Source organism: Dolosicoccus paucivorans (genome assembly GCF_900100125.1).
Lineage (GTDB): Bacteria > Bacillota > Bacilli > Lactobacillales > Aerococcaceae > Dolosicoccus > Dolosicoccus paucivorans.
Window position 1 is genome coordinate 1 of the sequence record NZ_FNEL01000005.1, and the last position, 56,929, is coordinate 56,929.

At 36.8% G+C, this 56,929-nt stretch carries 54 protein-coding genes and 1 other RNA gene; 46 read left to right on the forward strand and 9 right to left on the reverse strand.

Annotation, left to right across the window (positions count from 1 at the left end; all coding sequences use genetic code 11):
* The 3 genes from BLR79_RS01520 to BLR79_RS01530 all read left to right on the forward strand — a co-directional run.
* Positions 1–208 (forward strand): LPXTG cell wall anchor domain-containing protein (locus BLR79_RS01520; RefSeq protein ID WP_143338751.1); only part of this gene is annotated, 208 nt, incomplete at its 5' end.
* A gap of 245 nt (positions 209–453) precedes the next feature.
* Positions 454–912, forward strand: a complete 459-nt coding sequence (locus tag BLR79_RS01525) for a hypothetical protein (protein WP_234970763.1) — start codon at positions 454–456, stop codon at positions 910–912.
* 45 nt (positions 913–957) lie between these two features.
* Entirely contained in the window at positions 958–2,724 is a 1,767-nt protein-coding gene (locus tag BLR79_RS01530; protein WP_092084185.1) for an N-acetylmuramoyl-L-alanine amidase, read from the forward strand.
* An 81-nt stretch (positions 2,725–2,805) separates the two neighbouring features.
* Here BLR79_RS01530 and BLR79_RS01535 read toward each other — a convergent pair whose 3' ends face one another.
* On the reverse strand, positions 2,806–3,795 hold the full coding sequence (locus tag BLR79_RS01535) for a hypothetical protein (protein ID WP_092084187.1): 990 nt from the start codon (positions 3,793–3,795) through the stop codon (positions 2,806–2,808).
* A 57-nt stretch (positions 3,796–3,852) separates the two neighbouring features.
* On the opposite strand from BLR79_RS01535, the gene BLR79_RS01540 reads away from it, so the two are divergent.
* The 10 genes from BLR79_RS01540 (at position 3,853) to dtd (ending at position 12,301) form a co-directional block, all read left to right on the forward strand.
* Positions 3,853–4,263: a ribonuclease HI family protein gene (locus BLR79_RS01540; RefSeq protein ID WP_092084188.1), complete on the forward strand. Its 411-nt coding sequence runs from the start codon at positions 3,853–3,855 to the stop codon at positions 4,261–4,263.
* 158 nt (positions 4,264–4,421) lie between these two features.
* Entirely contained in the window at positions 4,422–4,745 is a 324-nt protein-coding gene (gpsB, locus tag BLR79_RS01545) for a cell division regulator GpsB (RefSeq protein ID WP_092084190.1), read from the forward strand.
* Positions 4,746–4,759: 14 nt separating this feature from the next.
* Positions 4,760–5,130, forward strand: an RNA gene (rnpB, locus tag BLR79_RS01550) — RNase P RNA component class B.
* Between the two features lie 79 nt (positions 5,131–5,209).
* Positions 5,210–6,199 (forward strand): choloylglycine hydrolase, encoded by a 990-nt coding sequence (bsh, locus tag BLR79_RS01555; RefSeq protein WP_092084192.1) that lies wholly within the window; start codon positions 5,210–5,212, stop codon positions 6,197–6,199.
* A 15-nt stretch (positions 6,200–6,214) separates the two neighbouring features.
* Positions 6,215–7,345 (forward strand): THUMP domain-containing class I SAM-dependent RNA methyltransferase, encoded by a 1,131-nt coding sequence (locus BLR79_RS01560; protein ID WP_092084194.1) that lies wholly within the window; start codon positions 6,215–6,217, stop codon positions 7,343–7,345.
* 4 nt (positions 7,346–7,349) lie between these two features.
* The gene (locus BLR79_RS01565) at positions 7,350–7,844 is read left to right on the forward strand and encodes a DUF3013 family protein (RefSeq protein ID WP_159427558.1); all 495 of its coding nucleotides are present in this window, start codon (positions 7,350–7,352) and stop codon (positions 7,842–7,844) included.
* 13 nt (positions 7,845–7,857) lie between these two features.
* Positions 7,858–8,793, forward strand: coding sequence for a 50S ribosomal protein L11 methyltransferase (gene prmA, locus BLR79_RS01570; RefSeq protein WP_092084198.1), 936 nt, complete (start codon positions 7,858–7,860; stop codon positions 8,791–8,793).
* 1 nt (position 8,794) lies between these two features.
* Positions 8,795–9,565, forward strand: coding sequence for a 16S rRNA (uracil(1498)-N(3))-methyltransferase (locus BLR79_RS01575; protein WP_092084200.1), 771 nt, complete (start codon positions 8,795–8,797; stop codon positions 9,563–9,565).
* A gap of 65 nt (positions 9,566–9,630) precedes the next feature.
* Positions 9,631–11,841 (forward strand): RelA/SpoT family protein, encoded by a 2,211-nt coding sequence (locus BLR79_RS01580; RefSeq protein WP_092084202.1) that lies wholly within the window; start codon positions 9,631–9,633, stop codon positions 11,839–11,841.
* 13 nt (positions 11,842–11,854) lie between these two features.
* A complete protein-coding gene (gene dtd / locus BLR79_RS01585; RefSeq protein WP_092084204.1) occupies positions 11,855–12,301 on the forward strand; it encodes a D-aminoacyl-tRNA deacylase in 447 nt (148 codons plus the stop codon).
* A 45-nt stretch (positions 12,302–12,346) separates the two neighbouring features.
* Here the strand turns inward: dtd and BLR79_RS01590 are convergent, their stop codons facing one another.
* The gene (locus BLR79_RS01590) at positions 12,347–13,720 is read right to left on the reverse strand and encodes an N-acetylmuramoyl-L-alanine amidase family protein (RefSeq protein WP_092084205.1); all 1,374 of its coding nucleotides are present in this window, start codon (positions 13,718–13,720) and stop codon (positions 12,347–12,349) included.
* A 382-nt stretch (positions 13,721–14,102) separates the two neighbouring features.
* Here BLR79_RS01590 and hisS point away from each other — a divergent pair, with 382 nt between their 5' ends.
* The 3 genes from hisS to BLR79_RS01605 are packed head-to-tail and all read left to right on the forward strand — an operon-like array spanning position 14,103 to position 18,124.
* Positions 14,103–15,422 (forward strand): histidine--tRNA ligase, encoded by a 1,320-nt coding sequence (gene hisS, locus BLR79_RS01595; protein ID WP_092084207.1) that lies wholly within the window; start codon positions 14,103–14,105, stop codon positions 15,420–15,422.
* 3 nt (positions 15,423–15,425) lie between these two features.
* A complete protein-coding gene (aspS, locus tag BLR79_RS01600; protein WP_092084209.1) occupies positions 15,426–17,219 on the forward strand; it encodes an aspartate--tRNA ligase in 1,794 nt (597 codons plus the stop codon).
* A gap of 11 nt (positions 17,220–17,230) precedes the next feature.
* Positions 17,231–18,124: a deoxyribonuclease IV gene (locus BLR79_RS01605; protein WP_092084211.1), complete on the forward strand. Its 894-nt coding sequence runs from the start codon at positions 17,231–17,233 to the stop codon at positions 18,122–18,124.
* Between the two features lie 46 nt (positions 18,125–18,170).
* Here the strand turns inward: BLR79_RS01605 and BLR79_RS01610 are convergent, their stop codons facing one another.
* Positions 18,171–19,019, reverse strand: a complete 849-nt coding sequence (locus tag BLR79_RS01610) for a pyruvate, water dikinase regulatory protein (protein ID WP_092084213.1) — start codon at positions 19,017–19,019, stop codon at positions 18,171–18,173.
* A gap of 165 nt (positions 19,020–19,184) precedes the next feature.
* Between BLR79_RS01610 and rpsU the strand changes: the two genes are divergently transcribed.
* From rpsU to BLR79_RS01690, 16 genes are all read left to right on the forward strand, one after another.
* Positions 19,185–19,358: a 30S ribosomal protein S21 gene (rpsU, locus tag BLR79_RS01615; protein ID WP_092084215.1), complete on the forward strand. Its 174-nt coding sequence runs from the start codon at positions 19,185–19,187 to the stop codon at positions 19,356–19,358.
* Between the two features lie 154 nt (positions 19,359–19,512).
* On the forward strand, positions 19,513–20,478 hold the full coding sequence (locus BLR79_RS01620; protein WP_180955446.1) for a PhoH family protein: 966 nt from the start codon (positions 19,513–19,515) through the stop codon (positions 20,476–20,478).
* Between the two features lie 15 nt (positions 20,479–20,493).
* Positions 20,494–20,964 carry an rRNA maturation RNase YbeY gene (gene ybeY, locus BLR79_RS01625; protein ID WP_092084219.1) on the forward strand — a complete coding sequence of 157 codons (471 nt, stop codon included), beginning with the start codon at positions 20,494–20,496 and terminating at the stop codon, positions 20,962–20,964.
* Positions 20,948–21,364, forward strand: a complete 417-nt coding sequence (locus tag BLR79_RS01630) for a diacylglycerol kinase family protein (RefSeq protein ID WP_092084220.1) — start codon at positions 20,948–20,950, stop codon at positions 21,362–21,364. The genes ybeY and BLR79_RS01630 overlap by 17 nt, the downstream gene beginning before the upstream one ends.
* A 26-nt stretch (positions 21,365–21,390) precedes the next feature.
* Positions 21,391–22,302, forward strand: coding sequence for a GTPase Era (gene era / locus BLR79_RS01635; protein ID WP_092084222.1), 912 nt, complete (start codon positions 21,391–21,393; stop codon positions 22,300–22,302).
* A 108-nt stretch (positions 22,303–22,410) separates the two neighbouring features.
* Complete coding sequence (locus tag BLR79_RS01640; protein ID WP_257993576.1) at positions 22,411–23,031, forward strand: DUF1275 family protein; 621 nt, start codon at positions 22,411–22,413, stop codon at positions 23,029–23,031.
* Positions 23,015–23,815: a DNA repair protein RecO gene (recO, locus tag BLR79_RS01645; RefSeq protein WP_092084226.1), complete on the forward strand. Its 801-nt coding sequence runs from the start codon at positions 23,015–23,017 to the stop codon at positions 23,813–23,815. The genes BLR79_RS01640 and recO overlap by 17 nt, the downstream gene beginning before the upstream one ends.
* Positions 23,816–24,048: 233 nt before the next feature.
* Positions 24,049–24,954, forward strand: a complete 906-nt coding sequence (gene glyQ / locus BLR79_RS01650) for a glycine--tRNA ligase subunit alpha (RefSeq protein ID WP_092084228.1) — start codon at positions 24,049–24,051, stop codon at positions 24,952–24,954.
* Positions 24,954–26,990 carry a glycine--tRNA ligase subunit beta gene (gene glyS, locus BLR79_RS01655; protein ID WP_092084229.1) on the forward strand — a complete coding sequence of 679 codons (2,037 nt, stop codon included), beginning with the start codon at positions 24,954–24,956 and terminating at the stop codon, positions 26,988–26,990. The genes glyQ and glyS overlap by 1 nt, the downstream gene beginning before the upstream one ends.
* Positions 26,991–27,013: 23 nt before the next feature.
* Positions 27,014–28,324, forward strand: a complete 1,311-nt coding sequence (gene obgE, locus BLR79_RS01660; RefSeq protein ID WP_092084231.1) for a GTPase ObgE — start codon at positions 27,014–27,016, stop codon at positions 28,322–28,324.
* A 9-nt stretch (positions 28,325–28,333) separates the two neighbouring features.
* Positions 28,334–30,163, forward strand: a complete 1,830-nt coding sequence (locus BLR79_RS01665; RefSeq protein WP_092084233.1) for an acyltransferase family protein — start codon at positions 28,334–28,336, stop codon at positions 30,161–30,163.
* Positions 30,164–30,173: 10 nt separating this feature from the next.
* A complete protein-coding gene (gene rnz / locus BLR79_RS01670) occupies positions 30,174–31,112 on the forward strand; it encodes a ribonuclease Z (RefSeq protein ID WP_092084235.1) in 939 nt (312 codons plus the stop codon).
* Entirely contained in the window at positions 31,109–31,918 is an 810-nt protein-coding gene (locus tag BLR79_RS01675) for an SDR family NAD(P)-dependent oxidoreductase (protein WP_092084237.1), read from the forward strand. The genes rnz and BLR79_RS01675 overlap by 4 nt, the downstream gene beginning before the upstream one ends.
* Entirely contained in the window at positions 31,915–32,283 is a 369-nt protein-coding gene (locus BLR79_RS01680) for a lipopolysaccharide assembly protein LapA domain-containing protein (RefSeq protein ID WP_092084239.1), read from the forward strand. Before BLR79_RS01675 ends, BLR79_RS01680 begins: the two co-directional genes overlap by 4 nt.
* Before the next feature lie 12 nt (positions 32,284–32,295).
* Positions 32,296–34,623, forward strand: a complete 2,328-nt coding sequence (gene recJ / locus BLR79_RS01685) for a single-stranded-DNA-specific exonuclease RecJ (protein ID WP_092084241.1) — start codon at positions 32,296–32,298, stop codon at positions 34,621–34,623.
* Positions 34,624–34,635: 12 nt separating this feature from the next.
* On the forward strand, positions 34,636–35,148 hold the full coding sequence (locus BLR79_RS01690; RefSeq protein ID WP_092084243.1) for an adenine phosphoribosyltransferase: 513 nt from the start codon (positions 34,636–34,638) through the stop codon (positions 35,146–35,148).
* 55 nt (positions 35,149–35,203) lie between these two features.
* Here BLR79_RS01690 and lexA read toward each other — a convergent pair whose 3' ends face one another.
* A complete protein-coding gene (gene lexA, locus BLR79_RS01695) occupies positions 35,204–35,821 on the reverse strand; it encodes a transcriptional repressor LexA (RefSeq protein ID WP_092084245.1) in 618 nt (205 codons plus the stop codon).
* A 263-nt stretch (positions 35,822–36,084) separates the two neighbouring features.
* Between lexA and BLR79_RS01700 the strand changes: the two genes are divergently transcribed.
* The 6 genes from BLR79_RS01700 to BLR79_RS01725 all read left to right on the forward strand — a co-directional run bounded on the left by BLR79_RS01700 (position 36,085) and on the right by BLR79_RS01725 (position 42,083).
* Positions 36,085–37,230 carry a pyridoxal-phosphate-dependent aminotransferase family protein gene (locus BLR79_RS01700; protein WP_092084246.1) on the forward strand — a complete coding sequence of 382 codons (1,146 nt, stop codon included), beginning with the start codon at positions 36,085–36,087 and terminating at the stop codon, positions 37,228–37,230.
* A 105-nt stretch (positions 37,231–37,335) separates the two neighbouring features.
* Entirely contained in the window at positions 37,336–37,587 is a 252-nt protein-coding gene (locus BLR79_RS01705) for a DUF896 family protein (RefSeq protein ID WP_092084248.1), read from the forward strand.
* A gap of 58 nt (positions 37,588–37,645) precedes the next feature.
* Positions 37,646–37,858, forward strand: coding sequence for a YneF family protein (locus BLR79_RS01710; protein ID WP_092084250.1), 213 nt, complete (start codon positions 37,646–37,648; stop codon positions 37,856–37,858).
* A 136-nt stretch (positions 37,859–37,994) separates the two neighbouring features.
* Positions 37,995–38,525, forward strand: a complete 531-nt coding sequence (locus BLR79_RS01715; protein ID WP_092084253.1) for an isochorismatase family protein — start codon at positions 37,995–37,997, stop codon at positions 38,523–38,525.
* A gap of 19 nt (positions 38,526–38,544) precedes the next feature.
* Positions 38,545–40,299, forward strand: coding sequence for an ABC transporter ATP-binding protein (locus BLR79_RS01720; protein ID WP_092084278.1), 1,755 nt, complete (start codon positions 38,545–38,547; stop codon positions 40,297–40,299).
* 38 nt (positions 40,300–40,337) lie between these two features.
* The gene (locus tag BLR79_RS01725; protein WP_092084280.1) at positions 40,338–42,083 is read left to right on the forward strand and encodes an ABC transporter ATP-binding protein; all 1,746 of its coding nucleotides are present in this window, start codon (positions 40,338–40,340) and stop codon (positions 42,081–42,083) included.
* 38 nt (positions 42,084–42,121) lie between these two features.
* Here the strand turns inward: BLR79_RS01725 and BLR79_RS01730 are convergent, their stop codons facing one another.
* Entirely contained in the window at positions 42,122–42,724 is a 603-nt protein-coding gene (locus BLR79_RS01730) for a lysophospholipid acyltransferase family protein (protein WP_092084255.1), read from the reverse strand.
* A gap of 156 nt (positions 42,725–42,880) precedes the next feature.
* Between BLR79_RS01730 and tgt the strand changes: the two genes are divergently transcribed.
* From tgt to BLR79_RS01760, 6 genes are all read left to right on the forward strand, one after another.
* Positions 42,881–44,026 (forward strand): tRNA guanosine(34) transglycosylase Tgt, encoded by a 1,146-nt coding sequence (gene tgt, locus BLR79_RS01735; protein WP_092084257.1) that lies wholly within the window; start codon positions 42,881–42,883, stop codon positions 44,024–44,026.
* A 17-nt stretch (positions 44,027–44,043) separates the two neighbouring features.
* On the forward strand, positions 44,044–44,379 hold the full coding sequence (gene yajC / locus BLR79_RS01740; protein ID WP_092084259.1) for a preprotein translocase subunit YajC: 336 nt from the start codon (positions 44,044–44,046) through the stop codon (positions 44,377–44,379).
* An 85-nt stretch (positions 44,380–44,464) separates the two neighbouring features.
* Positions 44,465–45,607, forward strand: coding sequence for a DNA polymerase IV (gene dinB / locus BLR79_RS01745; protein ID WP_092084261.1), 1,143 nt, complete (start codon positions 44,465–44,467; stop codon positions 45,605–45,607).
* Between the two features lie 138 nt (positions 45,608–45,745).
* Positions 45,746–47,059, forward strand: coding sequence for a DRTGG domain-containing protein (locus BLR79_RS01750; protein WP_092084263.1), 1,314 nt, complete (start codon positions 45,746–45,748; stop codon positions 47,057–47,059).
* Between the two features lie 26 nt (positions 47,060–47,085).
* Positions 47,086–48,078 (forward strand): DHH family phosphoesterase, encoded by a 993-nt coding sequence (locus BLR79_RS01755; RefSeq protein ID WP_092084265.1) that lies wholly within the window; start codon positions 47,086–47,088, stop codon positions 48,076–48,078.
* The gene (locus BLR79_RS01760; RefSeq protein WP_092084267.1) at positions 48,068–49,387 is read left to right on the forward strand and encodes a DEAD/DEAH box helicase; all 1,320 of its coding nucleotides are present in this window, start codon (positions 48,068–48,070) and stop codon (positions 49,385–49,387) included. The genes BLR79_RS01755 and BLR79_RS01760 overlap by 11 nt, the downstream gene beginning before the upstream one ends.
* A 50-nt stretch (positions 49,388–49,437) precedes the next feature.
* On the opposite strand, the gene BLR79_RS01765 is transcribed toward BLR79_RS01760, so the two are convergent.
* Both BLR79_RS01765 and BLR79_RS01770 read right to left on the reverse strand, forming a co-directional pair.
* The gene (locus BLR79_RS01765) at positions 49,438–50,262 is read right to left on the reverse strand and encodes a DUF1189 family protein (RefSeq protein WP_159427559.1); all 825 of its coding nucleotides are present in this window, start codon (positions 50,260–50,262) and stop codon (positions 49,438–49,440) included.
* 25 nt (positions 50,263–50,287) lie between these two features.
* The gene (locus BLR79_RS01770; protein ID WP_092084271.1) at positions 50,288–52,924 is read right to left on the reverse strand and encodes a YfhO family protein; all 2,637 of its coding nucleotides are present in this window, start codon (positions 52,922–52,924) and stop codon (positions 50,288–50,290) included.
* A gap of 230 nt (positions 52,925–53,154) precedes the next feature.
* Between BLR79_RS01770 and BLR79_RS01775 the strand changes: the two genes are divergently transcribed.
* On the forward strand, positions 53,155–55,269 hold the full coding sequence (locus tag BLR79_RS01775) for a peptidoglycan D,D-transpeptidase FtsI family protein (RefSeq protein ID WP_092084273.1): 2,115 nt from the start codon (positions 53,155–53,157) through the stop codon (positions 55,267–55,269).
* 94 nt (positions 55,270–55,363) lie between these two features.
* Here the strand turns inward: BLR79_RS01775 and BLR79_RS01780 are convergent, their stop codons facing one another.
* Both BLR79_RS01780 and BLR79_RS01785 read right to left on the reverse strand, forming a co-directional pair.
* On the reverse strand, positions 55,364–56,017 hold the full coding sequence (locus BLR79_RS01780; RefSeq protein WP_092084275.1) for an endolytic transglycosylase MltG: 654 nt from the start codon (positions 56,015–56,017) through the stop codon (positions 55,364–55,366).
* A 17-nt stretch (positions 56,018–56,034) separates the two neighbouring features.
* A complete protein-coding gene (locus BLR79_RS01785; RefSeq protein ID WP_092084277.1) occupies positions 56,035–56,454 on the reverse strand; it encodes a hypothetical protein in 420 nt (139 codons plus the stop codon).
* 272 nt (positions 56,455–56,726) lie between these two features.
* On the opposite strand from BLR79_RS01785, the gene BLR79_RS01790 reads away from it, so the two are divergent.
* The coding region (locus tag BLR79_RS01790) for a helix-turn-helix domain-containing protein (protein WP_143338753.1) at positions 56,727–56,929 on the forward strand (203 nt) is incomplete at its 3' end.

Here is a 56,929-nt window from a genome sequence, read left to right on the forward strand (position 1 = left end):
ATCAGGAAGCGAACCTGAATCTTCAAAAGAATCAGGAAGCGAAGCTGAATCTTCAAAAGCTGAAGTTAAAAAAGAAGTTAAAAAAGAAGACAAAAAAGAATTACCAAACACTGGTGAAGCTGTAGGTATGACTGCATTAATCGCAGGATTACTAGGTGCTGCAGGTTTAGGAACATTATTCATGAACCGTCGTCGCCAAAGCAAATAATTTTAAATAGATTATTTATCGGCTAAAGTTACCCAAACGGGCAACTTTAGCTTTTTTTATTTACTCAAAATGATTAGGCATAGTAACTAATAAAGTAGTTAAATTTGTAAATTAAGACGATGTTTAAAGAGTTTAAATATTTTAATTGAAATATATAGCATTTTTAAATGGATATAGTATACTAATATTATATATATGTTTTTTAAAATTTAGGAGGCACTATGAAGAAGACAACTTATTTAAGCATGGGTGCAGTTGCGACTCTTACTGCATTTAGTATGCCATTGATTACAAAAGTACAAGAAGTAATGGATACAGTACAAACAGATCAACCTGAAGCAGCACAAACAGTTGTTGTTTCTGATTCAATTTCTGTTAAAGATGTTAATTCAGTTTCTGAACAACCAGCTCAAGAAAATAAAACAGTAGTAGCCGAAGACAATGCTGTTGTTATTGAAGAAGCTGTATCAACTTCACAAGAAAATCTAACAGTTGAAGAAGATATTGCAATTACTCCAGTAGCAGCAACAGCATCAACTGGAAATAAATATGTTGGCGAACCAGTTTCTTTTGTTGGTAAATTAACTCCTGGCAAAGGTGCTGTTATTAATATACCAGCTGAACTTCGTGAACAAAAACCTTACTTTGATCCAACAGATTTCAGTGGACGTACCGTAAAAGCTGTTGAACGTGTAGTTGTATAGGGTACACCGTTTGTAAACGTTCAAGCACCAGGTATTGATGGTTGGATGTTTGAGGCAGATGTAACGCCAGAGCGCGTTATCTCTTCAAAACAAGCAAGTTTTGCTGGAGTTGTAAACCAAAGAAATCATACCATCGACTCTAAACCTTGGGGATTAGATGGATACCAAAACCTTGGTTTCACTCGCGACTACCAAGGAAGAACAGTATATGGTTTGGAAGAAGTGACAACAGATCGTGCTACTTTCGTTAAAGTTAAATTTGGTGACTTTGAAGGTTGGGTAGACAAGCGTGGTATTGATATTGAAGAGATCAAATCACAACAATTCATTAAGTTTGCTGGTAAAGTAAAAGATAGAAGCCATACGATCGATACATTACCATGGGGTGTAGAAGGCTTTGAGCGACTAGCTAACACACGTCAATTTGTTGGCCGCACTGTCTACGGTACTGAAGAAGCTATTACTGACCGCGGACGTTTTGTTAAAGTTCGCGTAGGTGATTTAACGGGATGGGTTCATGATCAAGCGATTGAATTTGAAGCAATCCAAAAAGAAGAACCACTAAACTTAGTTGGAAAAATCTTACAACGTAACCACACCATTGATACATTGCCATGGGGAGTTCAAGGTTATCGTACGATTGGTCTAACACGTGATTACCATGATTTAGAAGTAAACGTTTTAGCTAAAGCAACGACTCAAAGAACACAGTTTTATAAAATTAAAACAGACAAATTTGAAGGTTGGGTAGATGTTGCAGGGATTCAACTATTAGAACAAAAGCAACCAATCGCAACACACACTGTTGTTCCTGGCGACAGCTTATGGGCAATTGCTACTAAGAACAATGTAATGATTCAAAACTTAATCGACTGGAATAACCGTAAAGATAACTATGTTTATTCAGGTGAGAAGTTATTTGTTCAAAACCCAGCGTTAGCGCCTAAACCGCAAACGCCAGCCAAGCCAGCTAAACCAAGTAAGCCAGTAGCTACGCCAACGCATACAGTCGTTCGCGGTGACAGCTTATGGGCCATTGCGAATAAACATGGTGTAACGGTTCAAAACTTACGCGAGTGGAATAACCGTAAAGATAATTACGTTTATTCAGGTGAAAAGTTATTTGTTCAAAAGCCTAATAACTCTAAGCCAGTCACACCACCAGCAAAACCAAATCCAAATGTTGGTTCACAAAGTGATCGTCCAGTAGAAAGTAAAGTAGTTTACATCGATGCTGGTCACGGTGGTTGGGAAACAGGAGCTTATTACTACGGTATTGCAGAAAAAGATATGAACTTATCGATTACTAAACGTTTATCTGCTCTTTTAAGAGAACAAGGATATACTGTAATGGAAACACGTACAACAGACGTTCACGTTCCATTAACAGAGCGTCAGCTTGAACCTAATGAAGTGGAAGCAGATATTTATATTTCTGTACACCATAATGCAAGTGGACCTTCTGGAAAGCAACAAGGAATTGTAACGTTATTCCACGATAACTCCGTTGCTGAGTGGAACTATCCAACGCTACACGATGCAAGCAAATTAGCTCAAAACCGTAAATTAGCACAAATTGTTCAAAGCTCTATGGTAGAAGAAGCACGCAAATTAAATCCAAATACTCGAGATTTAGGTGCACGTCCGCAAAACTTACACGTAACGCGTACAACAAACATGCCATCTATTTTAGTAGAATTAGGATTTATGGATCATTGGAATGAAATGCAATGGTTAAAACGTACAGATTACCAAAACAATCTAATTAACGGAATTGTTAAAGGAGTTAACCGTTACTTTAACAATATCTAATAGTAAATTAAAAGCTAGAGTCCAACCGTAGGTTCTAGCTTTTTTATGTGACTTAAATGTGATTGAAGTTCTTTACTAAACTTATAATGAATGGGGACCTTCAAACAAATTAACCATTTGTATTTCAATTAACTCCATTAAAGGTCGATACCTAGAAGTCTCTGTTTTTGAGGGATCTAATAAGATGTCGACAAAGGATTGAATATCATTTCCAAAGACTTCTTCTGCAAACGGATAAACAAAAGAATAACAATGTTCGTATAACCCTATGCCTTCCATCACTAAATGTGGGTTATTATTACTGAAATAATCGGTTATTAACGCGAAACCTTCTAAAAAGATAGGATCTTCGTTCATTGGAAGAAGTGTATCTAAATGGACTGTTTTCACGTCGCCGAACCATTCGTATTCAATCGTTGGATGCTTTTGAGCTAAGGAAGTATCTTTAGACAAATCTTCAAGCGCAGTTTTTTTAATTAATGGTGAGATCATTTCATGCTTTAACAATTCAAGGTAAAAGAATTCTTTCATTTCTAAAGAATCTAATTTTTCTCCCATACGCAATAGTTGTGTGGCCGTTTCAACGGATTGATCATAATGAGTATCGAGAAACTTTCTCATTTCGTCAAAGGAAGTGACAGATTGAACCTTATCGAATAAATCGATGAGTTCACGCTCCCTATTAATACTACGGTCAATGTGCCCTAAAAGGCTAGGATCTGTGACGTGCTCTTTTAGGAGGTATAATTCTGAAAGTAACTCATGACCAGTAGGGACCATTAAAGAAATGGAAATAAAGTAAGGAGCCTGATAACGCGAATGCTTTAAAATATCTTTTTTACTTTTAAAGTGAGTCTTCCAAAATGATTCCAATCGCGAACTAAGTTTATAACCAAAACAGGTCTCAGCAAATAAACCTACAATTTGTGCTTGTAAGGTCTCTTCTTGAGTTAATTTAAAACCTTCTTCTAAAGTGTCTAGCGCTTCGTCCACTTTACCTTCATCGAGTAAATCCATAGCGTGATCTAATAAATAATCACCATTCATCGGGAACTGAATAATATTTGACATAAGGGGCCTCCTTTTCATGTATAATAGTATTATACCAAATTGAAAGGGCGAAAGTAGATGGAAATTTATATTGATGCTGCTTTTCATCCTAAACGACACGATGCTGGCGTAGTGGCTTTTATTAAAGATTCAGTGAATACTACAAGCTTAGGACGTTATTTAACCCAAGTTGAAGATAACCATCAAGCTGAATTTAAAGCGCTCAAACTGGCTTTATCATGGCTTATTGAGCAAGAAAAACAACAGGAGATTATTATTATTCACTCGGATAGCCAGTTAGTTGCTGAGGCAGTGGACAAACGTTACGTTAAAGATAAACGTTATCAAGCTGTTTTTACAGACCTTTTGCCACTGTTGGATCAATTTGATCTTTTATTTGTTAAATGGATTCCCGAAAAAGAAAACAAACAAGCTGATCAATTAGCTAAGCAAGTGTTGAGAAAACAACAAAATTGGCCGTTTCGTTGAATGAATTAATGAAATGTGTGAATAGTACATCTTTAGAATTTGATGCGAATACGCTATAATAAAAGTACCATAAATAAAGATGATTGATTTCAAGTACTATTCAAGGTACACTTACATTTATGCGCATTACATTTGATTTTACATGGGGTGATAAATAAATGGCGGATAAAAACTTAACAGCAAAAGATATTTTACAAAAAGAATTTTCTAAATCAATTCGTGGCTATAATACCGCAGAAGTTGATGAATACTTAGACAGTATTATTCGCGACTACGACTCATATCAAAAAGATGTGGCCCATTTAAAAAGTGAAAATGAACGCTTAATGCATAAAATTGAAGAACTTTCAAAACAACTATCTCAAGCGAAACATTCCACTTCCACGTCTGCACCAGCAACAAATGTATCTAACTTTGATATTTTAAAACGTTTATCTAATCTAGAAAAGCACGTTTTTGGACAAAATATTGAAGTAGACTAATTTAATGACGTGCATGTTCTAGGTAATCGCAGTGAGTCCAACGATTCATTGAGGAAAGTCCATGCTCGCACAAGCTGCGAAGCTTGTAGTGATCGTGCTTAGCGAAACCATAAGCTAAGGTAACTTTTTAAGTTAACGGCGAATAAAAAACCTAAGGTTTAACTATGGTTGAGTCATTCATAAAGTGCCACAGAAACGAGTCTTATTGGAAACAATAAGAATGGAACGCGGTAAACCCCTCGAGCGAGCAACCCAAACACTTAAGGTAGGGGCACTTCTTCTAGGGAAATGAACCGATGAAGAAGACACATTTTTGTGTAGACAGATGATTACCCATCACTTAATGGCCTATTCATTAAGTGAGGACAGAACATGGCTTATAAGAACATGCACAAATAGGAAAGACTCTGTCATTCAGAGTCTTTTTTTATAAAAATAAATTTGTAAAAAGGATAGTGATAGTATTGTGTACGTCCATTAGTTATAAGACAAAAGACCATTATTTTGGTCAAAATTTGGATCTTGATTACTCTTATCATGAAACTGTGACTATCACCCCGAGAAACAAATCATTTAAATTGACTCATTTAAATACTATTAAACAACACCTAGCGATGATTGGCATGGCTTTTGTGGTTGATGGGTATCCGTTATATTACGATGCTACGAATGAAAAGGGTTTGAGTATTGCTGGATTAAATTTCCCGGACAATGCTCATTACAATGAGCCAATAGAAGGTAAATATAATGTCGGCTCCTTTGAGTTCATTCCTTGGATTTTATCCACTTGTTCTACAGTCCAACAAGCAAGAAAATTACTAGAAAATGTCAATATTACGACGGACTCATTTAGTGAAGATTTACCGCCGTCTCCTTTACATTGGATGATTTCAGATCGAAAAGAAACCATTGTGTTTGAACAAACTGCTCAAGGCGGTACAATTTATGATAATCCAGTAGGGGTTTTAACGAACAACCCAACGTTTGATTATCATTTAGAGCATTTAACTGACTATATGATGTGTTCATCTTACCCACCTCAAAATAATTTTTCAAAAGAATTAGATTTAAAACCTCATTGTTCGGGTATGGGAGCCATTGGGTTACCTGGAGATTTGTCATCCGCTTCACGTTTTGTTAAAGCAGCGTTTACTAAATTAAACGCGTTATCTGGAGATTCAGAATCGGAAAGTGTGACTCAGTTTTTCAAAATCTTGCATTCAGTGGAACAACAAAAAGGAGCTAATCGAACAAAGCAAGATAATGAGAGTCAATGGCAAAGCGAATACACTATTTATACGAGCTGTTGTAATACGGATCGAGGAATTTATTACTATACGACTTATAATAATAGTCAAATCAGCTATATTGATATGCACCAAGAAGATTTAGATGGAACAGAAGTTGTAAGTTATGATCTTATAATGACGCAACAATTTCATCATCAACAGTAATTGAAAGGAGTTTACATGCAACAATTTAATTTAATCGCCACTTGTGGAGCAGGAATCGAAGCGTTAGTTGCTAGTGAGTTAAAAGAGTTAGGGTACGAGACTCAAACAGAAAATGGACGCGTACGCTTTAAAGGAACTGCTTACGATATTGCGCGAACAAACCTGTGGTTAAGAAAAGCTGATCGGATCAAAATAGTTATCGGTGAATTTAAAGCGATGAGCTTTGAAGAGCTCTTCGACAAAACTTACGAGTTACCTTGGGAGAGTTTATTGACTATGGATGCTCAGTTTCCTGTAGCGGGGCGTTCGATTCAATCTAAACTACACTCCGTACCTAACGTTCAGCGCATTGTCAAAAAAGCCATTGCCCAAAAAATGATGGACTTTTATCATCGCCGTGCTAATTTGCCAGAAAGTGGCGCTGTATATCCTATCGAAGTCGTTATTCGAAAAAATAAAGTGATGTTAATTGTGGATACAAGTGGAGAAAGTTTATTTAAACGAGGGTACCGTGTTGATAAAGGAGGCGCACCATTAAAGGAAAATATGGCCGCTGCTTTAATCAAATTAACTACGTGGTATCCTGATCGTCCTCTATATGATCCAACTTGTGGCTCAGGAACGATTTTAATCGAAGCGGCTTTAATGGGTCAAAATATTGCGCCGGGTTTTAACCGAGAATTCGCTGCTGAACACTGGTTAATGCTTCCTCAAGAAGTCTGGCAACAAGTCCGGGATGAAGCTGAACAAGAGGCAAATTATGATGTGGAACTTGATTTATTTGGGACAGATATTGATCAAAATATGATCGAAATCGCTAAAGCCAATGCTTTAGAAGCGGGAGTTTTACACAACATCGAATTTAAACAAATGAATTTAGCTGACTATAAACCTACAAAAGAACACGGCATTTTAATTGCCAACCCGCCTTATGGGGATCGTTTATTAGACAAAGAAAAAGCCCATGAATTATACCAAAAGATGGGTGAAATTTACCGCGAAATGCCAACGTGGAGTAAATATATTTTAACGAGTGATGATCACTTTGAGGAATATTATGGTCAAAAAGCGACTCGTAAACGTAAATTATATAACGGTCCAATCCGAACAACTTACTATCAGTATTGGGCGAACAAAGGAAGGTGACAGGATGGATAAAAATAATATATATGAAGTCATTGAAAAGATATTAAATACGATTCATTTACCGGGTGAATGGTCTCTTGTTTGGTACGAACAAAAGAAATATGTTGAACTGACGGTGCAATTAGAGTTTGATAATTTTGAAGAAATTGGACTAATCGATGAAGTAGGAGAACAAATGCGTCAAGAGCGCAATTTGTATCAATTACATGTCATCTTTTATGATAACAAATACTATGAGGGAGGCTTTCCTCATTGTTTAGTGTCAATTGGGATTAATCCTGAAGAAGGCGTAGAGTATTCTTATTTATACGCTGTCTTAGATTATTTAAAATACTTACTCGTTAAAAGTCGCCTGGACTGGAATGAATTTATTAACAACGAGCGTTCGTATTTTGATATTGATTGGCGAAAAGAAGAGTTAGAGGCTCGAATTAACCACTTAAAGACAACCCACCGATACTCGACTAAGCCCTTATTTTTCCCGCATCAATTAAATTAAAGGAGACGATTGTATGCAACAATGGCATCAAGTTACCCTCATCGCTAATAATTTAAGCGATGATACAATTGATTACATTAATTATTTATACTTTGAATTAGGTGCAACAGGCACGCAAGTGAAATATGCCACAGATTATTTAAAAAACACTCTTAATTTATTTGGGACTCTTGAAGATCCATTGACTACAGATTTAGATCGTCCCACTCAAATCGAAGCTTATTTTGACGAATTACCTGACGTGGATCGATTAGAAAAGAAATTAGAGAGCTATTTAGAAGGAATAAACTGGCAGGTAGAAACCACTACAGTTCAAGAAGAAAATTGGCAAGAAGGATGGATGGAACATTATCATCCGGAAATGATTAGTCGCTTTTTAACGATTGTGCCTGAGTGGTATGATTATACGCCTAGTCCTGGTGAAGAAATGATTCGCATCAATCCCGGACTTTCTTTTGGAACCGGTAACCATCCAACAACGAAACTCGGCGCACAAGCTTTAGAGATGGTCATGCGCGGAGGGGAAGTCGTTCTAGATGTGGGAACAGGAAGTGGTATATTATCCTTTGTAGCTCAGCGCTTTGGAGCAAGGTATGTATATGGATATGACCTAGATCCGCAGGCGATTGAAAGTGCTAGAGGCAATTTAATTCATCAAACATCACAAGCTAAAGAAAGCATTGAATTTTACGTCAATGATTTATTAAAAGGTATTGATCATGAAGCAGATATTATTGTGGCTAATATTTTACCTCATATTTTAGTGCATTTATTTGAAGATGCTAAACGACTTCTTAAGCCAAAGGGTCATTTGATTTTAGGAGGTATTATTGACGATCAAACAGATTTCATTGAAGAAAAATTAGATCAATTTGGTTGGCAAGTAGTTCAAAAGATGACTTATTATGAGTGGACCGGCTACATTGTTCAGTTAAAGAAAGAAGGCTAAGATGCAACGCTATTTTATCCCTGAATCATCAGTAACAGTGGGCGAAACAATGATTCTCGATCAAGAGATCAGCCATCATATGCTAAAGGTGATGCGCAATCAAGTAAAAGAGAGTGTTTATTTAGTTTCAGCTGAACAAATGCTTTATGAAGCGGTGTTAATTGAAGAAGTCGACAAAAAAGCCAAAGTAAAAATTAAGCAACAACTCGCCACTCCTTCAACGGAATTACCGATTAATGTCACAATTGCTTGTGGCTTATCTAAAAATGATAAATTAGATTGGATCGTTCAAAAAGGAACAGAGTGCGGAATGAGTGCGTTTATTCCCATTGCTTTACAGCGGGATGTCGTAAAGTGGCCAGCCAAAAAGGTGACTCAACGAATCGAGCGGCTGCAAAAAATCGCCAAAGAAGCGGCTCAGCAGTCCTATCGATTAAAAGTGCCAAAAGTTGATTCCTATACTTCCTTTAAACAGCTATTAGACTTATCAAAAGAATATGATCATTTGTTTGTTGCCTATGAAGAAACGGCTAAAAATAATGAATTAAAGACATTGTTAGTAGCTCATGAAAGCTTAAGATTTGATGATAAAGTACTCGTTGTATTTGGTTCAGAAGGTGGATTTAACCCTACAGAAATTACCCAATTAGAAGAAGTAGGTTTTATTCCTATTGGATTAGGGCCACGTATTTTAAGAGCGGAAACCGCTCCTATTTATTATTTAGCTACTTTAAGTTATATAAGCGAAATGATGAATAAACCGTTTACATAAGCATTGGCAACTTTTAGAAAGTACGGTATGATATATTAATATACGAATGAAAGAGGTGACCCATCATGGCAAGAAATCCTGACCTAACTGCCAAGGAAGTCATGGATATATGTGCTTCCTATATGAATGAAGATCAATTAAAATTTGTTGAAAAGTCCCTAGACTATGCTACAAAAGCTCATGAAGGGCAAATGAGAATGTCAGGTGAGCCATATATTATTCACCCGATTCAAGTAGCAGGTATTTTAGCTCAATTAGGTATGGACACGGATACAGTCGCGGCAGGTTTTTTACATGATGTTGTAGAAGACACAGACCACACATTAGAAGACATTGCTGAAAACTTTAATGACGCAACAGCTTTTATTGTTGACGGTGTAACTAAATTAGGAAAGATTCGTTTTCAAAGTAAAGAAGAAGCCTTAGCGGAAAATCACCGTAAAATGCTTTTAGCTATGGCAAAAGACATGCGAATTATTATTGTAAAGTTAGCGGACCGTTTGCATAATATGCGTACGATGAAATTCCAAAAACCTGAAAAACAAATCGAAAAATCAAAAGAAGCGTTAGAAGTCTACGCGCCATTAGCAGACCGATTAGGGATGAATGTGATTAAGTGGGAATTAGAAGATACATCGTTGCGCTATTTAAATCCTGGCGACTATTACAATATCGTCAAACTGATGAAAGTAAAGCGCAATGAACGAGAAGCTTATATTCAAGAAGCCATTGATGTGATTGAGAAATCTTTAAAAGAAACGGGAATTGAAGGCGAAGTATACGGACGACCTAAACATTTATATTCCATTTACCGTAAGATGACGGATCAAAATAAAGAGTTTGATGATATTTATGACTTACTAGCGATTCGGATTTTAGTCCATGACGTAAAGGATTGTTACGCCGCTTTAGGAATTATTCATACGAAATGGAAGCCGTTACCTGGTCGTTTTAAAGATTATATCGCTATGCCGAAGGCTAATATGTACCAATCCCTTCATACAACGGTGATTGGTCCTTTAGGTAAGCCTATTGAAATTCAAATTCGTACCTATGAAATGCATGACGTAGCCGAAAATGGGGTTGCAGCTCACTGGGCTTATAAACAAGGCCGAACGCAAGCAGTTAAACCAGAAGACAATATCCAACGTCAGTTAAAGTGGTTTAGAGATTTAGTCGAACTACAAGACGATGCAAGAGATGCTAGCGAATTTATGGATTTTGTGAAAGAAGATATTTTTAAAGATTTAGTCTATGTCTTCTCTCCACAAGGAGATGTGTTTGAACTCCCTAAAGGAGCAGGTCCGATTGACTTTGCTTACAATGTTCATAGTGAAGTCGGCGATAAAACTGTTGGCGCTAAAGTGAATGGTCGAATTGTTACTTTAAACTATAAATTAAAAACTGGTGACATTGTCGAAATTTTAACGAATCCAAACTCCGGCGGACCTAGCCGAGACTGGATTAAATTTGCTTCCACTAGTAAAGCGCGAAATAAAATTAGACGACATTTTAAAATAATTGATGCTGAACGAAACCGAGCGGATGGGCAAGATTTATTAGAAGACGCTTTAAAGAAAGAAAAGATTCCTTTACGAGTATTAGCTACCCGGTCATCAACGGATGAAATCTTAAAGCGTTTTAACCATAATACGATGGAAGAGTTATACGTTTCCATTGGCGTAGGGGATGTTCCTTTAACAACGATTGTTAATTATATTCGTAAACGAGAAAACGACAAAGCAACTAAAGCAGAACCTAAAACAGTTTCTAATACGGAAACCATTCAAAAAGATCACCGTCACAATGACCGAACAAAGCCGAATGAATCAGGAGTTATCGTCAAAGGAATGGACGGATTAATGGTTCGTTTAAGTCGTTGTTGTAACCCAGTTCCAGGAGACCCGATTATTGGCTACATTACAAGAGGACGAGGCATTTCGGTTCACCGCGTAGACTGTAAAAACTTATTAACGGATCCCGACTATAAAGAGCGAACCATTGAAGTGGCTTGGCAAAATACAGCAGCTTCAGAAGATTATGAAACAGAATTACAAATCGCTGGGTTTGATCGTTCTGGTTTAATGAATGATGTATTAAATGTCATTAATCATACTGTTCGTAACTTAAAAGGAATCAATGGACGGATTACAGATGAAGGAATGGCCGTATTGACAGTCACTGTTTTGATTTCTAATATTTCTCAGCTAGAAGACTTGATCCGCAAGTTATCCAATATTCCGGATGTCTATGAAGTTGAACGAGTTGTAGGTTAGTAAAGGAGAAGTTATGCGAATCATTATTCAACGTAGTAAAGAAAGTAGCGTCTCAGTAGAAGGAGAAGTTATTGGCTCTATTGATAAAGGGCTTGTGTTATTAGTGGGCTTTCACGATGATGACACTCAAGAGGATTTAGATTATGCGGTTCGTAAAGTAGTCAATATGCGTTTATTTAGCGATGACGAGGGTCGAATGAATTTAAGTCTAAAAGATATTAAAGGTGCTATTTTATCTGTTAGCCAGTTCACCTTATATGCCAACACTAAAAAAGGTAACCGACCAAGTTTTATGGCGGCTGCTCAACCTGATTATGCTGAACAACTTTACCATCAGTTCAATGAAAAATTAAAAGAAGAAAACGTTCCCGTAGAAACGGGATCGTTTGGAGCGATGATGGATGTGTCCATTCAAAATGATGGGCCAGTGACTATTATTTTAGATACGAAAGATCGTTAAAAAATCCCTTTAAAACCGTAGACAAATGGTTTTAAAGGGATTTCTTTATGGTTGATTTGTACGAGAAGTCAAATAATTTTCAATTCCTTGGGTCAATAAATGGGCAAGTCGTTGTCGATATTCGGCCGTTTTAATAATATCTAAGTCATGAGAAGAGCTAACGTAGCCTAATTCTAAAAGTAAACTTGGTCGATTGTTTTCTCGAATGACTTGATAGTTTCCAAAGTGAATGCCGTTATTTTGCAGTGGACCTTCCATTAATGCGTTATTAATCGCTTCAGCAAGACCTAAATCTTCTAAATGATAAAAATAGGTTGACGTTCCACTAAAATCATGAGCTAATTCGTCATAATGGATACTTACAAAAATATCAGAATATTCTTCATTACTTAACTTAGCACGGTCTTTTAACTCTACTGACTGATCGTCCGTTCGAGTCATCATAACCACAGCACCTTTTTCTTCAAGAGCTTCTTTTAAAGCTAAAGACGTCGAAAGTGTGAGATCCTTTTCATAAGTATCATCGCGAGCGATAGCTCCCGGATCTTCACCACCGTGACCCGGGTCAATAGTAATGACGGCGTCTTTTAAAGAAGTCGCAATGGCCGGTTCGTGGTTATCTGAATCGGCTAAAAAGGCGGTAGAACGACTGTTGACGTAACCTTTTTGACCATTTTCATCTTCTACGTAATATAATTCTTCGCCAAAGTTGTCTTCAACCGAATTAATGTATTTAAAGGTTTGGTTAAGCTCTACAACATACAACATATCAGTATCGACAGCAGGTCCTTCAAAAAAGAACTGTTCAGGTTCTCTAACTTGAACGATTTCTCCTTCTTGATATTCAATTTTTCCAAATTCAGCATTTTCAGCTTCGAATTCGTTATAAGTTGTTGAAGTAGCTGTCGTGTTATTAGCTGAAGGGACGATATCGATGAGAGAAGTGTCGATGTATCCTTCTTGTCCATTATAAGAAATTTTAGCCCACTGTTCATCGATCATTTGAATTGGAATTTGTTCCTTATCTCGTGTGCGATCAATTTCTTTTCGGTCTTTAGAAGTGGTATTGTAAATTGGAGTGTCGGTATACGTCAATGCACTGACGTCTTTGGAGGATTCAATATTTGATTGATTGGCCATCCAAACAGGAATCCAGCCCACTTGATTATTTTGCGTTCTTATCTTATACCAGTTATTATGCTCTTTAATAATATTATATTTATCCCCGACATTTAATTCAAAAATTGCTTTTTCTTGTGTATTCCGTTGATGGGTCCCATAAATAGAGTGATGTTCTACTACTTTTTGTGGTTGGACTACTAAAGGAATAAGACAAATAAAGACAATTGTGAATAGACCAATCGATAATGTAAGGGGGAATAATTTTCTAGAAAAGAGGGATCTTAAAGTGCTCTTCACACGCGGCCTCCTAATCAATTAATTCTTATTGATTATATTATAGTGATCCCTTAGTGAATTATCAATACACACTGTTAAAGTCATAAAGAGCTACTTGACACCTACTTGAAGATCCGTTATTGTAAATAGTAGCTATATTATTAAAATTCATTGAAGCGGATTTTTTTCATTCTAAATAACAGAGAGTCTATCATTGGTGAAAGTAGATAAGAATTGAGTTGACACCCGCTTAGAAGAATAATGCAAAGTTATTCCGCGACATCGCGTTACAATGTTTAAGACAGCAATAAATTATATTGTTAAAATTAGGTGGTACCACGCCAAGAGCGTCCTATAGCTTTTTAAGCTTAGGGCGCTTTTTTATATTGAAGGAGGAATATTGATGATTCGTAAGATGAAAGGAACAGAAGACTTGTTGCCAAATGAAACATATCGTTGGCAATATCTTGAAGATACAGCACGTATGTTATTTGAAAGTTATAATTTTCAAGAAATACGAACTCCTTTATTTGAATCATTTGATTTATTTAGTCGCTCTGTAGGAGAGACGACTGATATTATTTCTAAGGAAATGTATGACTTTTATGACAAAGGCGATCGCCACATTGCTCTTCGTCCAGAAGGGACCGCGCCAGTGGTTCGAGCCTATGTTGAACACAAACTCTTCGGACCCGAACATCCTCAACCTTTAAAAGTGTATTATATGGGGCCAATGTTTCGCTATGAGCGTCCTCAAGCAGGTCGTCAACGTCAGTTCCATCAAATTGGTGTGGAAGTGTTTGGCAGTATGAACCCGGCCACAGATGCGGAAACCATTGCTTTGGCTTGGGACTACTTACAAGAGTTAGGGGTTAAAGATTTAACGTTATACATTAACTCTTTAGGTACAAGTGAAGACCGAGCGAATTACCGTCAAGCTTTAATAGATTACTTTACACCATTAAAGGATCAACTGAGTCCTGAGTCACAAACGCGTTTAGAAGATAATCCGTTACGTATTTTAGATAGTAAAAATCCTGATGACCAAAGGTTAGTAGAAGATGCTCCTAAAATTTTGGATTATATTAATGATGAAAGTAAAAAACACTTTGAATCAGTACAATCATTACTGAGTGCTTTAAATATTCCCTACGAAGTCGATCCTTTAATCGTTCGTGGGTTAGATTATTATCAAGATACGATTTTTGAAATTATGGTTCAAGATAAAGGAATTGGCGCTCAATCGACGATTTGTGGGGGCGGGCGCTATGATGGTTTAGTACAATCTTTAGGTGGACCTCAAACGCCTGGCTTTGGCTTTGGCTTAGGAATGGAGCGTTTATTACTCCTTCTAGATAAAGAAGAAGTTGAAATTCCGCAACCTGAAGGACTGGATGTTTTTGTGATTGGTTTAGGCGAAGAGGTCAATGAAATGGCTCTACGTTTAGTTCAAGCCGCCAGACAAGATGGGCTTATCGCAGACCGTGACTTTTTAGATCGCAGTTTAAGATCACAATTTAGAACTGCTGATCGCCAAAAAGCCAAAACAACAATTGTTCTTGGTGAAAATGAATTAAAAGAAGGGCAAGTCAAACTGAAAAACCAAGAAACGAACAAAGAACGTACAGTAAAAATTGATGATTTATTAGAAAACTTTTTATTTGAATTCCAAAAATCAACGACAGATACAAGTGTCATTGACAGCTTTTTTAAAGGAGAGTAAATAATGGAAAAACGAACAACATATAGTGGATTAGTCAACGAATCAATGGTCGGTCAAACGATCACATTAAAAGGATGGGTGCAACGCCGTCGTGACTTTGGTGGGTTAATTTTCGTAGACTTAAGAGACCGCGAAGGAATCTCTCAAGTTGTTTTTGATGAAGAGGTTATCGGAGAAGAAGCGATGAAAGTCGTTGACGGCTTACGCTCTGAATACGTTATTAGTGTAACCGGTGAATTAAAACAACGAGATGAAGCTCAATATAACGACAACATTAAAACAGGAAAAGTCGAATTGGAAGCCCATGAAATCACTTTATTATCTAAAGCAAAAACACCTGCGATTTACATTGAAGACGATATTGATGTGGATGAAGAAGTACGTTTACGTCACCGTTATTTAGACTTACGTCGTCCAGAAATGTACCAAAACTTATTGTTACGTCACAAAACAACTCACAGTATTCGCGAATATTTGAATAGTGTTGGTTTTTTAGATGTTGAAACGCCGACATTAACTAAGTCAACTCCTGAAGGAGCTAGAGACTACCTTGTACCAACACGTCGTGAACCAGGTTACTTTTATGCATTACCTCAATCACCGCAACTATTCAAACAACTCTTAATGGGAGCTGGAGTTGACCGTTATTACCAAATTGCTCGTTGTTTTAGAGATGAGGACTTACGTGGAGACCGTCAACCGGAATTTACTCAAGTTGACTTAGAGATGAGCTTTGCGACGCAAGAAGAAATTCAACAAACTGTTGAAGAAATGCTTAAAAAAGTCGTCAAAGATACAAAAGGCATCGAAATAACTGAAGACTTCCCAACAATGACTTATGCTCATGCGATGGAACATTATGGCTCAGATAAGCCAGATATTCGCTTTGAAATGACGTTAAAAGATTTAACTGAGTTTGCCAAAACAAGCGAGTTTGGCGTCTTTGCCAATGCGGTAAAGGCAGGTGGACAAGTTAAGGGAATTAACTTAAAAGGATTAGCGGACGAGTATACCCGTAAAACAGCCGATGAATTAATTGAGATCGTTAAACCATACGGTGCGAAAGGTTTAGCATGGATTAAAGTCACCGAAGATGGCTTTAATGGCCCAATTCAACGTTTCTTTAGCGATGAAGAATCTGTTAAAGTCATTACAGAAACTTTTGAGGCCGAACCGGGAGACATTATTTTCTTCGTAGCGGATTCGAAAGAAGTAGTCGCTGCTTCTCTTGCAGAATTACGAGTTCACTTAGCGAAAAAACATGGGTTAATCGACGAAAACGAACTAGCTTTCCTATGGGTCATCGATTGGCCATTATTAGAGTATGACGAAGAAGCTGGTCGCTATGTGGCAATGCACCATCCGTTCACTTCACCACAAAATGACGATATTGAAGCATTAAAAGCTCATCCAGAAGAAGCATTAGCTCGCGCTTATGATATTGTCTTAAATGGTTACGAAATTGGTGGCGGATCATTACGTATTTATACACCAGAAATGCAAATGCAAATGTTTGAATTATTAGGCTTTACGCCACAACAAGCTAAAGAACAATTTGGTTTCTTACTAGAAGCCTTTGAATATGGTTTCCCACCACATGGTGGACTGGCTTTAGGGTTAGACCGTTTAGTCATGATTTTAGCTAACGAACCAAACATTCGTGAAGTCATTGCCTTTCCAAAAACAGGTCGTGGTGTAGACTTAATGATGCATGCACCAGATAAAGTTGCTAAAGATCAGTTAGACGAACTACATTTAGGCGTTAAACCGCGTCCTAACAAGCCAAGCTCAAAATAGGAGTTGATTACATGTTAATCGGATCTCATGTTTCTTTAAAAGGAGATAAAATGCTGCTAGGATCCGTTGAAGAAGCAGCCTCATATGGAAGTGATGTCTTTATGGTTTATACCGGCGCACCGCAAAACACGCGCCGGAAAGCCATTGATACGTTCCGAATTGAAGAAGCTCATGAACTAATGAAAGAAAGTAACATTAAGTTTTTCACAGTTCATGCACCTTACATTGTTAACTTAGCCAATACAACAAAAGAAGGCTATCATGAATTCGCCATTGAATTTTTACAAGAAGAAATTAGAAGAACTCATGCGATTGGCGCTCATCAAATTACGCTTCATCCCGGAGCTCACGTAGGAGCAGGGCTAGAAGTCGGAATGAAGCAGTTGATTCACGGTTTAAATGAAGTCGTCAATCCAGATGTAGATGTTCAAATCGCCTTGGAGACAATGGCTGGTAAGGGAACAGAAATTGGGCGAACGTTTGAAGAGCTCGCTCAAATTATTGATGGAGTCACTCATAACGATAAGTTATCTGTTACCTTTGATACATGTCACGTCTTTGATGCAGGCTATAATATTAAAGAAGACTTTGATGGCGTATTAAATGAATTTGATAAGATCATTGGATTAGATTACTTAAAAGTTATTCATTTAAATGACTCTCGCAATGAACAAGGCAGTCATAAAGATCGCCACGCTAATATTGGACAAGGTAATATTGGTTTTGATGCGTTAAACTACATTGCTCATCACCCTCAATTAAAAGGCTTACCGATCATTATGGAAACACCTTGGGTGGAAGTCGATGAAAAAACAAAAGTGCCTCCTTATAAGTATGAAATTGAAATGCTTCGAAGTGGTACATACAATCCTCATTTAATGGAAGACATTAAAGAACAAAAGTAAAACAAAAGGTAGAAGAAAGCTCATCAGCTACTTCTACCTTTTTTCATTAAAAGCGATTTGTTTCGTCGCGGTTAGACAAACGTAAATTGAGTAAATCAATAATAATGTTGGCTGATTCTTCAATACTGCGATCCGCCACGTTTAATTCGGGACAATTTAATTCTTTATAAAGATTTCTAGCGTAATTTAATTCTTCTTCAACCCGTTCTTTTGAAGCATACTTAGTTTGTGTATCCAACCCATACTCAAGCATTCGAGCATGACGGTGACGGTGGACAACTTCCGGAACGTTAGTTAAACCAATAATTTTCTTCGGATTGACTTCAAAAATTTGACGTGGCAATTGACTTTCGGGAATTAAAGGTAAGTTAGCTACTTTAAATCCTTTATTGGCTAAATACATGGCTAGCGGAGTTTTACCTGTTCTAGAAATACCTAAAAGAACAACGTCGGCATCGAAAAAGCCTTCCGGGTTTTTTCCATCGTCATAATTAATCGCAAATTCCATCGCAGCAATACGGCGGAAATATTCATCGGATAGTTTATAAGAAGCATTGGCTTCTTCAGAAGGTTTTAACCCTGTACGACGTTCAATATCTTTTTTGATCGGTTGAATTAAGTTATAGCACCCTAAATCATGCTCTTGACAAAATTTAACAACATATTCAGCTAAATAAGTATCGATCATATTTAAAAAGACTAGCCCATCAAGCTCTTTGACTTGTTCTAAAATAGTATCTAGTTGTTCAGTAGTCGAAATATTACTAAAGTTATGTAAAATAGTTTCCTTAAAAGGAAATTGCGCTAATACTTCAGTGGCGACCTCTTCTGCAGTATCTCCTACGAAATCGGATAAAATATAATAATCAATAATGTACTCATTTGTTTTAGACATAAACTTTCTCTCCTTTATTACACTGTTATTTTACCATATTTAATATATTGTAAGTATAAAATAAATTTCTGCTTGTAATCTGTGTAACCTTTGCTATAATAATAAAAGAACTTTATCAAGATATTCTTGATAATGATTACTAAAGCTCGGAGGGAGGGGAACCTAATGTCAAAAATTACAGTTCGTGATAACGAATCATTAGATGACGCTCTTCGTCGCTTTAAACGTAATGTTTCAAGATCCGGTACTTTAAGAGAGTCACGTAAACGTGAATTTTATGAAAAGCCAAGCGTTCGTCGCAAAAAGAAATCTGAAGCAGCTCGTAAGCGTAAATTCTAATTTATAAAGCGATGATTTTTCTAGATGCTTGTCTAGAAGTGTATACAAAGTCTTCCGTAAGGTTATGGAAGACTTTTTTTGTTTAAATTTATGATTTTTTATGCTAATTGTGCTAACCTATAGTTATAATACTGAGTACAAAGGGGTCGAGTTTTTGACTAACGAAACAACTTATACAAACCAAATAATTATATCTAATACTCATTGGTTAATGGCTTTAATCGGGGATCATGACGCTCACATTAAAGTGATTGAAGAACAATTTCCTGTGACAGTATCCAATCGTGGCGAAGAATTGACTATTACAGGTCAAGACGAAGCAACGGTTGAATTAGTCACCCAATTGGTTCAAGTATTACTTCACCTTATTGAAGATGGCAAAACGCTTACGATGATGGATTTAGTTACAGCAATCAAAATGGCTAAAACAGAACATATCGATTACTTTTTAGACTTATATGAAAGAATTATTGGTCGAACTTATCATGGTAAAGCAATCCGCGTAAAAAACTTTGGCCAATTACAATACACACGCTCAGTCCAAAAGCATGACGTGACCTTTGGGATCGGTCCAGCAGGAACAGGGAAGACGTTTTTAGCGGTTGTTATGGCTGTTCAAGCTTTAAAGCAAGGCGAAGTCAAAAAAATTATTCTCACTCGTCCAGCGGTCGAAGCCGGGGAAAGTTTAGGGTTTTTACCAGGGGATTTAAAAGAAAAAGTAGACCCTTATTTAAGACCGATTTATGACGCACTCTATACAGTTTACGGAACAGAACATACAAATCGTTTAATGGAGCGAGGCGTTATTGAGATTGCTCCTTTAGCCTATATGAGAGGGCGAACATTAGATGACGCCTTTGTCATTTTAGATGAGGCACAAAATACAACTATTGCACAAATGAAAATGTTTCTGACTCGTCTTGGATTCGGATCAAAAATGATTATTAATGGGGATTTAACTCAAATTGACTTGCCTAAAGGAGTTAAATCAGGCTTAGTGGATGCTCGTCAAAAGCTTAAAGAAATTGACCGTATTAAGTTTGTTACCTTTGATGCTGATGATGTGGTAAGGCACCCTGTTGTAGCAGATATTATTAAAGCTTATGAAACTAAAGCCTAGAAAGGTTTGAATAGTATGTCGATCGAAATTATTGACGAATTAAATTACTTACAAGAAGCAGATTACCAAATGATTCAATCATTAATAGAACAATCTGCTACTTATTTAAAGCTAGATTCTGATTTTGAAGTGGATATTTCTTTAGTGGACAATGAACAAATACAGGAACTAAACGCCACTTATCGTCAGATTGATCGTCCGACGGATGTCTTAAGTTTTGCCTTAAACGATCAAGGAGTAGACGAAGAAGATTGGATGCTAGAATTAGAAGAAATGTCGAAGTTTTCAGGAGACATTATTATCTCCATCCCTAAAGCTAAAGAACAAGCAAAAGAGTATAACCATTCTTTTGAACGAGAATTAGGGTTTTTAGTGGTGCATGGCTTTTTACATTTAAACGGCTACGACCATGAAACCGAAGAAGAACGTCAAGAAATGTTCGCTATTCAAGAAAAGATACTGAACGCTTATGGCCTCACGCGATAAATTTCAAAAACATTATGCCAATCCTTCGGTATTTCATTCTTTGGCTGTTGCTTTATCAGGTGTTCGCCATGTTTTTAAGTATGAAATTAACTTTAAAATTGAACTGGGTATTTGTATCTTAGTATTCTTATCAGGCTTTATTTTTCACTATTCTTATTTAGAATGGGCTTTATTACTATTATGTATGGGGCTTGTTTTAGTGTGTGAATTGATCAATACAGCGATTGAAGCCGTGACGGATTTAGTAACCGGCAAAAGTTATCATATTCATGCTAAAGTCGCTAAAGATGCAGCCGCCGGAGCCGTTATGCTAGCAAGTTTAACATCTGTTTTAGTAGGGATGGCTATTGTTCTTCCAAAAATTTGGCTCTTTATTCAACCTATTATTCGTTCATTTTAAATGATCTACTCATGAAAGGAGTTTTTATGCAAACTAATCAATCATCTTTTCGCTCAGGATTTGTAGCGATTATCGGTCGTCCAAACGTAGGAAAATCGACTTTACTAAACCGTTTTGTTGGTCAAAAAGTAGCGATCATGTCCGATAAAGCTCAAACAACTCGTAACCGAATTCAAGGCGTTTATACTACTGATCACAGTCAAATTGTCTTTATCGATACTCCAGGCGTTCATAAACCTAAACACGCTTTAGGAGACTTTATGATGGAGACTACAAAGCAATCCATCAAAGGAGTAGACGCTATTTTAGTTGTCGTCAACGCTGATGAGAAAATGGGGCCAGGAGATCGCCATGTGATCGATACGATTCGTTCTTCTAAAGCGCCTGTATTTTTAGTCATTAATAAAATTGATCTTATTCATCCCGATGAGTTATTACCCATTATTGATCGCTATATGGAATACTATGACTTTGATGAAGTCTTTCCAGTTAGTGCTACCCAAGGCAATAACTTAGCCCAACTATTAAATCGACTAGAAGAAATTATTCCAGAAGGTCCTCAATATTATCCAACAGACCAAGTGAGCGATCATCCGGAGTACTTTATTATTTCTGAATTTATTCGTGAGAAAGTCCTATTACTGACTAGAGAAGAAATACCTCACTCCATTGCGGTCCAAGTTGAAAGTATGCACCGCGATGAAAACGACAAACTTGAAGTTCGCGCAACGATTATTGTCGAACGCAATAGTCAAAAAGGAATTATTATTGGTAAACAAGGATCAATGATCAAAAAAATCGGTCAAATGGCTCGTCGCGATATTGAAGAATTACTAGGGGAGAAAATTTTCTTAGAATTATGGGTAAAAGTTCAAAAGGATTGGCGTAATCGTCGCAGTCAATTGGCTGAATTTGGTTATCGTCCCGATGATTATTAATGAAAACTAGACCACTGCTAAGGCAGTGGTTTTTAGACTTTTAAAGGAGGGGTTTAAATTAATAAGTTATATATTGTACTCAATCATATTAATTACGCTCTACTTGCGATAATTGGTGGAGCACTCAATACTTTTTCACTCCTTGCTTTTGGCTTTACAGTGAGTCATCAAACAGGAAATGTAACCCGTTCAGTTGTAACTAGTTTAAATCATTCACCCGAACGCTTTTACTATATAATGCTTCCCATCGTTTTTGTGATCGGAGCATTTATCGCTGGTTTGATTTTCCCTTTTCCAAGACGTCACATTTCTAAGCGTTACGGCGGAAGCTTATTATTTTTAGGTTTCTTTTTATGGTTCATTTATCAATTGGACTTAACAGCTACTCAGCAATTGATTTGTTTAGCATGGATGACGGGATTTCAAAATAGTATTATTTTATATTTCCAAGGCATTCAAATACGGACAACTTTTCTTTCGGGTCCGTTATCTAACTTTGGCTATTTATTCGCTCAAGTCGTCAAAGGTCACTTATATAATTTACCGGTTGTCTTAAACCAATTATTTATTATTGGTTGTTATTTAATCGGAGCGGGATTAGGTGTTAGGATGCAACAAGAACAATGCGCTTTAACTTGGCTAAGTATTCCTTATATAGTCACAGCTGGTATTTTTTATTATATTGCTTACTTAACTAAAGAGGGTCATCACAATGAACGAGCAGTTTGACGGTGTCGTCTTGTTTAAACGTCCCTATAAAGAAAAAGATTTGTTAGTTAAAATATTTACTCAACCATATGGAACGAAAATGTTTTATATTAGACGAGGCCAAAGTGCCAATCACTCATTAGCGCCTCAATTAATGCCTATGACCTACAATCAATATATTGGGACCATTAATGAAGAAGGACTTTCATTTATAAAAGAAGCAACGACTTTGTCCTTTTATCCAGCGATTCAAGGCGATCCTTTAATTTATGCTTATGGCACCTATTTATTGCAATTAGTGGATGCTAGTCTACCAGATGAAACGCCTTCTAAGGAAGTATATCAGATGCTTCTTCAAGTATTACAACGAATGAATGTCAAAGAACCCGTTGAAATATTAATTAACTTTGTCGAATTGCATCTTCTAAAAGAATTTGGAGTTAACTTTGATTGGCGTGGGTGTGCTATATGTCATCGTCAAGAAGGCCCATTTGATTTCAGCGTAAGAAAAAACGGACTGCTTTGCCAAGAACATTGGATAGAAGATCCCGTTAGACTTCATATAGACCCTAAAGCAGTAGGGATCGCTAGAGTGCTTGCTTTAGTGCAATTAACGCAAATTGATGGAATTAAAGTGAGTCCATATATTAAAGAAGAGCTGCGACGTTTAATTGACGAAATTTATGAAGAATATGTTGGCATTCGCTTAAGGGCTAAAAGTTATTTAGATAAATTAAATCAACCCGATGAGTTTTTTAAAAAACAACAAGCCCTTTTAAAAAAGAGAAATCATTCTAGTGATTGACATTATCGTCAAAAATAGATAGAATATGGCTAACAAAAGCAATTTAAGAAGATAGTATAGCGACTTTAGGATGGTGGAAGCTAAAGCAAATCGTAGGCGCTTTTGGTACCAATTTAATAATTGATAAAGCGCTAGATGAATTCTAGAACTAGGGTGGAACCGCGAAATAATATTCGTCCCTATGGTTTTTATTAAACCATAGGGACTTTTTATATGTGAAAGGATAGAAACGAATGAAACCGCAAACATTACAAGACATTATATTAGAGTTACAAAAGTTTTGGGCTAAACAAGGATGTGCTATTTTACAAAGCTACGATACAGAAAAAGGAGCCGGAACAATGAGTCCATACACCTTTTTACGTGCCGTAGGACCAGAGCCTTGGAATGCTGCTTATGTTGAACCGTCTCGTCGACCAGCGGATGGTCGATACGGCGAAAACCCAAACCGTTTGTACCAACATCATCAATTTCAAGTAGTTATGAAACCATCTCCTTTAAATATTCAAGAACTTTATTTACAAAGTTTAGAAGTTTTAGGGATCAATCCTTTAGAACACGATATTCGTTTTGTTGAAGATAACTGGGAGAACCCTTCTTTAGGTTGTGCCGGGTTAGGCTGGGAAGTATGGATTGATGGGATGGAAATTACGCAATTTACTTACTTCCAACAAGTCGGAGGGTTAAAAGTAGATCCGGTAACCAGTGAGTTAACCTATGGTTTAGAACGAATCGCCATGTATATTTTAGACGTAGAAGACGTCTATGATTTAGACTGGGTTGAAGGAATTAAATACGGTGATATCTTCAAGCAACCAGAACGCGAACAATCAATCTATGCTTTTGATGAAAGTGACAGTCAACTTCTTCTTCGTTTATTTAACGATTATGAAGCAGAGGCTTTACGCTTATTAGACAAAGGATTGGTTCATCCGGCGTATGACTACATTTTAAAGTGTAGCCACACTTTTAATATGCTAGATGCTCGAGGTGTCATTTCAGTATCAGACCGCGCCACTTATTTAGCACGTATTCGTAAAGCAGCACGTTTAGTCGCTCAAACATTTGTAGACGAACGTGAAAAACTTGGTTTCCCGTTAATTAAAAAAGATCATGAAACATCTGAGGTGAATGAATAATGACACATACTTATTTATTAGAATTAGGACTGGAAGAAGTTCCAGCACGCTTTTTGAGATCCATTGAAGCCCAATTAGTTGAACGAGTTGAAACCTTTCTATCGGATCATCGTCTAACTTATCAGCATATTCAATCTTTTGCGACGCCACGTCGCTTTGCGGTATTAGTCGAAGGGTTAGCTGATAAACAAACTGACCAAAGTGAAAAATTAAGAGGACCTTCATTAAAAATAGCTCAAGCAGACGGAGAGTGGACTAAAGCAGCTCAAGGGTTTGTTAAAGGGCAAGGTCTTTCTACTGATGATATTGTCGTTGAAGAAGTGAAAGGTGAGCCTTATATCTTTGTTGAACGCTTTACAAAAGGAAAAGAAGCTAAAGATATTTTACCAAGTATCGTCAGCGTCTTAGAGCACATGCAATTTCCTGTTTCAATGACATGGAATACGCTTCATACCCCATATATTCGTCCCGTCCATTGGATTGTTTCATTATTAGATGAAACTGTTATTCCTTTTGAATTTTTAAACATTCAAGCTGGACGTAAAACAAATGGTCATCGCTTCTTAGGAAAAGAAGTTGAGCTAAATAAAGCAACAGACTATGAAGCGGCATTAAAAGAACAATTTGTAATTGCTGACTTTAATAAACGTCAACAAGAAATTGCTGATCAAATTAATCAACTAGCTAAAGATCATCAATGGGTTGTACCGATGGATGAAGAGCTACTAGAAGAAGTAACCGCAATTGTCGAATGGCCGACTGCTTTTTATGGTGGTTTCGATGAGAAATATTTACAAGTTCCTTCACCTGTATTAATTACGGCAATGAAAGACCACCAACGTTACTTCTACGTATTGAACCAACAAGAAGAGCTGCAACCTTACTTTATTTCCGTTCGCAATGGAAATGACTATGCTATTGATAATGTGGTTAGAGGTAACCAAAAAGTATTAAGAGCTCGTTTAGAGGATGCGTTATTCTTCTATGAAGATGATTTAAGTCATTCCATTGATTATTTTGTCGATAAACTCTCTCTTGTAAGAGAACATGCAAAAGTAGGAACATATACCGAAAAACAAGAGCGCGTTGCCTTTATTATTGAACAATTAGCTAACTTAACTGGTGAACAAACAGCAGCTGATGTGGCGATTCGCGCAGCTCATATTTATAAATTCGACTTAATGACTCAAGTAGTGAATGAGTTTGATGAGCTACAAGGTGTTATGGGCGGTATTTATGCTAAAGAATTTGGTGTTGATGATGACGTAGCACTAGCGATTAGCGAACAATACTTACCTAATAGTGAGCATCAATTACCATCTACAACAGCATCATCTCTACTTGCGTTTAGCGACAAACTAGATACTGTCTTACAGTTTTTCAATCAAGAAATGATCCCGACAGGCTCAAGCGATCCTTTTGCTTTACGCCGCGCCACTTTAGGGATGATTGAAATTGCTTTAAACGAACAATGGGATTTTTCATTCCAAGAGTTATTCCAAGCTGTCGCAGCTAAAGAGTCATTTAACACTGAATTATACGCTTCATTTGCTAATTTTGTTAAAGCGCGTCTACAATTATTACTGAGCCAAAAACAGATTGACAATGATATTATTCAAAGTGACTTAAAAGCTCGACGTATGAACGTATTAAAAACGGTGAAGCGTGCTCAATCATTAATGGAGTATAAAAAAGCTCATCCTGAAGACTACAGTCATTTAGTTGAAGCGTTATCACGCGTAGTGAATTTAGGAGCTAAAGTAGAAGAAGACTCTGTCATTGATGCGTCATTAAGTCAATCAGAATCAGAAAAACAATTAATTCAATTAGTATTGCAATTACACTCTAAACGCGATTCGACTTCTTTATTAGAGTTATTCACCCCATTGGTTGAACCGATTAGTCGTTACTTTGAAGAAAATATGGTCAATCATGAAGATGACGTTATTAGACAAAACCGTCTAGCAACTTTAGGTCGTCTGACTCAATATCTTTTAGATGAATTCGATCCAAGAGAATTAATTAGTAAATTTTAATATTAAAAGAAAGGAGAAAGGGGATGTCAAACTTTATCGATTACGCTAAAGTGAATGTCCGAGCAGGAAAAGGCGGCGATGGTATCGTCGCTTTTAGACGTGAAAAATATGTTCCTGATGGAGGTCCAGCCGGCGGAGACGGCGGACGAGGAGGGGATGTTATTTTCCGTGTAGATGAAGGCTTAAGTACATTAATGGACTTTAGATATAATCGTCACTTTAGAGCTAAAAATGGTGAAAACGGCATGAGTAAAAGTAAATATGGTGCCGGAGCAGATGATTTAATTGTCATGGTTCCTCAAGGAACTCTTGTCCGTCACGCTGAAACAGGTCAATTGATTGCTGATTTAAAAGAGCATGATCAAGAAGTAGTCATTGCTAAAGGCGGACGGGGAGGACGAGGTAATAAACGCTTTGCAACTCACCGCAATCCAGCGCCTTCTATTGCCGAAAACGGGGAACCTGGAGAAGAATTAGATGTTATTCTTGAATTGAAATTGCTTGCTGATGTTGGTTTAGTGGGTTACCCAAGTGTTGGTAAGTCAACTTTATTATCAGTTGTCAGTAACGCCACCCCTAAAATTGCCGACTACCAATTTACTACGCTCGCTCCTAATTTAGGGTTGGTTGATTTAGGATATGGTCAAGAATTTGTATTAGCAGATATGCCAGGAATTATTGAAGGGGCTTCTGAAGGGGTCGGATTAGGTTTAACCTTTTTAAGACATATCGAACGAACTAAAGTGTTACTTCATATTATCGATATGGCAGCCACTCATGGGCGGGATCCTTATCAAGATTTTGTAGATATTATGGAAGAATTAGAAAACTACAATCCGATTCTTTTAGAACGTCCCATGATTATTGTCGCTAATAAAATGGACTTACCATTGTTTCAAGAAAACTTGGAAGAGTTCACTCAAAAAGTCAATCAATATTATCAAGAACATCAACTGCCAGTACCAGATATTGTCTCAATTAGTGCCTATCAAACTAAAGGTGTCGATGACTTGATGCGACAAACCTATGATTTACTTCAATCGAGCGAATATATTCCACTTGAAGAAGAAGCAGTGGAAGAAGTAGCTTATTACACAGTTGAAGAAGAAGAGAAACCGTTTGAAATTCATCAGCTAGGTGACGGTTATTGGGAGATTACAGGAGAGCGGATTGTTAAGTTGTATCGCATGACAAATATGTCCCACGATGAAAGTATCGCCCGTTTTTCTCGTCAAATGCGTAGTATGGGGATTGATCAAACATTACGTGATTTAGGAGCTCAATCAGGAGATATCGTTGAACTTGATGGTTTCCAGTTTGAGTTCATGGATTAGGTGATCATAATGAAACAGCGATTAAGAGTTTTTGATGGTCTTAAAGGAATATCAATTTTACTGATTATTTCTTACTATTTCTTCCAGCATATTATGCCAGGCGGATATCTAGCCGTTAATACTTTTTTAGCCATTGGCGGCTTTTTCAACATTCGTCACTTTTATCGAAAAGAACTCACGGAGCAGCCTTATAAAGTTGGACAATTTTATCGTCAGCGAATTGAACGGATCTTCTTCCCGCTACTAGCGATGATTATTACAGTTGGTACCTATATCTTACTGTTTGCTCGCGATTATTTGTTTAACTTAAGAAATATGGCTCTTTCTTCACTCGTTTTTCTTAATAACTATTACCAAATCATGAACGAACAATCTTACTTTATTCAAGCGGCGAACCCAAGTCCTTTTGTTCATTTATGGTATATTTCTTTATTCGTGCAATTAATGCTATTGACGCCACTATTAACAGCTGGTTTATACCGTTGGCACAAACGTCCGACAGTAGCAGCAGGGTTTATGTTACTTTTAGGGTTTGTATCTGCTGTTTTAATCGGTTATCTTTACCAACCCGGCGCAGATCCTACTCGTCTTTACTACAGTATTGATACTCGAGCATTTGCTTACTTTTTCGGGGGAGCTTTAGGGTTTTTATTACCGATTCAACTAAAACCAGCTCCTTTATCTAAAAAAGCTCGTTGGATTTTTGATGGGTTATCTCTTGTATTCATCGCTTTATTATTTGCGATGGCTAAATACATGTACGGTACCCAACCAGTAGCTTATCGATTCGGGATGCAGTTATTTACTATTCTTTCCTTAGGATTAATGGTAACCGCGCTGCATCCGCAAACATGGATGAATCGATTGATCGGCTCTCGAGTGTTTAGTTTTTTTGGTAAAAGAAGTTTATCTTATTACTTATGGTTCTATCCTGTTCATTTACTCATGCCTGAAAATATTGGTTGGTTAAACCAAAACCTTTTAATCAATCTACTCGTTCAGTTTATTATTATTATGATTTTAGCTGAAGTAAGCTATCGCTTATTTGAAAATCATCAAATGGACTTACCGATTGGTCAAAGTTTCAATTGGCAAAAAACTAAATATCAAATTAATTATTTATTACAGCATCCCGGTCAATTAAAAGGAATTAAAGCAGTTGCTGTGACTTATACATTGTTTTTTGTGTTAGGAAGTTTGTCTATTTTAGCAGCGCCTGAACAACGTAATGAAACAGCCAAAGAAATTGAAGAAACGATTGCCAAAAACCAAGAAGTGGTCAAAGATAGTCAAGAAAAAAGTGACGAAGTTAATCGAGTCATTAATAACATTGAAGGCTTAGGTCGTAAAGAGTTGCTGTATGCGAATGCTTTAGATGTATCATTTATCGGAGACTCTGTCTTTCTTTCAGCCGCCGATAAGTTAAAAGAAGTCTTTCCTCAAGGAATTATCGAAGCAAATGTTGGACAACAGCTTTACAACAGCGGTGTGCTTGTTAGTTCAATGAAACAAATGGAGTTATTAAAACCTACAGTTGTAGTTTACTTAGGTAATAACGGAACATATACTCGTGCTCAATTGGATGACTTTATTGAACTGATAGGATCAGACCATCGCATTTACTTCTTAACTTCACCGATTAATCGTCCGTGGATTACAGATGCTAATAAACAATTACAAAGTGCTAGCGAACGGTACGATAATGTAAACTTGCTGGATTGGGCGAGTGTTGCTAAAGATCATCCAGAGTGGTTTGTAGAAGATGAAGTTCATCCTTCGACTCAAGGAGCTTTAGAAATGGCTAAATTTATTGCAAATGAACTCTATAAATTACGCTAGGAGGTTATAAATGAAGTTAATGTTTTTAGGAACAGGCGCAGGTGTGCCTAGTCGTCATCGTAACGTCAGCTCACTTGCTTTAATGCTCCTAGACGAACTCAATGAAATATGGTTATTTGATTGCGGCGAGGCGACTCAACATCAAATTTTAAAAACTAATTTAAAGCCTAGAAAAATCACTAAAATATTTATTACTCATTTACATGGTGATCATATTTTCGGATTACCAGGTTTAGTGAGTAGTCGCTCCTTTCAAGGTGGAGATGATCCTTTAACCATTTATGGACCGAGAGGAATTAAACAATATGTTTTAACAAGTTTAAAAATTAGTGGGACTCATTTATCTTATCCACTCAATTTTGTTGAATTAGATCCTAAGGGAGGACAGCTCCAATTTAATAAAGGATGGAAAGTAGAATACTTACCTCTTGATCACGGCGTCCTATCCTTTGGATATCGTATTATCGAACCCTTTAAGCAAGGAGAACTATTAATCGATAAATTAAAACAATACAATATTCCAAGCGGACCTATTTATGGACAATTAAAAAACCGTCAAACTGTCACTTTAGAAGACGGGACGGTTCTTGACGGGAATGATTTTGTAGGACCCAATATTCGCGGGCATTTAGTGGCTATATTAGGCGACACACGTCCTCACCGAAATGCTGAAGTTTTAGCAAAAGACGTTGATGTTTTAGTTCATGAAGCCACCTTTGAAAAAGATGAAAGTAAGATGGCACGCAACTACTTCCACTCAACAACCCAACAAGCTGCTTTATTAGCTAAAAAGTGTGATGTTAAAGAATTGTTTTTAACCCACATTAGTGCTCGTTATATGGGACAAGCTTGTCAACAACTTTTAAAAGAAGCCAAAGAAACTTTTAAAAATGTTCACTTAGTGTCCGATTTAGACGTGTATGAGATCCAACGAGTTGAAGATGAATGAAGACGTTAAAAAATCAAGTAATTTTACTTACGGGTGCAACCGGCGGGATTGGCTCGCAAATCGCTAAACGACTAGCGAAGGAGTCAATTACACTTTTACTGGTGGCTCGAAATAAAGAAAAATTGCATCAACTTACTCAGTCTCTTAAACCAAATAGCTCAGCCACTTTAGTTCCGTTGTCTTACGATTTAACAGATTCTACTAAAGTTCAACAGCTGGCTAAAGAAATAATGTATCGTTACAAACACGTTGATCAAGTAGTTCATGCTGCTGGAGTTGGGGATTTTAAACCTTTTGTAGATTTTTCGACAGCAGAAATAGATGAGATGATACAAGGCAATACATTAAGCGTTATGTATTTATTTTCTGCTTTTTTGCCTTATATGACATCTCGCCAAAAAGGTCGCTGGACTATTATTGCTTCGAGCGGTGGCGAAGTGGCCACTCCATCTTCTAGCGTGTATTCTGCTAGTAAATTTGCTATAATCGGGTTAACCAATGCAATCCGAATGGAAATTCGACCAAATCAGCTAGAATTGACCGTCGTCAATCCTGGTCCGGTCGACACACCGTTTCATCATCGAAACCCACAGATGAAAGCTTACCTTGAAAAAGTAAAGTGGATGGCTCTAAAACCAGACACTGTTGCTAAAAAAGTGGTTAAAAATATGAAACGAACTAAAATGAAAAAAACAATGACCCTTCCTTGGTTTTTATCCTTAGCTGCTAGAGGGTATGGACTAGCTCCCAACCTAGCAGATTGGGTCATTACTCATTTTTTTAATTATAAGGAGGAGAACCGATGAAGCAACAATGGAAAATCATTTTTGTTATTATTTTAATGATTTTAGTCGTAACTTTCGCTATTCAAAACACTGTTGCTGTTCCTATTAATTATTTTGTCGGAACAGTAGAAGTACCTCTTGTTTTAGTGATCTTACTTTGTTTGTTACTAGGAGTTATTATCGGTCTAGTGGGATCGCTAACAGCTCTTCAAGCGTCTCGTAAAGCTAATCGAACGTTAGAAGGAGAGTTGCGGGCTGCTAAAGCAGATCATATGGATAAAATCCAAGAAAAAGATCGCCAGCTCGCTGAATTAAGAGATAAGTTACGAAACGAAGCTCAAGCGACTGATCACACTGCTGTCTATCAACCTTCAACAGAATTGTAGGAGAACGATTAAATGAAGAACTTAGCACGGTATCAATGGCAAAACCCTCAACTGCCAGAAGATACAACTACACTCATTAAGCAATTACAAGAAGCGGGATTGAACTATTCGCCCGCTTTTTTACGTGTTTGTATTGCTCGAGGGTTAACCACAAAAGAAGCCATTGAAATAGCAACAGATGAAACACCTCAATTATTTCATGATGCATTTTTAATGTACGACATGGAAAAAGCGACTCAGCGGATTATGACAGCTATCCAAGAAGGGGAGCGGATTCTAGTTTATGGCGATTATGATGCAGATGGTATTACGAGTACTCTTATTGTCGTTGAGGCTTTAGAAAGCTTGGGCGCGGATGTTATTTATCATTTGCCTAATCGTTTTACTGATGGCTATGGACCGAATTTAAAGCAGTATCAGCATTATGTTGAAGAAGAAAATGTAAGACTTATTATTACTGTAGATAATGGAGTCGCTGGATTTGAAGCGATTGAATGGGCTCAATCTCATGATGTAGATGTTATTGTCACTGATCATCATGAAATTCAAGAGGAATTACCACCCAGCTACGCTTTTGTTCACCCTCAACATCCAAAAGGAGAGTATCCTTTTAGTGACTTAGCAGGTGCGGGTGTTGCTTTAAAATTGGTAACAGCTTTATTAGAAGATGTTCCACCTGAAGCTTTAGAGTTAGCCGCTATTGGAACCATTGCAGATATGGTTAGTTTAACTGATGAAAACCGCACCATTGTATTAGCGGGTCTTAGCATTATGAAACAAACGCCAAGAATTGGCCTAGCATTACTTTTTCAACAAGAAAATATTGAAACAACCAATTTAGATGCTGATACGATTGGCTTTCAAGTTGGTCCTCGTCTAAATGCTTTAGGGCGTTTAGAAGATCCGACTCCGGCTTTAGAATTACTGCAAACCGATGATGAAGTACAAGCGCAACAGCTGTTAACTTTAATTAATGATGTCAATCAGCGTCGTAAAGATATTGTTGAAGAAATCGTTCAACAAATTGATAAGCAGTTGAAAGACTTACCTACCTTACCCAATATTATTGTTTTATCAAATCCATCTTGGCCAGCAGGTGTTTTAGGGATTGTAGCTGGACGAATTACTAATAAATATCATCGTCCCTCCATTATGTTTCAACAGCTAGATGACGAACAGATTTTTAAAGGAAGTGCTCGCAGTATTCCGGCGGTAAATATTTTTGAATTATTATCTTTAGTAAAAGATCATATTTTATATTTTGGAGGTCATGCTCAAGCAGCGGGGATGACAGTTGCTGCGGATGAATTTGATCGCTTTAAGCAAGCGTTAGAAGAAGTAGCGATGACTTATGAAGAGCAAATTCATCAACCTGAAACATTAAAGGTTGATTTAGTGGCTAAATTACAAGAAATTAATTTAGATTTCATTGAAGAAATTCAACAATTGGGTCCTTTTGGTATGCACAACCCCAAACCGAATGTTTTAATTAATGAAGCGATATTAGCTACTAAGCAATACGTTGGAATTAATCGTCAGCATGTTAAGTTTAATTTAGTCGATGAAGATAATGACGACTTAGATGGCATTGCCTTTTCACAAGCAGACCGGTTTAATTTATTAAATCAAGGACAAAAAGTCGATATGGTGGGACAACTTTCCATTAATGAATGGCAAGGCAAAAGAACGCCACAATTAATGTTAGAAGATTTAGGAATCGATGATATTCAATGGATCGACCAACGTAGTAGTCAAATACCTGCTGACTTTTTCCATCGTTCTCAAGCAGTCTATTTATTTAAAACACCCAAACTTTTAAAAACTTATCAATCAACGATTCCAGAAACAAGTCAAAGCTTTTTATATTCTGATGAAGTAGTTGATTTGTTAAATAAAAAATATTTAGTGTTCGTTGAACCTCCGGAAAGTATTGAACTTGCAAGAGAATGGATTGATCGATTCGAAGGCTCTCAAATCATTGTTGGAACCTTTGTACATCAATCAAAATATCTTATCGGCGCTCCCACAAGAAAAGAGTTCGCAACCGTCTATCGCTGGTTAGAAAACCAAGAGCCTTTTGTTCTCGCAAAAGAGCTATCAAAGCTAGCCCAACAGTTCAAGATTGAAGTTCCTAAATTAATTACAATTTTCCATGTGTTTTTACAGGCGAATTTTGTTACAATTGACGAGGGGCGTGTTGTCTTTCAACACCCAACAACACAAGCAGTAGATTTGACACAATTTCCTGCGATGGTGGCCTATATGGATGAAATGAAAGCAGAAAAGCTATTTGTTTATTCTGATTTCCAACAATTGGTCAATTATTTTATATCCAAGTAGAGGAGAAAGAAAATGAAACTAGAAGATTATATTGCACGCGTGGATGATTACCCTCATGAAGGGATTATCTTTAGAGATATTACCCCTTTAATGGCGGATGGCAAAGCTTATCACGAAGCAACTCAACGCATTGTTGAATATGCCAAATCAAAAGATGTTGATGTAATTGTAGGGCCTGAAGCTCGCGGCTTTATTACTGGTTGTCCAGTGGCGTATGCTTTAGAAATCGGTTTTGTTCCTGTTCGCAAAAAAGGTAAACTACCTCGTAAGACCATTGAAGTGGATTACGGACTAGAGTACGGTAAAGACGTCTTAACCATTCACGAAGATGCGATTAAACCAGGAATGAAAGTTTTAATTGTCGATGATTTACTTGCAACAGGCGGTACGATTGAAGCAAGTATTAAACTCGTTGAACAACTAGGCGGAGAAGTGGTAGGTTGTGCCTTCTTAATTGAATTAGTTGAGTTAGAAGGTTACAAAAAATTACATGATAAAGATTACATTGCGTTAATGCAATATTAAAAAAAACAAACCAGATGAAGCAATTCAATTTGATAGGCTTCATCTGGTTTTTATATTACATTTGACGATATAAACTAATGACTTTACCTAAAATGGTTACGTCATCAACGATAATATCTTCCATCGTATCATTTTCAGGACGTAAAATATGGAAATGATCTTGACGGTAATAAGTTTTACAAGTGGCTTCATCTTCGTTCGTTAATGCAATAACGATCTCTCCATTGTTAGCAGTCGGTTGTCTACGGACTGTAATTAAATCGCCATCCATAATCCCAGCGTTAATCATACTTTCTCCGCTAATTTCTAACATGAATAAATCGTTAGCATTCGTATTCAAATGAGGAGGGACTGGGTAGAAATCGATTGCTTCTTCGACAGCTAGGATAGGAGCTCCCGCTGCAACGCGACCGAGTAAGGGGATTTCTTCATTAGGATTAATACCTAAAGCTTTAAAGCCTAAGTCAGTCAGTTCAATAGCGCGAGTTTTACTAGCATTACGAGTAATGAACTCATTTTTCTCAAGACGGGAAAGATGGCCATGAACCGTGGAGGTGGATGATAAACCAACACTCGTGCCGATTTCTCTAACAGTCGGTGGATAGCCGTTGGTTTCAATACTTTGGTGAATACATTCTAAAATTTGTAATTGTTTATCGGAAATGGATGTCATATTTATCAACTCTTTCATTATAGGTACGTTTATTGTAACAAAGATGAGAAGGGATCACAAACAAATGTTCGTCTAAAAATTGCTGATTATTCCTTGTCCAATCATTATATCCAATGTTCCAAATGTTTTAACTTGTCTAAAGTATCATTCATTTGTCGCAAGTGCACAAATAAATAAATTAATTTATTTATATAAAATCGTTTTCCATGTTATAATATAGATACAGAAAACTTTTACTTTTAATTTTATAGGAGGATTAATCTATGTCAATTAGAAAATTATTGATGATTCCTGGTCCAACTCCTGTTGCTCGTTCGATTCAAGACGAAATGGGAAGAGAAACAGTTGCGTTTGGTGATCCAGCTTTCGTTCAAGACTTTAAAGAAGTCATTGAAGATATGAAAGAAATGTGGGGAGCTAAGCAAGTTTATGTTGTAGCTGGTTCTGGTTCATTAGCAATGGAAATGGGAATTGCTAACACTGTTGCACGCGACGAAAAGATTTTAATCGCATCTAACGGATTCTTCGGTGATCGTTTCGTTGACGTTATCGAGCGTAAAAGCATTGATTTTGAATTAATGCAAGCTGAGTGGGGAACAACTGTTACACCTGAAATGATTGATGAGAAATTACAATCAGGCGAATTCAACGCTGTAACAGTGACTCACGTTGATACATCGACTGGTGTTGTAGCACCTGTTGAAGAAATTGGTAAAATGTTAAACGAAAAGTATCCAGATGTGATGTATATCGTTGACGGTGTGTGTGCTACATCAGCAGAGCCAGAGCACTTAGAAGATATGCATATCGACATTTTAATTTCTGGTTCTCAAAAAGCCTTTGGTGTAGCACCAGGTTTAGCATTTGTTTGGGCTAGCCAAAAAGCATTAGACAAACGTGCTTCATTAGGTACAATTCCTGAGTATTTTGCTGATTTTATGAAATGGACACCTATTATGGATGACCCATCAAAATACTACGCAACACCACCTGTTAACTTAGTGTGGGCTTTACAAGAATCATTACGCTTAATTAAAGAAGAAGGATTACAAAACCGTTATGACCGTCATCGCAAAATGGCTGACGCAATTCAAAAAGCACTAGAGTCATACGGATTCAAAATTCTTGCTCAAGAAGGCGTTCGCGCGTCAACATTATCTAACATTATCTACATGGATGATGTAGACGATATGAAATTTAGAGAAACAATGCGCGAAGAAGGAGCAGAAGTTGCTGGCGGTTTAGGTGACTACGCAGGCAAGATGTTCCGTTGGGGACACATGGGTAACATTGATGAGCATGATGTCGTTGGTGGCTTAGCCGCAATTGACCGCACATTAATGCGTTTAGGTATCGATGTTGAACCAGGTAAAGCAATCGGTATTTTCACAAAAGAATACATGAAATAATATACTAAAGAAAAGGACGTATTGTCCTTTTCTTTTTGTTTTAGCTCTTTTCACCAATATGATATAATTGTATAGATCGAATTATTTATGAAAGGAGCGTTTATTATGATTAGTCAAGAGAAATTACAACGCATCAACGAATTAGCAAAGTTAAAAAAAGAAAGAGAATTAACAGAAGCTGAAGCTCAAGAGCAACACGAGTTACGTCAAGAATATTTACATCATTTTAGAAAAGGGTTTAGAAACCACATTGAAGGCATGAAAGTGGTCGATGAAGAAGGTAATGATGTGACGCCTGAGAAATTAAAACAAATTCAAAAAGAAAAAGGACTTCATGGTCGAGGCAAAGAAGACTAGTCAAGTCCTTTATAATTTAGTAAAATAAAACAGTATATCAAATGAAAGTAGGGATAACATGGCAACATGGGCATGGCTATTAATCGTCGTCATTGCACTTGTCGTAGGATTTGCGGGGGGCTTTTTCGCCGCACGTAAATATATGATGGACTATTTTAAAGAAAATCCACCGATTGATGAGCGAATGATCATTCAAATGATGGCACAAATGGGACAAAAACCGTCCCAAAAGAAAGTCCGTCAAATTATGAGTTCAATGAAAATGAGATAATCTCTCTTTTTGTTCCCCCCCTGAAGGTATAAGTCCTTTAAGGGGGGTTCTTATGTTTTAAGCCAAAGGGTTGAGAACACAAGTTTTTTTCAAGTATACTAAAGTAGAGTTAAGAGATACTAAAGGAGAGGTAACATTGAATAAAGAGAATACTTTATTATTAATGATCGATCTACAAGAGCGACTGGTTCCAGTCATTGATCAAAAAGAGGAAATGATTCAAGAAAGTAAAAAGCTTCTGGAAGGATTAAAAGAATTAGACGTACCTTGTATTGCGACCGAGCAATATCCTAAAGGATTAGGTCCAACACTTGATTCGTTAGCTTCGTTTTTTACTGATAGTCATATTTATGAAAAGACGCAGTTTAGCGCATATATTGACGAAGTTAAGAGCCATTTAACACCTTCTATCAAACATGTTATTGTCATTGGCGCTGAAACTCATATTTGTGTCGAACAAACGATTCGCGATTTATTGGCATTAAATTATACAGTGCATGTACCCGTTAGTTGCGTTGGATCAAGACGGGCTGAAGACAAGACTGTTACTCTATCCCAGCTACAACAAGAGGGAGTCCAATTAACAACCGTTGAATCGATTTTATTTAAGTTACTAAAAGACGCTAAAAATGAACATTTTAAAGTGATTTCTCAATTAATTAAATAAAATAAAGGAGGCGATGATTCTGGATATCTTTAAACAGTTAGGCTGGTTTTTCAAAAAAGAAAAAGTCGCCTACATTACAGGAGTTTTAGGACTAATCGTGGTCGCTATTTTGTCTGCTTTGGTGCCTTTAATTATCAGTCGCATGATCGACTCCATGAACCAAGGCACACTGCAGATGAATGATTTATGGCTGTGGATTGGTATGTTAATCGGAATTGCGGTTTTGCAGTATGGATTGCGCTATATATGGCGGATGGCCATTCATGGAACAGCGACACGGCTAGAGTTTATTTTACGTCAACGTTTATATAATCATTTCATGGCAATGGATGAAATATTTTTCCAAAAATATCGTACGGGTGATTTAATGGCCCACGCAACTAATGATTTAAATGCGATTCGAATGGTGGCGTCAGCTGGAATTTTAACCTTTGTCGATTCCATCTCTCAAGGGCTTATCACTTTAATTATGATGTTTGCGGTGGTTGATTGGCGATTAGCGCTTGCTTCAGTGATTCCATTACCTTTACTAACTATTATGTTTAATTATAACGGTAAAAAGGTTCACTATCACTTCAAAAGAGCGCAAGCTGCTTTTTCATCTTTAAATGATAAAGTCCAAGAAAGTGTGACCGGTATGAAAGTTATCAAAACTTTTGGTGAGGAAACGCTGGATACAGAAGATTTTGATCAAATGGTAGATGAAGTGATCGACACGAACCAATCCGTTTACTTTTACGATGCGTTATTTAGACCCACAATTCAAATTGTTATGAGTCTTTGTACAATTATTGCGGTGGTCTATGGTGGAGCACTCGTTATACGAGGCGAGATTACTGTCGGTTTATTAGTCGCCTTTTTAAGTTATATTTTAAGAATGACTTGGCCAATGATTGCGATTGGCCGTTTATTTAACATTTTAGAACGAGGATCGGCTAGTTATTCGCGTATTCAATCTTTATTAGAAGAAACATCTCATATTCAAGAAGCAAACCATCCAGTCGTTCAGTCAATTGACGGTCCTTTGGACTTTAATATTGATTCATTTACTTACCCAAATGAAAATACGCCACAACTTTCAGAGGTGTCTTTCCATTTAGAAGAAGGTCAAACATTAGGGATTGTTGGCGCTACAGGAGCTGGAAAGACGACAGTTTTCAAACTTCTTTTAAGAGAGTTTGATCATTACAAAGGAAAGATTTGTTATAACGGAGTAGATATTAAAGACTATCAATTGGATAGTTTGTTAAGTCAAATTGGCTATGTTCCTCAAGATAACTTCCTCTTTTCGACTACTGTACGAGATAACATTCGCTTTGGACGGATGGGAGCGACTCAACAAGAGGTTGAGGAAGTAGCGAAACTAACAGCTGTTCATGAAGATATTTTGAGCTTTGCGGATGGCTACGACACTCGTGTAGGTGAACGAGGTGTTTCCTTATCAGGAGGTCAACAACAGCGAATTTCTATGGCTCGAGCGATGATTATGAATCCTGAATTATTGATTTTAGATGATTCACTCTCGGCTGTGGATGCTAAAACGGAAACAGCTATTTTAGGTCACTTAAAAAAATACCGTCAAAATAAAACAACGATTATCGCTGCTCACCGCATGAGCAGTGTGATGCATGCGGATGAAATTATTGTCATTGATGAAGGAACCGTCATTGAACGAGGGACTCATCAATCCCTTTATGATCAAGACGGTTGGTACCGTAAGATGTATGATAAACAACAATTAGAACAATCCATTCAAGAGGAGGAGATTATGTGAGTCAACCAACAGAACAAGGTTCGATTTGGGCGCGCAAAATGCCTATTAAAGAGCAAGTTCATGTGAGTCGCAAAATATTATCTTTTGCTTCTTCGTTTAAAGGGATGTTTATTTGGGCAATTATTTGTGGCATCATTACATCAATGGTTGGCGTCTTATTGCCTAGAGTCATTCAAATTTATATTGACCGCTATTTACAAACAGCAACACTGACAACTCAAATTATGATTTACTTTGTTGTCATTTATAGTGTTTTAGTTGCTATTCGAGCCCTTACGAATTACTTTTCGACTTATTTATTCGATTTAGCGAGTGAGAAAACAGTCGGCGAGATTCGTTCAAAAATTTATCGCAAAATTAATACATTAGGTATGCGGTATTTTGATCAGACGCCGGCGGGGTCAATTGTTTCTAGAGTAACGAATGATACAGAAACATTAAAGAGCTTTTTTAAGGTGTTTTATGACCTGTTTGAAGGTGTTGTATCGATTATTGCAGTCTTTATCGGAATGTACTCCTTACACCCTCAGATGGCCTTAATTTTCCTCTTATTTTTACCGGCGATGGCTTTAGTTATTTATATTTACCAAAGTCATAGCTCTAAAATTTACCGTACCATGCGTGAAAACTTAAGTATGTTAAATACGCGCTTAAATGAGTCTATTTCTGGTATTAATATTATTCAACAATTTCGTCAAGAACAGCGCTTCATGAATGAATTTGAAGAGATTAACGAAGAGCAATATAAAGGACGCCGAGCGATGGTGCAAATGAACGCACTCCTTTTAATGCCAGTGATAAAACTACTAGAGTCTTTATCTTTAGCGGTAGTCTTTTATATTTTAGGTCGTCAATTTTTTGACGGTATGATTGAAGTAGGAATTGTGTATGCTTTTACTCAATATAGTGTAGACTTTTTCAACCCGATGGGGATGATGATGGATAGTTTAAGTTTAATGCAAGATGGAGTCGTTTCGAGCTCACGTATTTTAAGCTTATTAGATCACGAAGAATTAGTTCCCGAGCAAATTGCTGATCCTCAAGCTAAAATTACCGATGCGCGCATTGAATTTAGAAACTTAACGTTCTCCTATGATGGTAAACACGACGTATTAAAAGATATCAGTTTTGTTGTTGAACCTGGAACTACTACCGCTATTGTAGGTCATACAGGTAGTGGAAAAAGTTCCATTATTAACGTCTTGATGCGTTTTTATGAATATCACTCAGGAAGCGTTGAAATTGATGGTTATAGTTTAAAATCTTTTAGCTATCCTACACTTCGCCAAGAGATTGGTTTAGTTTTACAAGATTCCTTTATTTTCTATGGGGACGTGTTGCGAAATATTCGTTTATTAAATACAACCATCACACAAAATGAAGCCCAAGAAGCAGCACGCTTCGTTAATGCAGATCGCTTTATTGAAGCAGATCCAAAAGGCTACAATAAAAAAGTTATCGAACGTGGAGCAAGTTATTCTAGTGGCCAAAAACAATTGTTATCCTTTGCAAGAACTATGGTACGTCAACCTAAAATTTTAATTTTAGACGAAGCAACGGCCAATGTAGATACACAAACTGAAGAATATATTCAAGAAAGTTTATCTAAAATGCGAAAAGGTCGCACAACAATTGCGATTGCCCACCGTTTAAGTACCATTCGCGATGCAGAACAAATTATTGTCTTAGATAAAGGTCGCATCGTGGAAAAAGGTACTCATGATGAATTGATTGCCTTAAACGGCCAATATAGTCAAATGTACCGCTTACAATCGATGGCATAAAAAAGTCCCTTATGAGTTTTTTCATAAGGGATTTTTCGTTATTGGTGTTTTAAAAATTCGTTGAGTTCTTTAAAGGATTGAGTAATCTGGTCATCAACTTTAGCCAGTTTTTCTTTATCGTACTTGACTCCTTCTTCGTACATAATTGGAGTACCTACAGCAATTTTGGGACTTTTTCTTAAAAAGAATTCCTTAAATCCAACAGAAGTATCCATCGCTACAGGAACAATGGTTCGTTTACTTAAACGTTGAATAAACGCTGTTCCACCTTTAACTTCTTCAGAGTGTCTCGTTCCAGTAGGGAAAATGCCAAGAATCATTTGTTCTTTATTCATGACGTTAGTTGCGTGACGTAATGTACGCGGGGAAGGTTTGTCTCGGTCCACAGGAAAGACATGAACCTTTGTAAATACCCAGGCTAAAAAACGGTTATTAAACAACGAATTTTTAGCCATAAAAGCAGCCTTTTGAGGATAAACCAATAAAGCAAGTAAAATGGGATCTTGTAAGGAATGGTGGGTTCCGGCCAAAATAAAAGGTTCATCTTTAGGTAAATTTTCTAAACCATAAAATTGCGGTTTACCGTTCAATAGACGCATTCCCCAACCGACAATTTTAAGTAAAAAATCATATAGAGTCATCGTTTAAATTCCTTTCTATCCATTGATTGTATTGTAGAAGAACGATGTAAGGATTGCAAGAGCTGTTATTTTCTTGAATTTAAGCGCTAGACAATGTATGCTACAGAGTGGACAATAAAGATATGTATTGATATAGGAAATTAGAAAGAGGTAACTATGACTCAAGGACCAATTCATTATGAACTACTCCATGAGGAAAAGCATACAAAAGCTCGTTATGGTATTCTTCATACCCCTCATGGTAGTTATGAAACACCGATGTATATGCCGGTAGGAACGTTAGCGACTGTTAAAGGACTCTCTCCAGAAGAGTTAAAAGATATGGGTGCAGGTGTTATTTTAAGTAATACTTATCATCTTTGGTTACGTCCTGGAGAAGATATTGTCGAACAAGCAGGTGGATTGCACCAGTTTATGAACTGGGATCAAGGGTTGTTAACAGACTCTGGAGGGTTCCAAGTGTTTTCTTTAAGCGATATGCGCAAAATTGAAGAAGAAGGCGTACACTTTAGAAACCATATCTCCGGTGAGAAGTTATTTTTAACCCCAGAAAAAGCGATCCAAATTCAAAATAGTTTGGGTGCGGACATTATTATGAGCTTTGATGAGTGTCCGGATTTTCGACATACTTATGATTATGTCAAAGATTCGATCGCCAGAACAACTCGCTGGGCTGAGCGCGGCCTTAATGCCCATCAAAAATCAGATACTCAAGCTCTATTTGGTATCGTCCAAGGAGCAGGGTTTAAAGATTTAAGAATTCAACACGCTAAAGATTTAATGTCTCTTGATTTTCCAGGATATTCTATTGGTGGTTTATCTGTTGGTGAGACGAAAGAAGAAATGGATGAAGTGTTAGACTACTTATTACCAGTCCTCCCTAAACATAAACCGCGTTACTTAATGGGAGTGGGTACGCCAGATAGTTTAATCGATGGGGCAATGTATGGTGTAGATATGTTTGACTGTGTTCTAGCGACACGAGTGGCCCGTAATGGGACATGTATGACGTCAACCGGGCGTCTAGTCGTTAAAAACGCTCAATACGCACGGGATTTTAAACCCATTGATGAAAATTGTGATTGTTATGCTTGCCGTAATTATACAAGGGCTTACATTCGTCATTTAATTAGGTGCAATGAAATGTTGGGCTTACGCTTAGCATCGATTCACAATACTCACTTTTTATTAGACCTCATGCGTCAAGTACGATATCATATACAAAATGATACATTACTTGAATTTAGACAAGAATTCTATGAACGGTATGGCTATAACAAAAAGAATGCACCTGCGTTTTAGAAAGGAACAGTTAAATTATGAATATGATTAGTTTAATTTCAATGTTAATTATGGGACTTTTAATGTATTTTATGATTATTCGTCCTCAAAAGAATGCTGCTAAAGCAAAACAAGAAATGTTAGAAAATATGAAACGAGGAGACCACGTTGTAACGGTCGGTGGATTACACGGCGTAATTGATGAAATTGATCGCGGCGACAATGTGGTGGTTCTTGACTGTGAAGGAGCTTATTTAACCTTTGAGTTGTTTGCGATTGCAAGCGTTAAGCGCGCAACCCCTCTAAATGAAAATGATGTCAGTGTAGATGAGCTTCAACCAGATGAGTACGTTGAAAATCCTGCTCAATCTTAAAAAGATCCGAAATGGCTTTAAAAGAGTCATTTCGGTTTTTTAATCAACGACAAACGAACTAACGTTCGACTAAAGGATGATTAATATGGAATATGGTTTATTGACTTTTCCTACCCCAAAACCTGATACATCTCGGAAAATATTGCATGTTGATATGGATGCATTTTATGCCAACATCGAAATAAGGGATAATCCTTCTTTAAAACCTTATCCAGTCGTTATCGCCAAACATCCTAAAAAAACGTATGGACGCGGCATTGTTACAACGTGTAATTATGAAGCTAGAAAGTTTGGTATTCATTCTGCAATGGCCTCGCAAGAAGCTTTTGAAAGGTGTCCCCATGCAATTTTTATTCCCCCAAATTTTGATAAGTATCGCCAAGTATCTAAGCAGATACGTCAAATATTTAGTCAATATACTGATTTAATTGAGCCCTTATCGTTAGATGAGGCTTATTTAGATGTGACACATAATAAAAAACAGATCACGAGTGCCGTCTTATTAGCCCAAGAAATTCAATACCAAATTTTAAAACAAGTCAATTTAACTTGTTCTATTGGCGTATCTTATAATAAATTCATCGCGAAATTAGCCTCTGATTTTCATAAACCTTTTGGTATTACTCTGGTAAGTCCTGAAGAAGCGCTTGTATTTTTAAAGCAATTACCGATTGAAGATTTTTACGGGGTCGGACGTAAGTCGTTACCGTCTTTTCATGCGTTAAATATTTACAAAGGAGAAGACTTATATCGTTTTAGTTTAGAAGAGTTGGAGCAACATTTTGGTAAGATGGGGCATTCATTATATTTTAAAGTTCGTGGTATTCATGATGCTCCTGTCATCTCTCACCGTCAACGCAAATCAATTGGCAGTGAAAAAACTTTTCTCGATATGTATATTACAACAGAAACGGTTGCTAGCGTCGTACGTCCTCTTGTTCAAAAAATTATTACCCGACTGGGGGAGTTGAACTTGAAAGCGCGGACAGTAACACTTAAGATGAGGTATGATAATTTTGAAACTCAAACCCGCCAATCTCAAGTAGAAAGGGGCATTTCTACTGTTGATGAGTGTTTGAATCAAGTCGAAGCATTATGGGAATTGCACGGAAACTCAACACGAGCTCTACGTTTAATTGGAGTGAGTTTGTCTAACTTTATTGACCCAGAAGGATCCGTTCAACTTCAACTACCCATTCATCAGTCTATTGAACCAAGAAAGAGATGATACAATGAGTTTATTAGATCAACTATTAGACAAGTTAACTCAAAAAGAAAAGCGGATGATTGAAATATTTAAAGCAAAAGCACTTGAGGGCATAATTTGGTATAATAGACTCGTTAAGTTAAATAAAGGAGTAGCGACATGTCGACAAAGCATAATCAAATTATTCGATACATTGAGTCTCTTGCAGTAGGGGATAAGATTTCAGTACGAGGGATCGCTAAACTTCTTCATTTAAGCGAAGGAACAGCTTACCGAGCAATTAAAGACGCTGAAATGAAAGGACTTGTTTCTACCATTGAGCGTGTAGGAACCATTCGAATTGAACAGCAACAACAACAATATTTAGCTGACCATTTGACCTATAAGGAAATGGTTCATATTACTCAAGCGACTGTTTTAGCAGGGGAAAGTGGGTTGAACCGTACTTTCAAACGTTTCATTATCGGTGCGATGACAACAGAAGCGATTGAGCACTACTTATCAACAGACGCTTTAATGATTGTAGGAAACCGAGAGGAAGTTCAACTTCAAGCGTTGAGACATAATATGGCAGTACTTATTACTGGAGGCTTTAAGGCAAGCTCTCAAGTAATGGCGCTTGCTAACGAACGAGAGCTTCCTTTAATTTCCACCACGTTTGATACCTTTACTGTTGCATCTATGATCAATCAAGGGATTTTAGACCAAACCATTAAGCAAGAAATTATTACAGTCAATGATGTCTTTCGCGATCTGAACCATTCTTATTCTCTTACTATTCACGATACAATTAAAGAATTCCACAACGTATCTAAAAAGACAGGGCTATCTCGCTTTCCTATTGTTCAAAATGGACGTTTAGTCGGAGTGGTCACCGCCAAGGATTTAATTGGGTGCGTTGAAAGTACACCCTTAGAGAAGGTGATGACGCGAAATCCAATTTTTGTTAAACCGTATATGAGTTTAGCGACAGTTTCTCACAAAATGGTTTGGGAAGATTTAGAAATGTTTCCCGTCGTAGAAGATAATATGGATTTATTAGGTGTCATTTCTCGTCAAGAAGTGATGAAAAACATGCAAAATATTTCCATGCATGCACAAAGTGGGCATACTTATCAAGAGACAATCACTGCTCATTTAAATGACTATTCAACTGATCAACATTCTCTATACGATTACTTTATCGTCATTCAGCCACCCATGGTTAATCCATTAGGAACGATTTCATATGGCGTATTAAGTGAATTAATTACCGCTGTTGCTGAACAAAAAATAGCACAATCTTCTTTACCAAGACACGTCTTAGAAAAGTTAGATTTACATTACTTCCAATTAATTCAATTAGGCAATGTTATTCAATTTGCAGTGACTATTTTTTACAATAATCGTCGAACAACGCTGCTGCAAGTCGATGTATTTCACGAAAACACTATTATTGCTAAGGCAATTTTAACAATGCAAAGTATTGAATAATTGTTACTTTAGAAAGGCAGAACATTATGTATTTAAATTTAGAAGAAGTTAACGTATTGATTGAAAAAATTGAGTCCGCTCAAACAATCATTATCCACCGTCACGTCAGTGCTGACCCCGATGCAATTGGTTCTCAATTAGGACTGAAAACACTCATCAAAAATGGATATCCAACTAAACGAGTCTTAGCAGCTGGAACTATTTCGCAAGGTCTTAAGTGGTTAGGAGAAATGGATGAGGTGAGTCGCGAAGATTATGAATCGGCTCTTGTCATTGTAGTGGATACAGCCAATCATCCGCGAATCGATACAACGATTAATCCTAACTACATTCATTGGAATATTAAGATCGATCACCATCCTGACGTGGATCAATACGCCGATTTTCAAATCGTTCATACTAAAGCGAGTTCTACTAGCGAGTTGATCTCTTTTATTAGTCGTTATTCTGATGAGCGCCTTCCGATGGATGACGTAGCAGCAAGATATTTATATGCAGGTATTTTAGGGGATACGGGTCGATTTATGTATAACTCTACAACCCCATTAACTTTTGATGCGGCTGCCTATTTAATTCAATTTGATTTTAATGCTCAATATTTAAGTGATATGATGGCTCAAATTACACTAGATGAAGCCAAGTTTCATGGTTACTTTTATGAAAAATTAACGATCGAAGATGGCGTCGCTTATGTTACTATTACGCAAGAAGAAATGAAGAAATTTAACATTACTGAAGAACAGTCCAACAGTACCGTTAATTTACCATCAAGATTAGCGGGTGTTTACTCATGGGTGACCTTTGTTGAACAAGAAGGTTCCGAAATTGCTTATCGTTGTCGCATTCGTTCTAGAGGTCCTGTCATTAATGGTATTGCTGCTAATCACGACGGCGGAGGCCATCCGATGGCTAGTGGAGCAAATGTTTACAGTAGCCAAGAATTAGAACAATTAGTCGATGAGATGAAACAAGCGGTCAAAAAATATTTAAATGAAAAGGGGGACAAAGATGCTATTTAATGAATTAACGATTAAACCATTTATTCAACAAGCTTTAAAAGATATTCACTTTAAAGAATTAACACCTGTACAAGAACAAGTCATCCCTCAAGCTTTAGCAGGCAAGCAGCTTATAGTACAATCGCAAACAGGATCAGGGAAATCTCATAGTTTTTTAGTTCCTATATTCGAAAAGATTGATCCAAGTCTTCAAGAAGTTCAAGCGGTTATTACGGCGCCGAGTCGGGAGTTAGCGACGCAACTGTATGACGTTGCTAGACAAATTGCTGCCTTTAGTCCTGAACCTATTTCAATGGAATTATACATTGGTGGAACTAATAAATACCGTCAACTTGAACGACTTAATCAAGGTAGTCAGCCTCAAATTGTTATTGGAACACCGGGGCGAATTTTTGATTTAATGTCTGAACATGCTTTGTGGGTTCAAACAGCTCGAATACTTGTCATTGATGAAGCTGATATGACGATGGATCTTGGCTTTTTAAATGTGATGGATGAAATTGCTTCAAGAATGCCAGAAAACGTTCAAATCATGGTCTTTTCCGCTACTATTCCTCAAGAATTAGAAGTTTTCTTCAACCGTTATATGGTCGGTCCAGAATTTATTGAAATTAGTCCAAAACAAATGATCGCTCAACAAATTACAAACTATTTAATTAATACTAAAGGGCGTAGCCGTAAAGAGTTAGTGTATCAATTACTAACGATGGGGCACCCATTTTTAGCGTTAGTTTTTTGTAATACTCGCGAATATGCTGACGAAGTGGCTAACTACTTGAAGGAACAAGGATTGAAAGTAGCTGTCGTTCACGGAGGATTATCTTCTAGAGAACGTAACCGAGTGATGCGCCAAATTAGAAACTTAGATTATCAATATGTTGTTGCTAGCGATTTAGCTGCTAGAGGAATTGACATTCCCGGTACGTCCATGGTGATCAATACTGAACTTCCTCAAGATTTAGAATATTTTATTCATCGTGTGGGACGTACAGGTCGTCAAGATATTGCTGGAACGGCTTATACATTTGTTACTCCAGATGATGACCGGGCGATTGTTGCGTTAGAAAGAAGAGGTGTACCATTTACTTCTGTTGAATTAGTAAATGGAGAAATTAAAGAAGTTCCTTCAAGACACCGTCGTCAACAACGAGAAGATACATTTAAAGAACAAGAAGATCCTGTTATTCGTGCGATGATTAATAAAAATAGAAAACGCAAAGTAAAGCCAGGATATAAACGTAAATTGAATCAACAAATTAAACAATATCGACGTCAACAAGCAAGACAAAGATATCGCAATAAAAAATAATACAAAAAATCCGTCAACTTACAAAAAATAGAAGTTGACGGATTTTTGCTTTAAAGATCTTGCTTTTCAATAAATGACATAATTTTCTTTAAAAACTCAGTATGACTTTTTAAAGCCTGATACATAATATAAAGCGTTGCGATCACGACTGCATGAAAACCATACATAAATGAAGGGAAAATCATTTGAAGAACGCAAACAGCAATGATAGGAATAAAAGAAATTGTTGTTACTAACTTCACTCGGTTTTTAAATTGAATAGGTTGAGTGAGGCGTAAGTTAAATATTTGAGCTAACCAAGCAGTAAAGACGATAAATAACCAATAAACACCAATAGTTACAATCCATTGGCTAATAAATAAAATAGCGTACATTTGAGGCTGCTGTTTGTAAACAGACTGGAGAAAGTAAGCTAGTTGTTTATTATCTTTAAAGTAGTCTAATCCACCAGCGATTCGGTAAGGTTGATTCAATAAACTTACAGACACTCCGTTATTCAAAATGAATAAAGATATCGGTTGGCTTGAACTGACGGCGGTTGCTCGTTTAGTAGGAATTTTAATTCCTTCTTGAGTTAAAAAAGCTTCGTCGTCTACTATTAATTGGAAAAAGTCTGTTTGGTAATATAAAGCCGGCTCTTCTAAATGAAGTTTGCCATTTTCTATTTGGTAAGTAGGGACGTGTTCGGCAGATCCCTCAACGCCAGTAACCATTTCTTGAATAAGATTGCTAGAATTAACAGTCATTGTTAGCGCAATAATAGTGATGGCTAAAAGGCGTAGAGGCATTAATTGCTTGAACGATAAGTTTAAACTATCAATAAAATAACGAGGGTCATTGAGACCGTGTTTAATAATAAGTAAAAGTCGTTTCAAAATGAACATCCTTTAAATTAATTTTCTAATGATTGATTATACCGTTTTTGCGCTCATAATACAAAATAATCGCAAAAGCGATGGCACCAATTAAAGTACTGATAGCTCCATAGACTAAACTATAAGGGAAATAAGTCATCTTCAACGTATATTCGCCTTTAGGTACGGGAACTGCCATTAAAGTGTCGTTTAAGACCGATTCAGCTTGAACAGGCTGATCATTTACTTTGAAGTGCCAACTGTGGTCATTAGGAACGGTTAACAATAAGTAGTGATCGTCTCCTTCCATAATACCTTTTCCTTTAATCGATCGGTGATTCCAATGGGTGACATTAAAGCGAGTAGGTTGTTTTTGAGCAATTAATTGATCATAGCGATCTTGGTCAAATTCATATAAATATACTTTATTTGCTTTCATCTCTTCTTTTAATAGCTCAATCGTTAATTTTTGATCGGCCATAATACGACGATAAGATGCATTAGCTACTTGGCGCGTGCGATATGGCATCGTAATACGATACTTGTGCCCATTTAATTTAGCGGCAATATTTTTACTGTTCCATTGACTTGGAAGAGTAAAGTAATAAGTATTTCCTGTTGTTGTACTAAATGGCACATCGACAAAAGCAGGCTTTTTAGCGTCAATTTTTTGATAAGTATAGAAATCGCCATCACCATTATTAATAATTTCCGCATTGGTCAATTCCATCTCGCCCATCGGCACTTCTTTGAAAAATTCAGTAGAGTTATTAGGGAAAATAAGACTTAACAGTAACTCTTGGTTTTGGATTGGTTGATGGTTTTGAAACTCAGCTGTTAAAATTTCTTTAGATACTTCGCTAGCAAACCCGAGACGCTGTTTATTTTCTCTTACGGTATAACGCGGTTGATTTTCTACGACAGAATAGTGGTACAAGTCCATTTTTTCTGAAGTTGGGAATAATAAATATTCTTCATCTTTTGTATTAGCAATCGTATCACTTGAAGGAGCAACAAAATATCTCACATCAAAAAAGTCATCGGTAAAAAAGGTTCCATTAGTATAATTGATTGATCCATTTGTATCGGGGAATCCTAAATAACCGTATAGCTTAGGAGACACTGCTTCAATCGTTGATCCAAAATGATCAAGTCCAGGAACGTGAACGAACATCGCTTCATTTTTAGTTCGCTGGAACGTTGTATGGACGCGGTAAAATTCGTCAGACGTTGGTGCATAAGGTTCGACCGCTTGATTTAAAATAGTGACATAATCTTGAAACTTATGGGTCGGTAAATAATTCATTTCTTGTAAAATAAATGCAGCGTTTGTAAATAGCTCAACACACACTAATAATAATAAAATTGATTGTTGAATCATTGGTTTGGATGTATCGATTTGAACTAAGATAATGTATCCAAGGAAAAAGGCTAAAGTTAAAGAAATGTTCATAAACGTTACATATTCAAATTCAACGTCCCAAACATAATAAAAACAAATGGATGCAAAAACAGCAATGGAAGCAAAAATCCAAGGTAATGGAATGATTTTCGGAAGGGAACGATATCCCTTAATTGCTAAAATAATTAGCATAAATGACAAAGTAAATGAAAATCTAAATGGATACCAAATAGGGAATTGTCCACCGTGCCATAGTTTGTCAAAAAACTCAAAGTGAAACGGTAGATAAAACATCACTGCCATAAATCCTGTGACCATTTTTTCTTGCCAATTAATTTTACGGTTGGCATAGTAAAACCCTAATAAGGCAAAGATAATAATACCTGCATAAAAGTTAGGTGAACCTTTTGAGATTTCATCCGACGTATAGCTAGCAATAAAAATTTTTGATAAAACATCTTTCAGATTATAAACAGTTTCCCAACTTAACGATCCCGTTTTCATATGGGAAGCTTTATTATCTAAAAGAGATGTAAAAGTCGGAATAAGCATAATGCCGGATAAAAGAGCTGAAACGAGGGAATAACCAACAAACGTTGCATATTGAGTGGCCACTGCTTTCCATTGTTTAAATGAAGAGTATTCAGAAATAACATAAAAAGCATACATCGCTAAAAATAAAGCGACCATATAGCCAATGTAATAATTAGCGATAAACAGTAAACTTAAAGATAAAACATAGAGCTTACCAGAACGATGAGTGATGATACGATCTAATCCTAAAGCAATTAATGGGAGTAAGATCATTCCATCAAGCCACATAATATTTAACATGTAGATCATAATGTAGTTCATAAATGCATAGCAGTTCGCAAAAAGTGTGGTGTTTAAAACACTCATGGGGTATTTATGACGAATAAAATAAAACATGGTGCTACTTGCTGCGACGATTTTCAAATAAGTCATTATCGTCACCGCGTGGACTAAATTTACATCTTTAAATAAAAGTAACATAAAGTTAAATGGACTCATCAAATAATAAGCCCATAGACCAATCATCTCACCGCCGAAACCTTTCTCAAATGAATAAAGAAATTTTTCAGGATGGTGAAGTAAGGTGTCTTTAAATAAACTAAAGAAATCAACATACTGTTGACTCAAATCAATGGTAAGCATTGAACTATGACCAAATGGAGTTACTCCCAAGAAAATAGCTAAACTCAATGCGATGATTGACGTAACAAGAGCGTTAAATAAATAAGGTTTAAAACGTTGTAGCATTCATATAACTTCCTTTAAATATATTTAGATCATAAGGTGATCTAGAAACCTAGCACGCATTAAAACCGTTGAATTTTAATCACATGTTATTTGTACGATCATTATCATAACAGAATTTTCAAATAACTTCATGCTCAAGATAAAATAAAGTTTTATTAAATCCATACAAAATACAGACTAAATTTGATATACTAAAAGATGCGTTTAAGCAATAAAAAGTGAGGGATTAAATGAGAAGAATTCGAACAAATAAAAAAAGTAATCGTTCACATATTCCATTTCGTTTAAATATTGTCTTTTTTGTAACTTTTCTAGCTTTTATCGCTTTATTTGCTAGATTAGCTCATTTACAACTGTATCAAGGTCAGTATTTTAAAAACTTAGTGGAACAAACCGTCTCTACACGTTCAACGGGGGCCGTACCTCGAGGAATGATGTATGACAGTAAAGGACGCGTTTTAGTAGGTAACCACCCAGAATTAGCTATTCTCTATACAAGAGATGGAGACTCGCGCGTAGCGCCAGAAGATATCGCTAATATCGCTCGTGAATTAGCTTCATTAATTGATATACCGATTGAAGATTTAACAAACCGAGATCTAAAGGAATATTTTGTTGTCTCCAATACGGATGAAGTCAACCAACGTCTAACAAAAGAGCAGCGCCAACTACCTGGAAGCGAGCTCTACCAACATCAATTAGATGCGGTAACCGATGAGGATATTCAATATAGTGACGCTGAAAAGAAAATTATTGCGTTATTTCAGCGAATGAATAGTGCCTTTGCTTTATCAACTGTTACAGTTAAAAATAAAAACGTAACACCTGAAGAAGTTGCAAGGGTCAGTGAACATCTAGGGCATCTGCCCGGTATTAGCGTAGGAACCGATTGGCAACGAGTATACCCTAAAAAAGAAATGTTACGTTCAATTTTAGGTCAAGTCTCTACCGAAAAACGAGGCTTACCAAAAGAAGATATGACAAAACTTCTTGCCCAAGGATACGCTCGTAATGACAGAGTAGGAATTAGTTATTTAGAAAAACAATATGAAGACTCATTACGAGGTTCAAAATCAATTTATAATGTCATTACAGATAATGATGATGATATTATTGATAACCAAATGATTTACGAAGGCAGCAAAGGAGATAACCTAGTTCTAACTATTGATAGTGAATTCCAAGAAAAGTTAGAAGAAATCGCTGAACGTAATTTAAAAGAAATGAATAATAAAGGACTCAATGACCGAGTGTATATTGTCGCAATGAATCCCCAAACAGGAGATGTATTGGGCATTGCAGGTAAACGCTATGAATATAACGAAGATACGGATTCTTACAATACCGAAAAAATCATCGACGATGCTTTAGGAGCTATTAATACCAGTTATGGAATGGGATCAAGTATTAAGCCGGCCATGGTCGCGATGGGATATTTAGAAAATATTATTACTCCCACAAATAACGTAATTGTGGATGAACCGATGAAATTCCAAGCATCTGCTGAAAAGACATCAGCTTTCAACCGAACTGGAAAGGTATCCATTGACGATATTGAAGCGCTAGAAAAATCATCTAACATTTATATGATTAAACTAGCTATGGCTATTGGAGGACAGACCACTTATGAGCAAGATGGAAAATTGAGTATTAGTGATGAAACTATTCAAATTTTACGTCAAAACTTTGCTCAATTCGGTTTAGGAACACAAACAGGTATAGATATACCAAACGAGACTTCTGGATTTAGTCCTGAAAGTGATCAATTGGTTAATGCACTAGACTTATCTTATGGACAGTTCGACTTATATACGCCCCTTCAACTCGCTCAATTTGTAAGCACTATTGCCAGTGACGGAGTACGCTACTCACCACGTCTTGTTAAAGAAATTCGCGGAACCGACGTTAATGGAGAATTGGGAGGCGTTAAAGCTTCTTTACATCCTCACATTATGAACGTTATCGGTCTGGAACCAGAAGCGATGAATCGTATTCAAGAAGGGATGCGTCAAGTAGCCTATGGTGGAGAAGGTACGGCACGTTACTACTTCCAAAACTATCCAATTGAAGTAGGAGCCAAAACGGGAACTGCCGAAGCGTTTTATGCTGGTCCGATTCAATATGCAGCTAATCAACCAGTAACAAACGCAACCTTTGTAGGATATGCTCCCTTTGATAATCCTGAGATCGCTATTAGTGTGGTTGTACCTTATTTAGATGAATCTGCGTGGGGACGCGAGAGTACCTTAATTGCCCATGAGGCAATGAATGCTTACTTTGAAATGAAATCTGATACAAAAGCAAGTATTGAAAACTATATGAAAACTTTTACACCAGTACAATAATAGTTATCCATCTACTATGATTCTTTATCACGGTAGGTGGATTTTTTTGTACAAAAAAATCTATCCCACATTTTAGTAGGATAGATTCATTTGCTTATTCATAGTAATAATAAGTGTAGTGTGTAAGAACTTCAGCTACTTCATGGATACTCATTCCAGGATGTAGTTCATAAGTTCCATCTTGGAGGACCGTTTCTAAATCCCAATACTCAAACAGATCTTGCAACTCTTGAGCCGATGAGATGATCCCAGCTTCTTCTAAACGATAGGCAATATCTGTAGAAGTATCCCCTGGACTAATGGTAAAGTCCACAATCGAGTTCGGATCGACATCTAAAGAAGGATCTTCATGGATTTCGGAAGTCATTGAATCTTCTTCATCAACAGTCGATGAAGACTCGTCCAATGTATTCGTTTCGTCCTCAGTTGAAGTTGATTCATTTTCTGAAGCGATCATAGCCGTTTCAGTTCGCTGAATGGATTCATTTTGAGCACTTTCTAACTCTGTCATTGATTTAGCGTAATCTTCATTTAAAGACATAAGGGATTGGTTTTCTTCTTTTAAAGAAGCTAAATCGCTTTCGTACTGGCTCGTTAATTCATTTGTGTTAGATTGACTATTTAGCACTGAATTAACACTCACGCCACGTACAGGGACATTTCCTTGAACGAAGGTTGCATAAAGACCGGTGAGAATAGCTGAACTTAAAAAACCTAAGGCCAATGTACGAAGTGTGTTTTTATTCATTAAAACACCATCCTTTCTTAACGATTCTCAATGTAATCGTCGACCACATATTGTACAACAGGAACATTTACATTCGCTTCAAAAGCAATCTCTTGCATTGTATAGCCTTGTGTATAAAGTTCGATAATATGGTCACGTGTAATGTCTGTAATATCATTAAAATCAGTCACTAATTCTCCAACAGACTCTGTTGATTCTTCTTCATAGACTGGAAAAGAATCAATTGGCTCCATACTTGATGTGTAAGTAGGCGTATCGTATTGGTTTTCTAATTCAGCTAGACGAGCTTTAATGGCTTGTAGTTCTTGCGACTGGTTATTAGTGATTTCTCGAAAATGTTCATCGTAATCAATTGATTCCTCTTTAGCGTAAATAGAGAGAATAAATAAAATAATCGCAATAACTAAAAGTGCGATAACTAAAATCCAAATATCCATATAGGCACCTCTTTCTTGTATACTTTCTATTTTATCAAAGCTAGCCAAACTTTCAACTATCGAGTAAGTTACGTTTTCATTAAACTTCTTTAACACTGAGACTTAATGTAAATAATAATCATACTGAATAAAAAGAGAACAAATAGACTATTTTTTTACCGAGTTGTGTAAGGGTATCATACATATGTGACACAAAAACATAAAAAAAAGAGGAGCTTCTGGTACACTATATCTAGACAAAATAAAAACCATAGTGTGAAAGGAAGCTCCCCATGAAGTCAATTATAACAGAAGAAATGCGATATAGGCAAAAAGTTGTTGAGTATGCGGAAAAATATGATAATAACGCCAAAGCAGCCCGTCGTTATGGCACAAGTCGTCAAAATGTCCAACGTTGGCGCAAGCGTTACGATAAGACGTGGGATAGCTTACGTAACAAAAGTCGCCGTCCTCACAGTCATCCAAACCAACATAC

Coding starts and splice junctions, on each gene's coding strand:
- BLR79_RS01525 (WP_234970763.1), top strand. CDS start 454: ATGGGTGCAGTTGCGACTCTTACTGCATTTAGTATGCCATTGATTACA.
- BLR79_RS01530 (WP_092084185.1), top strand. CDS start 958: ATGTTTGAGGCAGATGTAACGCCAGAGCGCGTTATCTCTTCAAAACAA.
- BLR79_RS01535 (WP_092084187.1), bottom strand. CDS start 3,795: ATGTCAAATATTATTCAGTTCCCGATGAATGGTGATTATTTATTAGAT.
- BLR79_RS01540 (WP_092084188.1), top strand. CDS start 3,853: ATGGAAATTTATATTGATGCTGCTTTTCATCCTAAACGACACGATGCT.
- gpsB (WP_092084190.1), top strand. CDS start 4,422: ATGGCGGATAAAAACTTAACAGCAAAAGATATTTTACAAAAAGAATTT.
- BLR79_RS01560 (WP_092084194.1), top strand. CDS start 6,215: ATGCAACAATTTAATTTAATCGCCACTTGTGGAGCAGGAATCGAAGCG.
- BLR79_RS01565 (WP_159427558.1), top strand. CDS start 7,350: ATGGATAAAAATAATATATATGAAGTCATTGAAAAGATATTAAATACG.
- prmA (WP_092084198.1), top strand. CDS start 7,858: ATGCAACAATGGCATCAAGTTACCCTCATCGCTAATAATTTAAGCGAT.
- BLR79_RS01575 (WP_092084200.1), top strand. CDS start 8,795: ATGCAACGCTATTTTATCCCTGAATCATCAGTAACAGTGGGCGAAACA.
- BLR79_RS01580 (WP_092084202.1), top strand. CDS start 9,631: ATGGCAAGAAATCCTGACCTAACTGCCAAGGAAGTCATGGATATATGT.
- dtd (WP_092084204.1), top strand. CDS start 11,855: ATGCGAATCATTATTCAACGTAGTAAAGAAAGTAGCGTCTCAGTAGAA.
- hisS (WP_092084207.1), top strand. CDS start 14,103: ATGATTCGTAAGATGAAAGGAACAGAAGACTTGTTGCCAAATGAAACA.
- aspS (WP_092084209.1), top strand. CDS start 15,426: ATGGAAAAACGAACAACATATAGTGGATTAGTCAACGAATCAATGGTC.
- BLR79_RS01605 (WP_092084211.1), top strand. CDS start 17,231: ATGTTAATCGGATCTCATGTTTCTTTAAAAGGAGATAAAATGCTGCTA.
- BLR79_RS01610 (WP_092084213.1), bottom strand. CDS start 19,019: ATGTCTAAAACAAATGAGTACATTATTGATTATTATATTTTATCCGAT.
- rpsU (WP_092084215.1), top strand. CDS start 19,185: ATGTCAAAAATTACAGTTCGTGATAACGAATCATTAGATGACGCTCTT.
- ybeY (WP_092084219.1), top strand. CDS start 20,494: ATGTCGATCGAAATTATTGACGAATTAAATTACTTACAAGAAGCAGAT.
- BLR79_RS01630 (WP_092084220.1), top strand. CDS start 20,948: ATGGCCTCACGCGATAAATTTCAAAAACATTATGCCAATCCTTCGGTA.
- era (WP_092084222.1), top strand. CDS start 21,391: ATGCAAACTAATCAATCATCTTTTCGCTCAGGATTTGTAGCGATTATC.
- recO (WP_092084226.1), top strand. CDS start 23,015: ATGAACGAGCAGTTTGACGGTGTCGTCTTGTTTAAACGTCCCTATAAA.
- glyQ (WP_092084228.1), top strand. CDS start 24,049: ATGAAACCGCAAACATTACAAGACATTATATTAGAGTTACAAAAGTTT.
- glyS (WP_092084229.1), top strand. CDS start 24,954: ATGACACATACTTATTTATTAGAATTAGGACTGGAAGAAGTTCCAGCA.
- obgE (WP_092084231.1), top strand. CDS start 27,014: ATGTCAAACTTTATCGATTACGCTAAAGTGAATGTCCGAGCAGGAAAA.
- BLR79_RS01665 (WP_092084233.1), top strand. CDS start 28,334: ATGAAACAGCGATTAAGAGTTTTTGATGGTCTTAAAGGAATATCAATT.
- rnz (WP_092084235.1), top strand. CDS start 30,174: ATGAAGTTAATGTTTTTAGGAACAGGCGCAGGTGTGCCTAGTCGTCAT.
- BLR79_RS01675 (WP_092084237.1), top strand. CDS start 31,109: ATGAAGACGTTAAAAAATCAAGTAATTTTACTTACGGGTGCAACCGGC.
- BLR79_RS01680 (WP_092084239.1), top strand. CDS start 31,915: ATGAAGCAACAATGGAAAATCATTTTTGTTATTATTTTAATGATTTTA.
- recJ (WP_092084241.1), top strand. CDS start 32,296: ATGAAGAACTTAGCACGGTATCAATGGCAAAACCCTCAACTGCCAGAA.
- BLR79_RS01690 (WP_092084243.1), top strand. CDS start 34,636: ATGAAACTAGAAGATTATATTGCACGCGTGGATGATTACCCTCATGAA.
- lexA (WP_092084245.1), bottom strand. CDS start 35,821: ATGACATCCATTTCCGATAAACAATTACAAATTTTAGAATGTATTCAC.
- BLR79_RS01700 (WP_092084246.1), top strand. CDS start 36,085: ATGTCAATTAGAAAATTATTGATGATTCCTGGTCCAACTCCTGTTGCT.
- BLR79_RS01705 (WP_092084248.1), top strand. CDS start 37,336: ATGATTAGTCAAGAGAAATTACAACGCATCAACGAATTAGCAAAGTTA.
- BLR79_RS01710 (WP_092084250.1), top strand. CDS start 37,646: ATGGCAACATGGGCATGGCTATTAATCGTCGTCATTGCACTTGTCGTA.
- BLR79_RS01725 (WP_092084280.1), top strand. CDS start 40,338: ATGCCTATTAAAGAGCAAGTTCATGTGAGTCGCAAAATATTATCTTTT.
- BLR79_RS01730 (WP_092084255.1), bottom strand. CDS start 42,724: ATGACTCTATATGATTTTTTACTTAAAATTGTCGGTTGGGGAATGCGT.
- tgt (WP_092084257.1), top strand. CDS start 42,881: ATGACTCAAGGACCAATTCATTATGAACTACTCCATGAGGAAAAGCAT.
- yajC (WP_092084259.1), top strand. CDS start 44,044: ATGAATATGATTAGTTTAATTTCAATGTTAATTATGGGACTTTTAATG.
- dinB (WP_092084261.1), top strand. CDS start 44,465: ATGGAATATGGTTTATTGACTTTTCCTACCCCAAAACCTGATACATCT.
- BLR79_RS01750 (WP_092084263.1), top strand. CDS start 45,746: ATGTCGACAAAGCATAATCAAATTATTCGATACATTGAGTCTCTTGCA.
- BLR79_RS01755 (WP_092084265.1), top strand. CDS start 47,086: ATGTATTTAAATTTAGAAGAAGTTAACGTATTGATTGAAAAAATTGAG.
- BLR79_RS01760 (WP_092084267.1), top strand. CDS start 48,068: ATGCTATTTAATGAATTAACGATTAAACCATTTATTCAACAAGCTTTA.
- BLR79_RS01770 (WP_092084271.1), bottom strand. CDS start 52,924: ATGCTACAACGTTTTAAACCTTATTTATTTAACGCTCTTGTTACGTCA.
- BLR79_RS01775 (WP_092084273.1), top strand. CDS start 53,155: ATGAGAAGAATTCGAACAAATAAAAAAAGTAATCGTTCACATATTCCA.
- BLR79_RS01780 (WP_092084275.1), bottom strand. CDS start 56,017: ATGAATAAAAACACACTTCGTACATTGGCCTTAGGTTTTTTAAGTTCA.
- BLR79_RS01785 (WP_092084277.1), bottom strand. CDS start 56,454: ATGGATATTTGGATTTTAGTTATCGCACTTTTAGTTATTGCGATTATT.